We start from the raw sequence: 56,674 nt of genomic DNA on the forward strand, positions 1-56,674 counted from the left end.
CCAGGCCAGGGACAATTGCGTCACGACTTTGCCGGTAGTCAGGTGCAGTTGGATCTCTTCGCCGGTCAGGTCCTGGCGCTTGCAGCGCACGATGCCGCCGTCTTCGTGGGTGTCGCGCAGTTCGCATTCGTCGAGGACGAAGAAGTCATCGGCCGGCTTCTGCGTGGTGACCCAGTCGGTCATGATCGCCGTTGGTGCGGTTTTAACCGTCAGCGGGCGTACCGGCAGGGTGCCGATTACTTCGCGCAGGGTCGACAGCAGGTCTTCGGCGCGTTTCGGGCTCGCCGAGTTGACCAGGATCAGGCCCTGTTTCGGCGCAATGGCGGCGAAAGTCGACGAGCGACGGATAAAGGCGCGCGGCAGGAAGGCCTGGATGATTTCATCCTTGATCTGGTCGCGTTCCTTCTTATAGACCTTGCGCATTTGCTCGGCCTCGATCTCTTCGACTTTCTCTTTAAGCGCGTCACGCACCACGCTACCCGGCAGGATGCGTTCTTCCTTGCGTGCAGCGATCAGCAGGAAGTCACCGCTGACATGCACCAGGGGAGCGTCTTCACCTTTACCAAAAGGTGCGACGAAACCGTAAGTGGTCAACTCCTGGCTTGCACACGGGCGCGCCAGTTTGGTGGCCATGGCCGCTTCCAACGCCTCGGCATCAACAGGCAGATCTTGGGTCAGGCGATAGATAAGCAGGTTCTTGAACCACATGGGGTGAGTCTCTCCTTTATACAAAGGGGGGCATTATTCTCTTGATCCGGGCTGAGGCCAACCCTGCCTAAGCCATTGGAAGGGCTGAAAAAAAAGATTTAAGAAAGTGCTTGCCAGACTTAAGGTCGCTCCGTAGAATGCGCGCCACACCGAAGCGAAGGGTGATTAGCTCAGCTGGGAGAGCGTCTGCCTTACAAGCAGAATGTCGGCGGTTCGATCCCGTCATCACCCACCATTCGTTTCAAGTGTTACGCGCAGCGGTAGTTCAGTCGGTTAGAATACCGGCCTGTCACGCCGGGGGTCGCGGGTTCGAGTCCCGTCCGCTGCGCCATATTCGGTAACCTGGAACACTGAACGCCAGGTCACCACAGAAAGCCCGCTCATTGAGCGGGCTTTTTGCTGTCCGGGGTTTGTAAAACCAAAAAAACGCCGCCGATCATTTCCGATGATTGGCGGCGTTTTTTTATGGGCTGATCAGAAATCCCAACGCGTTGTCACCATCACGTTGCGCGGCTCAGGTGTCATTGATAATGGTTTTTAACAGTGCCGCCAAGCAACGTATAAACGCAATAGACTCACATTTGGGGCTTGAGGCCCCGTTTTCAGGGGCGCGGAGGGCACCAGAGAAATTATTTTAAATAAATTGCATTTAAATCAAGACATTGCAGATTTTTGGTGTATTATGCCGCCCACACCGAAGCGAAGGGTGATTAGCTCAGCTGGGAGAGCGTCTGCCTTACAAGCAGAATGTCGGCGGTTCGATCCCGTCATCACCCACCATTCGTTTCAAGTGTTACGCGCAGCGGTAGTTCAGTCGGTTAGAATACCGGCCTGTCACGCCGGGGGTCGCGGGTTCGAGTCCCGTCCGCTGCGCCATATTCGGTAACCTGGAACACTGAACGCCAGGTCACCACAAGAAGCCCGCTCATTGAGCGGGCTTTTTTTTGCCTGCGATTCAGCTTTGCGCTTCGGCGGCGAGCGCCACAGGCGCGGGTGCAATCTCACGTCGGCTCAGAAACACAAACACCACCACCGCCGTAAACAGGGTGAGCCCGGCCAGCCATTGCAGCAACGTATTGAAGCCCGCGAGGTAGGCCGTGCGCAGCAATTCCAGCGGGAGGTTTGCACGGGTGTCGCCCATGACCAACTGCTGGGCAACCCCAGCAATGTCCTGCGAACTGTCTGCGGGCAGATGATGGGCAACCAGCGCACTCAACACAGCCACGGTGATGGCCAGCGCCACACCTTCACTGGCAACCCGGGTCGTATTGAAAATGCCCGCGGCCATGCCCGCACGCTCTGTGGGCACCACGCTGATCGCCAGGCCATCCATCAAACCCCACGGCAAGCCCGTACCTATCCCGATCACCAACATTGCCACGACAGTCGGCAATGGCTGGCCGGGCTGGGCCAGGCTCAGCCCATACAACCCCGACGCCGCGATCAACAGGCCAAGGCCACACAACAGCCCCGCCGACAGCCAGCGTGTCAGCGTTGCGGCCAGTAACGGCACCACCAGCATCGGCGCAGACAGCGCCAGCATCATCAAGCCCGCCTCTGACGCGCTGGCGCCTTCGACCCCAATAAACCGCAGCGGCAGCAACACCACCAGCACGATGTAGCAGTAGCAGGTGCCAATCGGCAACAATTGCACGCCGATAAAACGCGCAAAGCGAAACAGGCGCAGATCCAGCATCGGTTGGCTCGCACGCTGTTCAACCAGGATAAACACCAGCAAGAAAGCCGCAGCCGCCGCAAGCAGGCAACCGGTCGTCACCGAAGCCCAACCCAACTGCGGCGCGAGAATGATCGCCGTGGTCAAGCTCACCAGCATTGCCGAAAACGTCAGTACGCCAGGCAGGTCCAACTGCAGCGCTTGCGGGTCGCGGCTCTCTCGCATTGTGGGTGCGGCGAACAGCAACGACAGGCCCGCCAGCAATGCGGTGGTGAAGAAAATCGCACGCCAGCCCCACAGTTCAATCAGCCACCCAGACAGCAGCGGCCCGAAAGCCAGGCCCGCGCCAAAGGTGGTGCCCAGCAAGCTGAAGGCGCGTGTCCTGGCATGGCCATCGAACTCCTGCGCCAACGCTGCGCAGCCGCTGGCCAATGCGGTAGCTGCCGCAACACCTTGAACACCGCGCAGTACATCCAGCCAGAGCATGCCCGGTGCCACGGTCAGCAGCAGCGAGACACCTGTAAACAGCGCCATGCCCCACAGGAACAAACGCTTGCGACCATACCGATCGGCAAGGGTGCCGGCGGCCATCAGCAGGCTGCCGAAACTAAGCATGAACGCGTTGGTGATCCACGCCAACTGTGTGGGGTGCGCAGCAAATGCGTGGCCGATAAAGGGCGTCGCTACGGCGCCACCGGTAAAGCTCATGGGCAACACCAGAGCCGCCAGGCAGATCGCGGCAAGAATGGCATAGCGGCCATGGGCGGAGTCGGCTGTGTTCATCGGGAGATTCCTGTGGACCTGTAAAGATAAAGACTCTAATCAGATGTAATGGCGGATAAATGGGCCTACATTCCACACATAACGGACAAATTGGATGTATTGGTATGAGCGACAATCTCAGCGGTGTGATCGCCTTCGTGAAAACCGCTGAAGCGCTCAGCTTCACGGGCGCGGCGCGGGCGATGGGCATTTCCGCCTCGGCGGTGGGCAAAAATGTGGTCAAGCTGGAAGCGTCGTTGAATGTGCGGTTGTTGCACCGCAGCACGCGCAAAGTCAGCCTGACTGCTGAAGGCCAGTTGTTCTACGAGCGCTGTCGGAAAATTCTCGATGACCTGCAGGACGCCCGCGCCATGCTCTCCCATGCCATGCAGGCCCCCCGCGGCAAGTTGCGGGTCAGCCTGCCCACCATCGGTTACAGGTTTCTATTTGCGCATATGGTCGCCTTCAGGCGGGCCTACCCGGAAATTGAGTTGGAGCTGGATTTCAACGACCACCTGGTGGATCTGATCGAGGAAGGCTTCGACGTGGTGATCCGCAGCGGCGGTCTGGCCGATTCGACCTTGATGGCGCGCCGACTCGGGCCATTTCGCTTTGTGTTGTGTGCATCGCCTGAGTACCTGCGTGCGAACGGTCGGCCAGCAACCCTCAGTGACCTTGAGCGCCACCAATGCCTGCGTTATCGCTTCGCCACCACCGGCAAAATCATGGAGTGGACCTTATCCGCCAACCCGGCGATCACCCAATTACGGCTGCCCACGGCGCTGACGTTGAACAATATGGAAGCGATGCTTCGGGCCGCAATCGATGGCCATGGCATCGCTTACGTGCCGGACTTTCTGGCCCGTGAGGCGCTGGCCCAGGCACAGTTGGAAACCGTGTTGGACGGGCACTCTGATGATCAAGGCCAATTCTGGGCGCTGTGGCCTTCCAGTCGGCACCTGTCGCCAAAGATCCGGGTGTTTGTGGACTTTGTTGCTGAACGCCTGTTCACAGTCCCATCAACCGATACCCCACCTGCAACTCGGTAATAAAATGCTGCGGCTGCGCCGGATCCGCCTCCAGTTTTTGCCGCAAGTGCGCCATGTGTACACGCAGATAGTGCGGGCGGTCGATGTAGTCCAGCCCCCACACTTCGAGCAATAACTGCCGATGTGTCAGCACCCGGCTCTGGCCGCGAATCATTGCGCAGAGCAGGCGGTACTCGATGGGTGTGAGGTGCACCGGCTGGCTCTGGCGCCACACTTCGTGGGTCGACAGGTCGACTTCAATTTCGCCAAACGCCACCTTGCTGGTCGCCGCCACGGCGCCGGTCTGCCCATGCCGGCGCAGTTGTGCGCGGATGCGAGCGAGCAATTCGGGCACGCCGAACGGCTTGGTCAGGTAATCATCGGCCCCTGCGTCCAAAGCGGCGACTTTCTCTTCTTCGCGATCACGCGCCGACAACACCAGAATCGGCACCGCCAGCCAACCACGCAACTCACTGATCAGTTGCTTGCCATCGCCATCGGGTAAGCCAAGGTCGACGATCACCAGGTCCGGTTGACGGCTGGCGGCATGAATCAGCGCACGTTTGACGCTGTCGGCTTCGAACACCTGAAAGCCTTCATCTTGCAGGGCGATCCCGACAAAGCGGCGGATATTGGCTTCGTCTTCAACAATCAAAATGCGTGCAGTGCTCATAGGTTTTCCATGGCCGGCGGGGTGCCGGCCGGTAAGGTGATGATGAAGTGCATGCCGCACGTCTCAAGCGGGTGGGTGTGGATATGCCCGCCATGGGCTTCAACGATGCGTTTGGCCAGCGCCAGGCCCAGGCCGATGCCCGTGACGGAAGATTCCTGCTGGCCACGTGCGAAAGGTTCGAACAGGTTGGCGGGAGCCTTGCCCGGGCCGTTGTCGCTGACTTCCAGCACGATGCTGTCCGAAACTTTGCTGCCAGTGACGGTAATGAGGGTGCCCGCCGGCGTGTATTTGGCGGCGTTATCCAGCAGGTTGACCAGCACCCGCTCGATCAGCAGGGCGTCGATATCCACCAGCGGCAACTGTGAGTCCAACAGGGTTTGCACGCGGTGGTGTGCCAACGGCTCACGCAACTGGCGCAGGGCGCTGCCGACGATTTCTTCCAGCGAATGCCACTGCCGGTTCAGGCGCACGCCGCGCTCTTGCATGCGCGCCATGTCCAGCAGGTTTTCGATCAGCCGCTGCATCGATGTAGCTTGTTCATGGATGCCGTGCAGCAATTCGGTCAGCGGACCTGGCGGGGCATGGGGCAGGGCGGTGTCGGCGGCGCCGATCAGGGTGGTCAGGGGCGTGCGCAAGTCGTGGGAAATAGCGGCGAGCAGGGTGTTGCGCATCTTCTCGCCTTCCATCTGCACCAGCGTGCTTTGCGCCACTTCGACGAAATGCACGCGCTCCAGTGCAATCGCCAATTGGCTCATGCAGGCTTCCAGCAGACGGCGCTCCTGCGGGTCGTTCAAGCGCTCGCTCTGGGCCAGTTCCAGTACCAGCACGCCGCGCACGCGCATCGGCGCTTTGAGCGGTAAGTAACAACCTTTGGCTGCTGACAAGGTGTCGGTGCCATGGCCTGCGGCTTGGCCATGGTCGTAAGTCCATTGGGCGATGCTTTCGTCAATCGGCAAGCCGCTGGCACTCACGCTGTGCACGCCATCGGCGGCGTCCGGCAGCGCCAGGCCGACGCGTGCTTCGAACACGCCACTGAAGGTGCGCAGCGCGACTTCGCTGATGTGCTCTACGGTCAGTGCCGCCGACAAGTCGCGAGCCAGCCGCGCCAAAGAGGTAGCGCGCCGTTCGCGCGCGGCCGCCGTGCGTGCTTCATGGCGCAGGCGGGCGGTGAGTTGCCCGGTGATCAAGGCAATGCCGAGCATCAGCGCAAAGGTGAAGAAATACTGAGTGTCGTTGACGGTGAACGAGTAGCGCGGCTGTACGAAAAAGAAGTCGAAACACAGCACCGCCAGCATCGCCGCCCACACACCGGGGCCGCGCCCATAACGCAAGGCCACCAGCACCACGGTGAGCAAAAACAGCATGACCACGTTGGCCAGGTCGAACACTTGCAGCAGCAATGCAGCGACGGCGCTGGCGCTGAAGCAGGCGAGTGTGGCCCACAGGTAGGCCAAGGCGCGGCCGGGGGGCAGCGAGGGTTTTTCGAGGGTCGGCGCAGGCCCGGGCAAGACGCTGTGAGCGATCACGATCTGATCGATCTGCGGGTGATGTCGGCTGATCCGGTCGCTGACCGACTGATGCCAGAAGCGCCAGGCCCGACGCGGATGATGGCCGAGCACCAGGCGATTGGCGTTGTGTTCGCGGGCGCAGGCGGCCAGGGCTTCAGCCACGTCCATGCCCGGCAGCGTCGCGGTATCGGCGCCGAATTCGCTGGCCAGGCTCAGGGTTTTCATCGCCGTGAGGTAACGCTTGGCGCCGCTGCCTTGGGCCGTTGCGACATGCACGACGATCCAGTCAGCTTCGAGCTTTTGCGCCAATCGTGCAGCTTCGCGCACCAGGCGTTCATCACCGGCGTCGCCCGCCACACCCACCAGCAAGCGTTCGCGGGCTGGCCACAGGGCTTTGATCGACTGTTCGCGACGGTACACGCGCATTTGCGCGTCGACCCGATCCGCCGTGCGCCGCAGCGCCAGTTCGCGCAGGGCCAACAGGTTGCCCTTGCGAAAAAAATGCTGTGCGGCGCGCTCCGCTTGCGGGCCGAGATAGACCTTGCCGTCCTTCAAGCGTTGCAGCAAGTCGTCGGGCGGCAGGTCGATCACCACCACGTCATGGGCGTTATCAAACACATGGTCCGGCACGGTTTCGCGCACGCGAATGCCGATGATGCCGCTGACCAGATCATTCAGGCTTTCCAGGTGCTGGACGTTGAGCGTGGTCCACACGTCGATGCCGGCGCTGAGCAGTTCTTCAACGTCTTGCCAGCGTTTGGGATGCCGCGAGCCAGGCGCGTTGCTGTGGGCCAACTCGTCCACCAGCAATACGGCGGGCTGCCTGCGCAACGCGGCGTCTAGGTCGAATTCGCTGAGCGAAAAATCGTGGTGCAGCAAGGCAGCGCGGGGCAGTTGCTCCAGGCCGTCGAGCCGCTCGGCAGTCTCCGTGCGGCCGTGGGTTTCTACTACGCCGGCAAGCACATCACGGCCCAGGGCGACTTCGCGTTGCGCCGCCGCGAGCATGGCGCAGGTCTTGCCCACCCCGGCATTTGAGCCGAAGTAAATACGCAATTTGCCGCGCAAGGCGGCCTGTTCTTCGAGCTGTACCCGCGCGAGCAAGGCGTCGGGGTCGGGGCGTTCGTGGTTGAGTGCGGGCATGTTCTTCCTGTTGAATACAACACGATTAACTGTGGGAGCTGGCTTGTTGTGGCGAGCAAGCTTGCTTGCGCTGGGGTGCGAAGCACCCCCAAAAAGCCAGCTCCCACATTGGGTTTGTGGTGTTACACCAAGCCCAATCCACTCAGCAGCATGTCGATCACCTTGATCCCGGCAAACGGCACCAGCACGCCGCCCAGGCCGTAGACCAACAGGTTGCGGTTAAGCAACGCCGCTGCGCCGATGGCCCGGTACTTCACGCCGCGCAAGGCCAGCGGAATCAACGCGACAATGATCAGCGCGTTAAAAATCACCGCGCTCAAAATTGCCGAATTGGGGCTGCTCAGGTGCATCACGTTCAAGGCGCCCAGCTGTGGGTAGGTGGCGACAAACGCCGCCGGGATGATTGCGAAGTACTTCGCCACGTCATTGGCCACGCTGAACGTGGTGAGCGCGCCACGGGTCATGAGCATCTGTTTGCCGACCTCGACCACTTCGATCAGCTTGGTCGGGTTGCTGTCGAGGTCGACCATGTTGCCGGCCTCTTTGGCCGCCTGGGTGCCGCTGTTCATCGCCACGGCCACGTCGGCCTGCGCCAGCGCAGGTGCGTCGTTGGTGCCGTCGCCGGTCATGGCTACCAGCTTGCCCTGGGCCTGGTAGTCGCGGATCAGTTGCAGCTTGTCTTCCGGGCGGGCTTCGGCGAGGAAGTCATCGACACCGGCTTCCACCGCAATCGCAGCGGCGGTCAGGCGGTTGTCGCCGGTGATCATCACGGTCTTGATGCCCATGCGCCGCAACTCGGCGAAGCGTTCCTTGATGCCGCCTTTCACCATGTCCTTAAGCTCAACCACGCCCAAGGCCTTGGCACCGTCGCTGACCACCAGCGGTGTGCTGCCGCGCCGCGAGACTTCATCGACCTTGGCCTGCAATGCCGCCGGGAAACTCCCGCCCAGGGTTTCGATATGGTTGCGAATCGCATCCGCCGCGCCTTTGCGAATCGCCCGGCCTTCGGCCAGGTCGACGCCGCTCATGCGGGTTTGCGCGGTGAAGTGCACAAAGCGTGCGCCCAGGGCGTTGATGTCCCGCGCACGGATGTCGAATTTTTGCTTGGCCAGTACCACAATGCTGCGGCCTTCCGGGGTTTCGTCTGCCAGTGAGGCGAGTTGCGCGGCGTCAGCCAGTTCAGCTTCCTTCACGCCGGGTGCCGGCAAAAAGCTGCTTGCCTGGCGATTGCCCAAGGTGATGGTGCCGGTCTTGTCCAGCAGCAACACGTCGACATCACCCGCCGCCTCGACGGCACGGCCGGAGGTGGCAATCACATTGGCCGACATCATGCGGCTCATGCCCGCCACGCCGATGGCCGAGAGCAGGCCGCCGATGGTGGTGGGGATCAGGCACACCAGCAACGCCACCAACACCGTGGCGCTGATCACGCTGCCATTGCCGCTCATGGCCACGGCGAAGATCGAGTAGGGGCTCAGCGTGGCGATCACCAGCAGGAACAACAGGGTCAGGCCCACCAGCAGAATCGTCAGCGCGACTTCATTCGGCGTCTTCTGGCGCTTGGCCGATTCGACCATCGAGATCATGCGGTCCAGGAACGATTCGCCGGGGTTGACGCTGATGCGCACCACCAGCCAGTCCGACAGCACCCGCGTGCCGCCGGTGACCGACGAAAAGTCGCCACCGGCCTCGCGGATCACCGGCGCCGATTCGCCGGTAATTGCGCTTTCATCCACCGACGCCACGCCTTCAATCACCACGCCGTCGAGCGGCACCAGATCACCGGCTTCGATCAACACTACGTTGTCCTTGCGCAGCAGGCTCGCCTCCAGCGGCAGCCACGCTGCACCGTGGCGCGGTTGCTGCAGCAATTTGGCCAGGGTCTGGCGTTTCATGCCGCGCAGGCTCGCGGCCTGGGCACGGCTGCGCCCTTCGGCCAGGGCTTCGGCGAAGTTGGCGAACAGCACGGTAAACCACAGCCACAAGGTGATGCTGAGGATAAAACCGCTGGGCGCTTCACCCTTGCCGCCCAGGGACTGGAACCACAGCAAGGTGGTGAGAATGCTGCCCAGGTACACCACGAACATCACCGGGTTTTTCCACTGTGCCTGGGGCAGCAATTTCTTCAGTGCATCGACGCCGGCAGTCAGCACGATGCGCCGGTCAAACAGAGGTAAACGAGCATTTTTCATGGAGGAATCTCTTACTCACTGAGCGCAATAGAGGGCTGACGCGCATCCAGCGCCACGTTGAGTTGCAGCACATTCACCCGGGGCTCGCCGAGCAGGCCGAAGGTGCGTGCAGCGGTGTGGTCGTTGAGCAGTTGCAGCAGCTCGGGTTCGGGGATGTGCCGCAAGCGCGCCACCCGTGCCAACTGCAGCCGGGCGTTGGCCACCGAGATATGCGGGTCGAGGCCAGAGGCTGAGGCGGTGACTGCGTCCACCGGCACCGGGGCGTCAGCGGCCAGGCCGTTATCCTGGCGATAGGTTTTGGCGCGTGCGGCCACCTGGTCGAGCAGTTTTTGACTGGTGGGACCGAGGTTGCTGGCGCCGCTTGCGCCTGCGTTGTAGGGCTGCGGCACGCTTTTGCTCGGGTCTTGCGGATCAGCGCCGAGGGTCATGCTGGGGCGGCCCTGGAAGTACTCGGGCTTGGTGAAATTCTGGCCGATCAGCACCGAGCCGATCACCCGCCCATCGCGTTCAATCAGCGAGCCTTGAGCCTGAAACGGGAACAGCCATTGCGCGGCCACGGTGGTGAACGCCGGGTAAGCCAGCCCGGTCAGCAGCATGAAAAACACCGCCGACACCAGCACCGGGCGCAGCAGCCCTTTGAAGATCGATTGAGTGGTCATCAACATGTCCTTAGTTGTAGGTCTGGCCGGACAGCAACTGCAGTTGCTCCACCAGCGGGCCAAGCGCGAGCGCGGGCAAGAAGGTCAGGCCACCGACCACCAGCACCACGAACACCACCAGCAACATGAACAGCGGGGTCGCGGTAGGAATGGTGCCTGCGCCGGCCGGCACGGTTTTTTTCATCGCCAGGGAACCGGCCACGGCGAGCATCGGCAGCATCGTGAAGAAGCGCCCGATCAGCATCGCAAGGCCAATGGTGGTGTTAAAAAACGGTGTATTGGCATTCAGCCCGGCGAACGCCGAACCGTTGTTGGCGGTGCCGGAGGTGTAGGCGTACAGCACCTCGCTGAAACCGTGCGGGCCAAGGTTGTTGAGACTGGCCAGGGTGTCTGGCCACAGGGCGGCGAGGGCGGTGAAACCCAGGATACTGACCGGGTGCGCGAGCACCGAGAGCATCACCAGTTTCATCTCGCGGGCCTCGATTTTCTTGCCAAGAAATTCCGGGCTGCGGCCGATCATCATGCCCACCAGAAACACCGTGAGCAGCGCGTACTGGATCAGGTTGATAAAGCCCACGCCGTCACCGCCGAACACGCAGTTGAGCATCATCTGCGCCAGGGGCACGAAGCCGCCCATGGGCGTCAGCGAGTCGTGCATGGTATTGACCGAGCCGGTGGTGGCTGCCGTGGTGGTGGCGATAAACAAGCTGCTGTCGGCAATGCCGAAACGCAGTTCCTTGCCTTCCATGTTGCCGCCGCTTTGCTCGATCGACAGCACCTGGTTGGCGCCGGCCTGGGTCAGCAACGGGTTGCCGGTTTGCTCGGCGCCATACACAAGCGCAAGAAAGCCGATAAACATCACCAGGAAGGTGCCGAAAAACACCCAGCCCTGACGACGTTGCAACAGCATGCTGCCAAAGGTGTAGGTCAGCGCCGAGGGGATCAACAGCATGCTGAGGATGTGCAGGATGTTGGTCAGCGGCGTCGGGTTTTCGAACGGGTGCGCGGCGTTCATGCTGAAGAAACCGCCGCCGTTGGTGCCGATGTGCTTGATCGATTCAAAGCTGGCAACCGCGCCGACGATCAGCTGTTGTTGCGCGCCTTCCAATGTTGTCGCCAGGGCTTGGGAGGCTAAGGTTTGCGGCATGCCCTGCCACACATACACCAGCGCCATGCCCACGCACAGCGGCAGCATCACGCGGTAGAGGGTGCGGGTGAAGTCGACCCAGAAGTTGCCGATATCGGCCGCGCTTGAGCGGCTCAAGCCACGTATAAAACCGGCGGCCGCCACCACGCCGGAGGTGGCACCGACAAACATCAAAAAGGTAATGACCGCCATCTGGCTGAAGTTCGACAGGCTGGTTTCGCCCGAATACGCCTGCCAGTTGGTGTTGGTGATAAAGGACACGGCGGTGTTGAACGCCAGGTCCGGGGTTTGCGCAGCCAACCCCAGGGGGTTGATCGGCGTTACCGCCTGCAGGCGCAGGATGCTGTAGCCCAGCAGCATCATCGCCGCGTTCGACAGCAACAGCGCTGAACCGTAGCGGCCCCAACTCATGGTTTCCAATGGGTTGATGCCCAGCAGGCGGTAGGTAAAACGTTCCGGCAAGGCGTGGCGGTTCCCGGTGAATACTCGGGTCAGCCACTTGCCCATGAGCACGGCAAGCGCGGTCATCAACCCCAGGACCAGCGAAAATTCCAGCAAAGTGCTTAGCATGTCGTGGCTCCGTTCAAAGCTTGCCCATGGCGACAATGGCCATGGCAGTCGCAACAAAAAACACCAGGGAGAGGCCCATAAACATCACGTCGTACATGGCGGGCTCCCTAGAACTTTTCGGCGCGAATGAGGGCATAGCCCAAGTAAGCGAACAGCCCCACGGCGCAAACGCCGCTGGCCACATAAATGAACGTTAGTGTCAGCACGGTGTAACTCCCCTTGTTGAGTAAGCCGGGGAGGTTAGGCGCTCTTGTATCAAGCTCGGGCACTGATTACGGCGGGCGGTATTAAGACGGTATATAGAAGGTTTAAAACAGGGCACACGAAAACAAGGGATAGCCCGCGGGTGGCTGATCCCTTGAAAGTCTGGGGTTCTGCTGATTTCGTTGACCAGCTTATTTGGCTTTCTTTTTCTTCTCGCTGCGGGTGGCGAGGTGTTCGAAGCAAAACGCGGCGGTGCCGAAGAGCGCAATCATTGACAGGACGACCATGCCTAAAGTTGAACTTTCCACGATGACTTCCTACGGGTTTTGGAGGTAGGAAGTGACGGTAAAGTTTAGGGCTTAGTTGTTCAATAGAGGCGACGTAATCGTTATGGGGAACTTCGGATTTATACGGATTCTTTACAGTGATTGGCTTTTCTGTTCGATCGTTCCCACGCTTTGCGTGGGAATGCATCCTGTGACGCTCCGCGTCACGCCCCTTAACTGCGGACGCAGAGCGTCCAAGACGGCATTCCCACGCGGAGCGTGGGAACGATCATAACCTCACAAATTCCGACTATGCCGATAGTCGCTCACCGCCTCATACACCGCCTTGCGCAACCGGTTAATCCCACCAATCGGCCGATGCGCCTCCAGCCCGAACCACGGGTTGAACGACTGGTTATCACAGGCAAGATTCAACGCGGGCGTATCAAAGTCCTGCGCAGGAATCCGCACCTTGGCCACTGTCTCATAGGGCGCATCACTTTCCTTCCATTCGATGCTGGTGTCTTCGATCGGCATGAATTTCTGCGGATTTTGCCGCTGAATCTGCAACACAAAACACGCCGGTACACGGTCGGTGGACAGTTGCTGGTTCAGTGCGCTGCGCAGAAAGTTCGGCAGGTCCTGATTCTGCTTGGGCAACACATATTCCGGGCAACTCTGCGGGTCGGGTGCTACACGAAACTTGGCATTTGCCGCGCCAAATTTGTAGGGGGAAACCGAAAAGTACGTCGTCTGCGTCGGGCTCGCCGGAGCGGGCGCCAGGGTGGCCAGGGCGATAAACAGGTGGCGCACTTGCCAACTGCGCGGGTCGGCTTTAGGGAAGAACGCCAACACCTTTTTGCCGTCAGCCTGGGCACCGATGTTCTGCGCGTATTCGGCCACATCGCTGACAAAAAAGTTCGGGTGGCTGAACATCACAAAGTCTTGTTCGGTGCGCGTCTGTTGGTCGGCCATCAATTGTTTGCCTGGCACATCCAGCAGCTTGATCGCCATGCCCCGCGCATCGCGGATGCTGTCGAACTGCGGGTAGGCGTTGCCGTTGGACAGGCGCATCTGCGCCTGCCAGGTCTTGCCAGGTTCAGCGAATACGCCTTGGCGCAGCGCCGGGTCGAGGTCCGTCAGCACGCTGACTTCGGACTTAACGCAGCCGTGGGCCTTGGCATGCGCGTCACGCAGGTAGCGCGTGCCTTCGCGATGCTGATCGACGATGCGCACTGCCGTCTGGATGATGCCTTGGGTCATGGCTGTTTCGCCGGGCGGGATCTGTTCATCCGGCGACACCGGGCCGCTGTGTTGCCAGGCGAACCAGGCCGTGGCGAACAGCCAGCCCAGCAGCCCCAAACCCAACAGCCACAGCAGGGTTTTACCGAGAAAGGCGCCCAGGCGTAGCCAGAGGCGTGCGAGCAGCGAACGTTGGTTGTATTGAGATCGGATAATCATGGCAGTGGTTGCTCCAGCGGGCCGCCCAGCACTTTGAGGTATTCCAGCAGCGCCCAGCGTTCCTGCGGCAGCAAGCCACGGCCGATCACGCCATTGCCACGTTTGCCATCACGGAATTCGTGACCGCTGTTGTGGTTGCCGGTTATTTTGGTATCGAACAAAAAGGCGTTTTTGAACGCACCCGTTTCAAAGCCCAGGTGACGCGGGTCGTAATTGAACGTGCCTTTGTAGAAGGTGGTGCTGCGCTCGTCCTGGGGCGAGAGCAATTGATAGATCGTCGGCACCGAGCCGTTGTGCAGGAATGGTGGTGTGGCCCATACGCCGGCCAGCGGTCGGGCCTTATAGGCGCGCAATTCACGCACACCGATGGGCAGGCCAAAACCATCCAGGCCTGGGCGTTCGGCCGGGGTTACACCGGCGGCGCGGTAGGCGTGTGCTTCGACGAAGGCAGTGACGTAGGCCAGGCCTTGGGCCACCGACAGGTTGTGCAGGTCCAGCGGTGCGGTGGGCGTGGGGTGCAGCTCGACATTGAGCCTGGCCAGTTCCTCCGGGTCCCACTGCAGGGCGCTGAGGTCATAGCGCTGGTCGGCGATGTTATTGGCCGTGCCTGGGTCGGTACCGATGTAGTCCACGGGCAACATCTTCAGTTGCTGCACCGGGCGGCCGTTTTCCTGCGTGACTGCAGGCACATGGCAACCGGCGCAGTTCTCGGCGAACAGCGCGCGGCCTTGGGCGGCGAGGGGCTTGTCGATGGCGCCGAACAGGTCTTGCGGCCAGGTCGGCGGCTTGAGGCGTTGCAGGGTTTCTTCGATCCGGTTGAGGTCGCGCACGCGCACGCTGGAAGGGTAACGGGCATCGCCCTGGAGGGGTTGGCCGGCCGCGTCGAAAAAGGCCAGGGTCGCACCCACGCCCAAGGCCTCGCCGATGTTACGTGCCATGGGCTGCTGGGCCGAACCGTTCCATTGCACCCAGTCGAAGGTCCAGATATCCCACAGGTGCGGGTAGTCCACCGGCGCATTGGCGACCCGGTAGTTAGCCGGCGAGATAGCGTCGCCGAAGCTGGCATTGGCGATGCGGCCAAATGCGTCAGTGCGGCCCGGGCCTTCTTCGGTGGGGTAGAGGCCACGGTGCGTGTCGTTCCAGGCAACTTTAAGGAACTGGTTCAGCGACTGCTTGAAGTCCTGACGCAGTTGTTGCTTGTTGTGATCGTCATAGTCGTGGCCGAGCACGTTGTGGGCGAAGCGATCGAACTTCCAGGGCAGGTAATAGGTGGCGGCGAGGCTGGCCACCAGCGCCTGGCCGAAGCTGCCTCCGCGCAGGGTCGGTACGCTGGACGGCAGCACATGCTGGGCCGAACCGCCGTCGATGCGCAGCGCCTGGTTTTTGAAGTGCAGCTCGCCGGTGTGGCAGGCGGCGCAGGTGATGTCCAGGTACTGCACCTGGCTGCCGGCGTTCTGGTGCCGGGCGAAACCCACCGGCAGGTTGCCGGGGTTTTGTGCGCTGGGCACCTGCTTGGGATCGACCAGAAAGCCGAAGCGCGCGAGGTAGTCGGGTGTGGCAAAACGCCGGTCCGAAAAGGGCAGTTCGAGGGCGGTGAACCAGTCGTAATGCAGGCCTTTTACCTGGGTGCCCTGGGGCGTGAAGTAGTAGGTCTGGCGATCGGCTTCGCTCCATTGTTGCTGATAGTGCACCTGCTCCACGGGCACGTAGTCCGGCAGCTTGGGGTTGAGGGTGTAATAGAGGACCACGCCCAGCAGCAAACCCAGGGCGAGCAATATCAGAAGTAAAACACGGGAAAAAATGCGCAAGATGGCTATCCTTGTCTCGGCCTTGTCGAGTTGTAGCGTTCTTATGCCATTGCGTCACAGGTGCGGCAAGTGGCCAGCAGCCTGGTTGCGAATGGTCCCGCGATCCTTCGCGGGCCTCCATAATGAATGAAAATGCTTTTAAACACGTGAACTTATCAGAAGTTTCCTGCTCACATGCCGGTAGCCATTGGTCGTGGCCGCCTGATAAGCTCGCGACTTTACTCGAATGCCCTTTTGGCGCACGAACAAGGAAATAGCATGAAACAGCATCGGTTGGCGGCGGCGGTGGCCCTGGTTAGCCTGGTACTTGCGGGTTGTGATTCGCAGACCAGCGTAGAGCTGAAAACCCCGGCGCAGAAAGCTTCCTACGGCATCGGCCTGAACATGGGCAAAAGCCTTGCTCAAGAAGGCATGGATGACCTGGACTCCAAAGCGGTAGCCCAAGGCATCGAAGATGCCGTCGGCAAGAAAGAACAGAAGCTGAAGGACGACGAACTGGTTGAAGCGTTTGCCGCACTGCAAAAGCGTGCTGAAGAACGCATGACCAAAATGAGCGAAGAGTCGGCAGCCGCCGGCAAGAAATTCCTCGAAGACAACGCCAAGAAAGACGGCGTAGTCACTACCGCTTCCGGTCTGCAATACAAGATCGTGAAGAAGGCCGACGGCGCTCAGCCTAAGCCGACCGACGTAGTGACTGTTCACTACACCGGCAAGCTCACCAACGGCACCACCTTTGACAGCTCCGTAGATCGCGGCAGCCCGATTGACCTGCCGGTCAGCGGCGTGATCCCGGGTTGGGTCGAAGGCCTGCAACTGATGCACGTGGGCGAGAAGGTCGAGTTGTACATCCCGTCCGACCTGGCCTACGGCGCACAGAGCCCGAGCCCGGCGATTCCAGCCAACTCCGTGCTGGTATTCGACCTGGAACTGCTGGCCATCAAGGACCCAGCCAAGGCTGAAGCCCCTGACGCACCTGCGGCGCCAGCTGCCAAGAAGTAATCGGCACCTGAACACACAACGCCCCGTTTTTACGGGGCGTTGTTGTTTCTGGCGTTTGCATGATTGTTCCCACGCTCTGCGTGGGAACACATCCGGTGACGCTCTGCGTCACATGTGCCTTGGGGCGGCATTCCCACCCAGAGCGTGGTAAGGATCGCAAATCCGACCGAACCCCTGGAAACTGTCACAGTCTGATATAAGACTCGAGCACGGGTAGCCGCACATCAATGCCAAGTCAATGAATTCTTGGGTTTTTTTTATGTGCGCAAAAAACGCCCGATCTGACTGCAAGCCTTGTAAATCGCGGCTTTCAGCCGATAAAACAGGCTCTGTTCACAAGGTTATCCACAATTTGTGTGGATAACCTTTTATGTCGCCTGGAACTGGAGTGACCGATGAAACCACCCTTCAATTTCACCCGTTTCCTGCCCATGGCCGCACGCTTGCTTGGTCGTGGCCGGTTGCCGACCCTGCTGTTCGCCGTGGCCGCCAAAGGCTCAAGCCAGGGCAATCGGCTGGGTAAACTCAAGGATGATCTCAAATTGCTCCAGGCCTTGTGCCTGGCTTACTGGCGCGGTGAGTATCGCGCCATAAGCCCCAAGGCGCTGATCTCGGTAGTGGCGGGGCTGATGTACTTCCTCAGCCCGATTGACGCGATCCCGGACTTTATCCCGGTGTTCGGCATGCTCGATGACATTGCCGTGCTGGCATGGGTCATGAAGACCCTGGACGGCGAACTGAGCGCGTTTCGCGCCTGGCGCGACGCCCAGCGCCCGGAAAAACTCGCGGTGGTTGAGCGGCTGCCTGCGACGCCTGCGCTGTTGGCCCAGGAAAACCCGCAAAAAACTGAACACGCTTATATCCCCCTGCGACCTTTGTGGCTGTTAGGATTACACTTCTAAGGAAAGAACTTACTTAGTAAGTGTTGTTATCCTACGGGGCAGTCATGGATATTCAGATAATTTCACGCGATGGCGCACCCGAGTATGCGGTGCTGCCATGGGACCAGTACCAGGCGCTACTAAAAGCAGCCGGTCAGCAACAGCCTGTCGCCACTCCTTCTTCTACCGCTCAGGTCGCGCCCGATCAGGCTTTACGCCCGCTCGCGGACCTGCGCGGCCTGCGTGAGGCCAAGGGATTGGCTATTGAAAGCCTGGCCCGCACCGTGGGCATCAGCCCTTCGTACCTCGGATTGATTGAAAGTGGTGAACGCCAGCCGGATGCCGCCATCCGCCGCAGCCTGGCCTGGGAATTGGGCGTTGCAGGTTGGAGGGATGAATCTTGAGTCTACGAATCAGTCGTCAACACTGGGATGGGTTACTCAACGAACTGGACCAGGCGCGCCGCCAGCGCCATTTGCTCACCTACCGCGCGCTGCTGGAGCGCCTGCAATTTCCCACGCCGGCAATGCAAACCCTGGCCGCTGCCCTTGAGCACCTGGCCGCGTTGGACGCCAAGGCCGAGCAGCCGTTGCGCAGCTCCCTGGTGATCAGCCAGGGCGCCAGCCGCTTGCCGCGTACCGGTTTCTTTGAGTGTGTGGAGCGCCTGGGGCGTTTCAGCGGGCCGTCCGATGGTGTGGCTGCTGCGTCCTGGCATGCTTCGGAAGTGGTGCGGGTGTTCGAGTACGAGTATCCGGAGTCCGCCGAGGCCTAAGCGGGCAGGTTGTCCATGCTGTCGATCACATGGATGCTGTAGCCGGCGATGTCTTTGGCGTGGTGCTTGGCTTGCGAGGCCAGCTCCGCTAACTGGCTGGCATCCAGTTGTGCACAGGCCTGTGGATATAAATGCACCACGCCGATCGACAACGACAGCAAAGCGAATTCCTGACGCACGCCCTGACGGTTCAAGGCCACGAAGCAACCGGCGTCCAAGTGCTCGGCACGATAGAAGCGTCGGCATTGGGTGTGGAAGTCATCCAGTAACTGGTTGAGCCGCTTGCGCCAATCCTGCGGGCCGAGCACCAGCAAAAAATCATCACCGCCGATATGCCCGACAAAATCGCGGCTAGGGTCAACCCGATCGTTCAGGCACTGCGCCAGGCACAACAACACCTCATCCCCACGCCCGTAGCCGTAGATATCGTTGAACGGCTTGAAGCTGTCGATATCCACGTAGCAGATCACCGACTCGCGCTGTTGCTGCAGCAACCGCGTCAGGCATTGCTGGATCGGCACATTGCCCGGCAGCAGCGTCAGTGGGTTGGCATAGCGTGCCTGCTGGATCTTCAGCTCAGTGATCAACTTGAGCACATCGATCACCCTACCCAGGCCCAGGTAGTCACCGTTGAGGGTGATGATGAAGTCTTCCTCGATCCGTTGCCGCGCGCGGCTGGTGAGCAGGCGGCTGACCTGTTGCAGGGACTGGCTCAACTCCACCGCCAGGAAGTCATCGCTCATCAAGCGGCTGATGGGTTTGCGCGCGAACAGGTCGGTGGCGAACGGTTTGAGCAGCGCATCCGACAACGAATGCCGGTGCACGATGCCGACCGGGTGACCGCGCCCATCCAGCACGGCCAGCGAGTTGAGGTTGGCCTGACGGCGGAAGGATTCGAGCACCTGGGCGGTGGCGGTGTCCTGATCCACCGCCGGTTGCTCGTTGAGCAAGGCGCTGAGGTCGCTGCCTTCTTCGTTGAGGGTGATGTTGGTGTGGTCCTGCTTGGGCAACATCAGCCGCGCTTCCTGGGGCGGTTGTTCCTGGGGGCGGCAAAGCAGGTAGCCCTGGACCAGGTCAACGCCCATTTCCGTCAACACCGCCAACTCCTCCGGCAGCTCGATACCTTCGGCAATCACCTGGGCGCGGGATGCCTTGGCGATTTGCAGGATGGAGCCGACGAACTCGCGCTTGAGCGCATCCTGATGGATACCGTCGATAAAGTGCCGGTCGATTTTCACGTAGTCCGGGCGTAGCTCAGACCATAAACGCAGGCTGGAATACCCGGCGCCCAAGTCATCCAGAGCGATGGCAAAACCCATGTCGCGGTAATGATGCAGCGCGGTTTGCAGCAGGTCGAAGTCGTCGGTGGGCGTTTGCTCGGTGAGTTCGATCACCACCTGGCTTGGCGGGATGCCGAAGTCGCGCAACAACTGTAAGGTGCGGCCCGGTTGATGCGCCGTCTCCATCAAGGACTCCGGCGAGATGTTCAGGAACAGCTTGCCCGGCAACTTTTGCTCGCTGAAGCGTCGGCAGGCACTTTCGCGGCAGGCCATTTCCAGTTCGCTGAGGCGCCCGGCATGGCTGGCCACGCTGAACAGGGCGACGGGGGAGTGCAAGGGGCTATTGGACGGGCCACGGCTGAGCGCTTCGTAGCCGAGGATTCGTCGCTCGGACAGGCAAATGATCGGTTGGAACAGGCTGTGTAAACTGCCTTGAGCCAGGATTGAGCCCAATGCATTCAGCTGTTCGGTCATGGTCATGGCGATCTCGATCGAAAAAAAAGGACCGCAGGCTTAACGCCTGCGGTCCCTTTATTTCACGACAGAATGATGTCTATATGATGACACTCCGTGGAGCGCTCGCATTAAATTGCCATCATTTACTGCTTGGCCACCTGCTTGCTGATTTTCAGGTAGTCCAGCAGAACCCGGCCTGTCTCGGACAGATAGGCGTCGTCTTCCGGCTTGGTTTTTTCCGGCTCGGCCGGCAGCGCATCTTCATCTTCTTTCTTCAGCTCTTTGAGCGGGTCTTCGCCTTTGGCCTTGCGGCGAGCGTTTTCCAGTACAAGCTGCTGATTTTCGATGCTGGTGTGCTGCGCACGACGATCGACTTCGTTGAGGCTGACGGTTTTTTCTTCCATCAGCTTCTTGGCCAGGGCCAGTTTGTCGCGGATAAACACGAACTCGGCATCCTTGGCGGAGCGCGTCTCGTGGTCAGCCTTCAACTGCGTCAGGTACGGCTTGAACGGGTCCGAAGCCGGCTTGATCGCAGGGCGGATGGTGTCCCATGGCATTGCCTCAGGCAGCGCGCTCTCGCCGATTTCCTTGGTGTCGATGATCGACGGGAAGTCCACATCCGGCAATACGCCCTGGTGCTGGGTGCTCTGCCCGGAAACCCGGTAGAACTTGGCAATGGTCAGCTTCAGTTCGCCATGGTTCAGCGGCTGAATGGTCTGCACGGTGCCTTTACCGAAGGTCTGGCCGCCAACGATCAACGCGCGGTGGTAGTCCTGCATGGCGCCGGCGAAAATCTCCGAAGCCGAGGCCGAGAGGCGGTTGACCAGCAGCGCCATCGGGCCTTTGTAGAACGCGCCCGGGTTCTCGTCTTCGAGCACGTCGACACGGCCGTCCGCGTTGCGGACCAACACGGTTGGGCCTTTGTCGATAAACAGGCTGGTCAGCTCGGTGGCTTCCTGCAGGGAACCGCCGCCGTTGTTGCGCAGGTCAATGACCACGCCGTCGACTTTCTCTTTCTGCAGTTCTGTCAGGATTTTCTTAACGTCACGGGTGGTGGACTTATAGTCCGGGTCACCGGCACGGAACGCTTTGAAGTCCAGGTAGAACGCAGGAATCACCACCACGCCCAGTTTGTAGTCCTTGCCATCCTGCTTGAGGTTGAGGACTTGTTTCTGAACGGCCTGGTCTTCGAGTTTCACCGCTTCACGGGTGATGGACACGATCTTGCTGGTCTGGTCGTTCGGCGCATTGGTGTGCGGAATCACTTCCAGGCGCACCACGCTGCCTTTCGGCCCACGGATCAGCTTGACCACTTCGTCCAGGCGCCAGCCGACCACGTCGACCATCTCTTTGTCACCCTGGGCGACGCCGATGATCTTGTCGGCCGGTGCGACCTGCTTGGTCTTGTCGGCCGGACCTGCCGGCACCAGACGCACGATCTTGACCTGGTCATTGTCGCTTTGCAGGACGGCACCGATGCCTTCCAGCGACAGACTCATGTTGATATCAAAGTTCTCGGCGTTATCAGGCGACAGATAATTGGTGTGCGGGTCGTAGGACATCGCGAAGGTGTTGATGTAGGCCTGGAAGATATCTTCGGCGCGGGTCTGATCCAGACGTGCCAACTGATTCTTGTAGCGCTTGGTCAACAGCTCTTGAATGGCCTTGGGCTCTTTGCCGGCGATCTTCAGGCGCAGCACTTCGTCCTTGACGCGTTTGCGCCACAGGTCGTCGAGGGCGGCGGTACTGGTCAGCCAGGGCGCGTCCTTGCGATCCACCAGAAGGGTTTCCTTCTGGGTGAAGTCGAGCTTGTCGACGCCTTTGTTCAGCTCACCCAAGGCGAAGTCCAGACGCGCTTTGACTCGATCCAGGTAGCGCTTGTAGATGGTGAACGCAGGCTGCAGGTCGCCGCTCTTGAGGAAGTCGTCGAACTGGGTCTTCCACTTGTCGAACTCAGCGATATCGCTGGCCATGAAGTAGCTGCGCGACGGGTCCAGCAGCTTGAGATAGCTGTCGTAGATGATCACCGAGCGCGCGTCGTCCAGCGGCGGCTTGCTGTAGTGATGGCGCTTGAGCAACTCGACGACGTTAAGGCTGGCAATCACCTCATCGCGATCAGGCTGAAGATTGTCCCAGCTATTGGCTGCGAACGTATTGGTCGACATCGACGCAAAGCCGAGACCAATGAAAAAAGCGAGGGCGGTACTGGGGAACAAATGCTTCATGCTGATTCGACGCGGGGGCAATTGATAACGCATATTAGGCCGTCTTTGAGGGAGCCGGTTCCATATGATCCGGTCGCATAATGCAAAAAGCCCGGCGCTACAGCTACGGGCTCAGTCCAGACTCACTATGGAGGCACTGTGAAAGCATTGCAAGGCGTTGAAGGTCATGTGGAGTGGATGGAAGAACCCAGTCCTACTTGCGATGTAGGCCAAGTTCGCATTCGGGTGGCGGCAGCGGGCCTTAATCGCGCCGATTTATTACAACGTGCGGGGCTCTATCCGCCACCTCCTGGCGCCAGCCAAGTGCTGGGCCTTGAGTGTTCCGGGGTGATCAGCGAGGTAGGCGCGGGTTCTTCCTGGCAAGTCGGCGACCGCGTCTGTGCGCTGCTGGCCGGGGGCGGCATGGCCGAAGAAGTGGTGGTGGATGCCCGCCATGTGCTGCCGGTACCGGAAGGTTTGACGTTGACCGAAGCGGCGGCGTTGCCCGAGGTGTACAGCACTGCGTGGCTGAATCTGTTCCAGTTGGCGGGCCTCAAGCCCGGCGAAAAGGTCTTGCTGCATGCCGGCGCCAGCGGCGTGGGTTCGGCAGCGATCCAGTTGTGCAAGGCGTTTGGCAGCCCGTGCTGGGTCAGCGTCGGCTCGGCAGAACGCCTGGCTTACTGCGAAGCACTCGGCGCCCAGGGCGGCGTGGTGCGTACCGACGGCATTGAAGGGCTGCGCGATTTCGGGCCGTTCGACGTGATCCTCGACCCGGTCGGCGGCAGTTATGCGGCGATGGATCTGAAGCTGTTGGCCCTCGATGGGCGTTGGGTATTGATCGGCTTGATGGGCGGCCGTGATGCGCAACTGGACCTGGCGCAGGTGCTGGGCAAGCGCATCCAGCTGCTGGGCTCGACCCTGCGCAGCCGCAGCGATCAGTTCAAGGCAGACCTGTTCAGCGACTTGAGCCAGCATGTGTGGCCGCTGTTTGTTGAAGGGCGCTTGAGCCCGCAACTGGCCAGGACGTTTGCGATCAAGGATGCCGAGGCAGCATTTGCGGAGCTGGCGACTAACCAGATTTCCGGCAAGTTGGTGTTGGTGATAGACGAGACCCTGGTCTGATCTCAAGTTGAAATACAGCCACTGTGGGAGCTGGCTTGCCTGCGATAGCGGTGCATCAATGAAGAATGTTTCATCTGATACACCGCTATCGCAGGCAAGCCAGCTCCCACCGTTGATTGGGTTTCAATTCAAACTGTCAGACCCAATGATGAACCGGCCAGCCAGCCTTTTCAGCATGCTCACGCAAAACCGGATCCGGGTTCACCACCTGCGGATGATCCACCTTCAGCAACAGCGGCAAATCATTGCGCGAATCCGAGTAGAAATACGCGCCCTCCAGGCTTTCACCTTCCTGCTTCAACCATTCCAGCAACCGGGTGATCTTGCCTTCACGGTAAGTCAGTACCCCCACGGTCTTGCCGCTGTACACACCATGGCTGAGGTCCAGGTCAATGCCCAGCACTTCATCAATCCCGATACGTGCCGCAATCGGCGTGACCAGGTGCGTGCCCGAGGCAGAGATCACCAGGATCCGGTCACCCTTCGCGCGGTGGCGGGCGATGGTCTTGGTGGCGTCGCTGTAGATCAGCGGCTCGATGATGTCTTCTACCCACGGTTCGACCAGATGCGCGATCTCTTCCGGCGTGCGCCCGATCATCGGCTCCAGGCTGAAGTCCATGAAGTCTTCCATGGCCAGCTCGCCGCGGCTGTAGGCGGCCATGAGTTCGTCGTTCTGGCGCATGAACGACTCTGGGTCAACCCAGCCCAGGCGGCCCATCTGTTCGCTCCACAAGGTGGCGCAGTCGCCGTGGATCAGGGTGTCGTCCAGATCAAAAATTACCAATGCCATCTGTCACGCTCTCTCAAATCAATCGTTGCGTCAGGCTACTTCACACAACGCACTGGGGTCGATGGAAAGTGCCAGGCGCTGACCATCCGGGTGCAGATCGTCGGCCGAGCGGTTGAGCACGTCCACCACCAATTCCACGCCACGCGCTTCGATGCGATAGCGGATCACGTTGCCCAACAAACTGTGGCTGCGTACCAGCGCGTCGAGTTCGCCGCTGCGACTCAGTTCGATGGCTTCCGGGCGAATCGCGATGCGCCCGCTGATAGGCCGTTGCAGCAACTGGCTGGCCTTGTCGGCGTCAAGCAGGTTGTAGTTGCCGATAAAGCCGGCGGCAAATACATCCACGGGCGCAGTGTAAAGGGTCTCGGCATCACCGCTTTGTACGATCTTGCCCTGGTTCATGAGGAAAATGCGGTCTGACATGGTCAGCGCTTCTTCCTGGTCATGGGTCACGAAAATCGTGGTCAGGCCCAGTTCGCGCTGGATCTGGCGGATCTGCTCGCGCAGGTGCTTGCGAATCCGTGCATCCAGCGCCGACAGCGGCTCATCCAGCAACAGCAGGCGCGGACGCGTCACCAGCGAGCGGGCGAGGGCCACACGCTGGCACTGGCCGCCGGACATCTGGTGCGGGTAGCGGCCGGCGAGTTCTTTGAGCTCCACCAGTTGCAGCACTTCCTGCACGCGCTTGTGGCTGTCGTCGGCGTTGACCTTTTGCATGCGCAGGCCGAAGGCGACGTTCTGTTCCACGGTCATGTTGGGGAACAGGGCGTAGCTCTGGAACACCATGCCGATGTGCCGTTTCTGCGGGCTCAAGGGCACGATGTCCTGGCCATCCAGCAGGATCTTGCCGCTGTCCACCGAGGTCAGCCCGGCGATGCAACGCAGCAGGGTCGACTTGCCGCAACCGGACGGGCCGAGCAGGGTGACGAATTCACCCTTGGCGATTTCGCAGTTGATGTCACTGAATACCGGCGTGCCGGCGTAGCCTTTTTGCAGGTGTTGGACGCTGACGAAGCTCATTGGCTTTTGTCCTTGTTCAAGATATTGGCGGCCCAGGTCAGCACCAGCACAAAGAAGAAATAGGAAATGACGATGGCACTGGTGAAGTGGCCGCTCGTGTTGCGCATGTTGTTCAGGTACACCTGCAGGGTTTCGTAGCGGGTGCCCACCAGGATGTTGGCGAACACGAACTCACCGAACAGGAACGAGAACGACAGCAGCAGCGCCACCATCAGGCCTTTGCGCAGGTTTGGCAGCACGACAAAAATTGCGGCCTGCCAGGTGCTGGCGCCCAGCAGCTGCGAGGCGTCCATCAGGTCACGCAGGTTGATCGCTTGCAGGTTGTTGGTGATCGCGCGGTACATGAACGGCAAGGCCACGGTGAAGTAGCAGCCGATCAGGATCCACGGCGTGCCCACCATCGCAAATGGCCCGGAGCCGTAGAGTTGCAACAAGCCCACCGATGACACCACCGGCGGCACCGCGAAGGGCAGCAGGATCAGGATGTTCATCAGCGCGTCGAGCTTGGGAAAGTGGTAATGCACCACGAACAGCAGCGGCAGAATCAGCACCACCGACAGGATCAGCGCACCCACGCACACCAGCAATGACTGACCGAAGGCGGCCAGAAAGCGCGGGTCACTCCACAGCTGCACGTACCACTTCAGGGTAAAACCGGCGGGCAGGATGGTGGCAGACCAACTGCTGGCAATGGAGTAGACAAAGGTGCCCACCAGCGGCAATACCAGGATCGCAAACAACAGGTACACCACTACCCGATGGTAGAGGGAGGCCGAGCCAGCTTCAGCGCGAGACATGGTAGCTCCTCTTGAGCAGCAGTTGATGGACGACAGTGACCACGGTCATCAGTGCCACCAGCACCACGGCAAGGGCGCTGGCCATGTTCGGGTCCAGCGAGATGTCGCCGGAAACCATTGCCGCGATACGAATGGGCAGCACGTTGAAGTTGCCGGTGGTCAGTGCATACACCGTGGCATAGGCACCGAGGGCGTTGGCCAGCAGGATCACGAAAGTGCCAAGCAGCGCCGGAGTGAGCACCGGCAGGCCGATGTGCCGCCAGAACTGCCAGCTGCTGGCGCCGAGCAACGAGGCCGATTCGCGCCAGTCTTCGCGCAAGGCGTCGAAGGCCGGGTAGAGCAGCAGCACACCCAGCGGAATCTGGAAGTAGGTGTACAGAATGATCAGGCCAGTCTTGGAGTACAGGTTGAAGTCCTGAATGATCCCCGCCTGCTTGAGCATGATGGTGATGCTGCCGTTAAAGCCCAGCAAGATGATGAACGCGAAGGCCAGGGGCACGCCGGCAAAGTTGCTGGTCATGTTGGCGAAAGCCGTCACGAAGTTACGCAGTGGCCCATCCACACGGCGCAATGAGTAGCTGCCGAGCACCGAGATGATGATCCCGAACACGCTGGAGTAGAAGCTGATCTCCAGGCTGTACTGGATGGCTTGCAGGTAGAACTTCGAACTGAAGATTTTGGTGAAGTTGGCCAGGCCCCAGCCGAACTCCTCCGACTGCAGGCTGTTGATCATTACCCACAGCAGCGGGGCGATTTCAAACACGATAAAGAACAGCGCAAACGGCACCAGGCACAGGATCGCCAGCCATTTGCCACGGGTTATGGCGTTCACTTCAGCAGCTCCCGGCATACAGGTTTGTCGTGGGGCACGCCGAGCAGTTCGCAGACGGTGCCGCACAGCTCGGTTTGCTTCGGGATGGCGCCTGGGTCAAAGGTGAAGGCCGAGCCCATTACGAACAACGGCACTTCGCGCTCTTCCGGCAGCACACCGTTATGCGAGCGGTCGTTATTCATGCCGTGATCGGCAGTCACCAACACCTGGTAGCCGGCGTCGAGCCAGGTTTGCAGGTAGTCGGCGAGGATGATGTCGGCCGAGCGCGCGCTGTTGCGGTATTGCGCGGTATCCAGGCCATGCTTGTGGCCGGCGTCATCAATGTTCATCGGGTGTACCACCAGGAAATTCGGCGCGTGTTTGCGGCGCAGGCTTTCGGCGTCGGCGAACAGATGGGAATCCGGGTAGTGGTCATTCCAGTAGAAATGCCCGTGCTGGATCGCCAGCGCCTGGTCGTCGGTATGACGATCACGCACGGCATCAAAGGGCGTGCGGTTATACAACTCGCTGACCCAGTGGTAAGCCGCCGCCGCGGTGGTGAGACCCGCATCGGTGGCGTAATGGAAAATGCTGCGCTGGTTGGACAGGCGCGAGACATGGTTGTGGACAATGCCGCTGTCGATCGGGGGCACGCCGGTGAGGATGCATTCATACAACGGCCGGGACAGGGCCGGCAGTTCGCATTCCAGTTTGTAAAGCGCTGCGCGTCCTGCGCCGATATAGGCCTGGAGATGCCCCATGGCATGTCGGGCAACCTCGTAGTTCAGGCCGTCGAGCACCACAAGGATGACGTTGTGCTTCATAGGGGGAGACGCTCCGCGACGATAGGCTTGACTCAATTTCACTTGGGGAACGGGGTCAAAACTGTGGGAGCGGGATTGTGTGGGAGCTGGCTTGCCTGCGATAGCATCACCTCGGTTCACATCACAAACCGAGTCGTCTGCATCGCAGGCAAGCCAGCTCCCACACAAGCCAGCTCCCACACTGACCGCTTTCACAGCTCTGGGTCTAAATAAGACCCGGGAGCCTTACTGCATATTGATGATGACTTCTTCCTGCCACTTCTGCGGCAGTGCCTTGGAGGTTTTCTCCCACGCGTCGGCATCTTTGATCGGCGTGACCTTCTTGTACTGCTCGTTCGGCAGCAGTTTGGCCTGTACATCAGCTGGCAGGGTCAGGTGCTCGGCACGGATCGGACGTGCATTGCCGCGTGCCAGGTTGGTCTGGCCGGCGTCGCTGAAGATGTATTCGCGGGTCAGCTTGGCGGCGTTCGGGTGCTTGGCGTATTTGTTGATGATGGTGGTGTAGCCGGAAATCACCGAGCCGTCCGACGGGATCAGCACCACGTAGTCATCCGGGTTAGCCATCTTGGCTTTGTAGCTCAGGCCGTTGAAGTCCCAGACCACGCCCACTTCGACTTCGCCTTTTTCCATGGTGGCGATGGTCGGGTTGGCCAGTGACAGGCGGCCTTGCTTGGCGATCTCGGCGAACATCAGCAGTGCTGGCTGGATGTTCTTCTCGTCGCCACCGTTGGCCAGGGCGGCAGCCAGCACGCCATTGGCGGCTTGGGCGGCGGTGCTCACATCACCAATAGAGACTTTGTATTTGCCGGTTTTAAGATCAGCCCAGCTTTTTGGCGCTTCAGAACCGTGCAGCAGTTTTTTGTTGACGATAAAGGCGATGGTGCCGGTGTAGGCCAGCGCCCAGTTGCCGTCTTTATCTTTGGCCCAATCCGGAACTTGTGCCCAAGTGGTCGGTTTGTACGGCTGTGCCACGCCCTGTTTCACCGCAATCGGGCCGAAGGCAGCGCCGACGTCACCGATATCGGCGCTGGCGTTGTCTTTTTCGGCGGCGAACTTGGCGATTTCCTGGGCCGAGCTCATGTCGGTATCGATGTGCTTGAGGCCGTAGGTCTTGGCCAGGTCGTCCCAGGTGCCTTTCCAGTTAGCCCAGTCATCGGGCATGCCGACGCTGTTGACGGCGCCTTCCGCTTTCGCGGCGGCTTCCAGAGTTTTTAGATCGGTATCAGCAGCCATGGCGGCGGTGCACATGGCAATGGTCGAGCCTAACAGTGATGCCAGGAAAAGCTGTTTCATCCGAAGCTCCTTTGGGCGTTTTCAACGCTGCGTTTTTATCGACGTTTGCGGTGGTGTTGGTCTAGGTCAGCAATACCTGAGCCAATTTAGGCTCGGTGGATGACAGTTTCATGTCGATGTCGTTTTTAAATCGTTTATGTCGCTGACTTCAGACTCAGCGTAGACCATGCCCAAGCGCCCGCAGGCCCTGGACTTGGCCGATGTATTGCAGGGTGTGGAGTGGGGCGGCGGCACGGGCTGTCATCTGTCGGTCATCTGTAATGCCTAGGCTGGCAGGTAACGGCAGACGCCCGAATACAGCGCGGTTTGTGCACCTGAACGGTGCTGGTCTAGTCCAGATAGGTAACGTTGATGCGTGATGAGGCAATCAAGGCGGTGACATCCATCGGCCTGGCACTGCAAGAGCAGATCGGCCACGGGCTGTTGCCACCCGCGAGCAAACTGCCCGCCGAGCGCAAGCTCAGCGAGTTGTTTGGTACCACGCGTATTACGGTGCGGGAAGCCTTGTTACAACTGGAGGCCCAGGGCCAGATCTATCGCGAGGAGCGGCGTGGCTGGTTCGTCTCGCCGCCGCGCCTGGCTTATAACCTGATGCAACGCAGCCATTTTCACGCGATGGTCAGTGAGCAAGGGCGCGTAGCCTCGACCGAAGTGATTTCGGCGCGGCTGCAGCCGGCATCGGCAGCGGTGTGTGCATGGTTGCAGTTGCCGGCGTTGTCGAGTGTGATCCAGATCTGCCGGGGCCGGCGGATCGATGGGCGGTTGGTGCTGTATGTGGAGCATTACCTGAACCCGCAATATTTTCCGGGGATTCTGGCGTGCGACCTTAACCAGTCGATGACCGAGTTGTATGCACGCAAGTACGACCTGCACTACGGCCGCGTGCGTTTCGAGATTGTGCCGACTTCACTGCCGGTGGAGGCTGCTGGCGCATTACGTGTGTCGGTGGGCAGCCCCGGCTTGCGGATCGCCCGGGTCAACTATGACCAGCATGAGCGCTTGATCGACTGCGACCTGGAATTCTGGCGCCATGATGCGATTCACGTGGGTGTGGATGTGGTTTGACCGCCGGACATTCAACGGATGCACCACACCTGAATGTGGGAGCTGGCTTGCCTGCGATAGCATCACCGCGATCTGACAGTGATACCGAGTTGCCCGCATCGCAGGCAAGCCAGCTCCCACATTCAGGGCGTCAGTGCCTTGATCACCTGATCCACATTGCCTTCCAGCTCCGCCACCGGGTCAGCTCCGTCGACATTTAATACCAGCAATTGCGCACCGCCTGCCGTCACCGCCGTTTTAACGGCCTCACTCGGTTGGCGGTGATGCAGCACCACGGCCACGTCGTTGCTTTTCAAGTCGGCACTGAGGGTGTGCAAGGCCTCAGGCGTCCACTGCGCATCCGGCCGGGCATCGGTGCTGAGCACTTCCAGGTTCAAGCTGCTGACCAGATAAGCAAAGTGATCACTCAAGCTGACCACACTCAGGTTGTCCGCCTTGGCCAGTCTTGCTTCGCTGTCGGCGCTGAGCTTGAGCAGGCGCTGTTTGAGCGCCGCGAGGTTGGCGTCGATCCTGGGTTTGGCTGCGGGCGCCAGGCGGCTCAGGTCGGCCGCCATCACATCGGCCATGCGCCCCATATTGTTGCTCGACTGCCACGGCTGGCTGTTCAGGCCATCGGCACCGCCTGGTTGCACAGCAATACCCGGCAAGCCGCCGTCCACCGGGCGCGCGGCGTCCACTTCGACGATACGGATATTGCTGCGCCGCGCCACGGGGTAGAGCGGGTCATCCGCCCACAGCGAGCGCAGGCCGATAGCCGCGTCGGCGTCCTGGGCCAAACTGCCCAAGGCCGGCGCACCCCGGCCGGTGAAGTAGGACACCTGCCGCGAACCGGGCAGGTTGGCCGGTGCTGCGCGCTCAAGCTGTACATCGGTGCCTTTGAGCAGCACCTCGGCCAGGCCGTAGGTGATGGGCAGCGAGGCCAGCACTTTCACCGGTTTGGCGGCGTGAACCGCAGGTTTTGCGGCTTCAGCGGCCATCAACGGCGCAGTGAATAAACAGGCAATGGCCAGGGCCAGCGGATGAAAAACAGAGCGCATTATCCAAGATTCCCTTTGAGGCTGGGCACGGTGCCGCGCGCGATGGCGGCAACGGCAAAGGCGATACCGGCCACCAGAATGATCGCGGCACCGGACGGGATGGGCAGGTCGAAGATGATCGGCAGCAGAATGCCGCACAGCGTGCTGAGCGTGGCGATCACCACCGAGACCCAGAAAAACCCCTTGAGCGACTGGCTCAACAGGCGCGCTGCCGCCGCCGGAATCACCAGCAGGGCGCCGACCAAAATGGCGCCGATCACCTTGACCGCCGCCACGGTGATCAAGGTCACCAGGATCACGAACAGGTAATCCAGGGTCTTCACTGCCACGCCACGCACAGCGGCCAATTGCGGGTTGAAGCTGGCCAGCATGATGCGGTTGTACAGCGGCAGCGCCAGGGCCATCACCAGTGAGCCGACGACCGCCAACACCAGCAGGTCATTGCCGTTCACCGTCAGCACCGAGCCGAACAATACGTTTTCCAGAATGTGCACATTGATCTTGCCCGCCAGAATCAACAGCAGGCTCGCACCCAGCGCCAGGGACACCGAGAGGAACACGCCGATCAGGGTGTCTGGCGCCAAACCCGTGCGGTTGCGCAGGTAATTGAGCAGGATGCCGAACAACAGGCAGTAGCCGAACAGGCTGCCGTAAGGCCCGGTATAGGGCTCGCCGAGCAGAATGCCCACGGCCACGCCGGTCAACGCGGCGTGCCCGACGGCTTCAGAGAAGAACGCAAAGCGCTTGACCACCACCAGTGTACCCAGGCCGCCCAGCACCGGGCCGATCAGCAAGCCGGCGAGCAAGGCGTTGACCACAAACCCATAGGCCAGTGCTTCCGGCAGGTACCCGGATGAAGCCCAGCCCTGGACCATCAAACGAAAGGCTTCATAACTCATTACGCCGCGCTCCGAGGATGGGTGGAAAACAGGCTCAGCAGGCGGTCCGGGGTCAGCGCTTCTTTCGGTGTGGCGTCGAACAGCACGCGACGGTTCAGGCCGGTAACGCGATCGGCCAGGCGGCCCACAGCTTCCAGGTCATGCTCGATCCACAGCACGGTGATCCCGGCCAGGCGCCAGTCATTGAGCAGCCGTTCGAACACCTGGATACCGGCCTCATCAAGCGCTGACATTGGCTCATCCAGCACCAGCAGTTGCGGCGCCGGAATCAGGCCTTGGGCCAACAGCACGCGCTGACGCTCACCGCCGGACAACGCGCCCATGCGGCGCTTGCGTTTGTCCTGCATGCCGACCCGTTCCAGCGCTTCGCCAATCGAGGCGGCGTAATGCCGGGACAGGCCCAGAAATGCCGGGCGCCGCTGGCACATGGCGGCCATGAAATCGTCGACGGTCATCGGCAGGCCCCGATCGAATTCCAGCGCCTGTGGCACATAGCCGACCGTGCCTGGCGTGTTCGGCCAGTGCAGGCGCAATTGGCCCTGGTGCGGGGTCTGCCCCAGCAAGGTCTTGATCAGCGAGCTTTTGCCGCCGCCGTTCGGGCCGACCAGGGCGTGGATGCTGCCCGGTTCGACCTCAAAACTCACCGCGTCGAGAATCACTGTGCGGCCCAAGGTCAGGGAGACCGTGTCGAACTCAAGGGTCGGGCCAATGCTGGCCACCTTCAATTGCTGCGCTGCCGTCATGCCCCCGACTCCTGAATCGCCCGTACCACGGTGTTGAGGTTGCCGGTCATTTCCACTTCGTATTTCTCGGGCGTGTATTCGCCGTAGGAAATATGCGACAGCGGGTACAGCTTGACCCCGGATTCACGCTGGATGGTCTCGACGTAGGTAGACGGGAAATCCATCTCCGAGAAGATCACCTTCACATCCAGTGCGCGCAGTTCATCGATGGTCTTTTTCAACTGGCTGGGGCTGGGCTCGATGCCATGGGCGGGCTCGACCACGGCGGTGACTTCCAGGCCGAATTCGCGCAGCAGGTAGTCGTAGGCCGCGTGCACGGTCGCAACGCGCAGGTCCGGGTTCGGCGCGCTGGTCAGCTTGGCGAGGGCATCGGCACGCATCTGGCGCAGGCGCTTGCCGTAGGCGCGGGCGTTTTGGGTGTAAGTCTTGGCGTTGTCCGGGTCGAGCTTGCCCAGTTCGCGGGCGATGTTGTTGACCTGGGCAATCGACGCACTGATCGACAGGAAGGTGTGCGGATTGACCACCTTGCCCGCACCGCGCGCGGCGTTACCGGTGGCGGCCAGCAGCGGTACGTTGGCGTTGGCTTCGATCACCGGGATGTCCGGGCGCTCGCTGGTGGCGATCATGCGGTCGGCAAAATCATCATGGCCGACGCCATTGAGTACGATCACGTCCAGGGTGCCGATGCGCTTGATGTCTTCGGCGCGCGGTTCGTAGGCGTGGGGGTTGAAACCGGCGGGAATCAGCGGCACCACCTCGGCCTTGTCGCCGACGATATTGGCCACGTAGCTGTAATACGGGTGCAGGGTGATGCCGATGCGCAGGCGCTTGACCGCTTCGGCATTCGCGAGCGGGGCGAGCATCAGGCTGAACAGGCCAACCAGCAACAGGCGTAACAGGGGCGATGAAATAGACATGGGCACTCGGTCTTCTGGTTCAGTGACGGTGCTGGCGGGTCACGCCGGCATCGAATTGCGTGACCACCTGGCGCCAGCCGGCGGCGATCAGCGCCGCGTCGGTGAGGTCGGCAGGGGCGGCGAGGTTGGCCTGGCGGTTGAGCCACACATCCGGCTCGTCACCTTGCACGCGCATCAGCACCGAGCCGCTGGTGCTTGGCGCTTGGCTCAAACCCAGGTAGGCCGCAGGCTCGAGCAGCTGCCAGCGATGGTCGCCACGGCTCACCGAACTGGCGTCCTGGGCAAACGGTGCGAAGCCTTCTTCGGCCAGTTGCGTGGGCGTCGGCAGGGCGTTTTGCTCCTGCTGCAACAGCTGGATTTCATCCAGGGTCACGCGCAGGTCGGCGTAGATGCCTTGCTCGGCAGCGCTCAGGTCACGGCGTGCGTCCAGTTGGTGGCTGGGCACGGCGGCGACCTCCTGGGTTTCACCGTGCAGCGCCACCACCGTGCCAGCCACCGCGAGGATGATCAGGCACAGCAGCAACACGTAAAGGGTTTCATGGCCGGCCCCGGCAGGGCGTACAACCTGTGTGGTGCTCATTGGGGCTGGATATCCGCTTGGTCGATTTCCACCACATGGCCGGGGCCTGCATCAAACAGTACGTAAAACTCGGCCGAGGGCTTTTTGAACGTCAGGGTCGAGTCCTGACCGAGCTTGCCCGGCAGCAGGATGGTTTCGTCGTAGCCGATCACATCCAGGGTCACGCCCGGCGCGCCGCTGCCGTCGGAAAAACCGCCGGTGCACTGGATCTGTTCGCCGGGGATTTCCTTGCATTCGCACATCGGGTTATGGGCCAGGGCAACGGTACTGAAGCCGGCGCAGAGCAATAAAACGACGCGAGTCAGGCGCATTAAAATCATGGTTTAACTCCTTGCTTGTTCAGCCAGGCAATGGTGGCAGGCGAGGCCTGGCTCAGCGGAATGGAACCCTGGTGCATGGAGCCGTCCCAGCCTTCCATGGTCACCCACACTTCGGCATCCACGGGTGTGCGTTCCGGCACCGGCAACACCGCACCCATGCGGTACGGCGTGCCGAAGAAAATCACCCCGGCCGCGCGCAGGCTGCGCGGTTTGCCGATACGCAGGTAAGTGGCCTTGACCTGCTCGGCGCAGGTGTCGCACAGGGCGGCGTTGAAAAATTTCATCGGGCCGGCCGGGTCCGGGCGCGGGCCTTCGTTGCGAAACTCTGCGAGGGTCAGGCTCCACGGCCCCACCTGCACTTCGCCGGCCACGCGCTCGCCAATGCCGCTGTCACCGCGAAACAGTGCAGCGTCGGCAAAGTACTTGGGCATGAACCCCAGGGGCACCAGCAACAGCAGGACATTGATGTGGAAGCGCCACTTGAGCCAAAAGGCCCGCAGCGGCGAAGGTGGTGTGGTGGTCGCACGTTTGCTCATCAATTGGCCTCCGAGGTTTCAGCCTGCCTGGCCGTGGCGGGGGCCGGCGCGCGTTGCGTCTTGGCCTCGCGCTTGAAGGCGTTGAGGGTGGCCAGCGCGGTGCGTTTGGTCCAGATCAGCAGACCGCTCAACACCATCATGCTCATGATCAGGCCGAAGAATGCCCAGATCAGTTTGACCCACAGGCCGCCAAAGTCGCCGGTGTGCAGCGGACGCATGGATTCGGTGACGAACTCCAGTGTCGAGCGGTCGGACAGCAGGTGCGACACGGCAATTTCACCGTCGTACGGGTTGAGCTGCGCCGTCTGGAACATCAACGGGTACCAGCCGCGCCCGCCGATCTGCAGGTGGCTATAGGCGTTGCTGGGCAGGAACACAAAACTGGCCTCCAGCCCGGGAATGCGCTGCGTGGCGATCTCGATGGCCCGATCGATCGGGATCATTGGAGCCGGTACGCCCGGTGCTGACACAGGCACCTTCTCCCGGGCAATTACCGGCACGATGGGCTCACTGGAGATGGAAATCTGGTTGTCGCCCAGAATTGCCCGGATCAGGAACCAGATGCCGGTGATGGAAATTACCGCGATAAACCAGATCGACCAGATACCGCTCAAACGATGGAAGTCACCCCAGAAGATCCGCGCGCCATGGCGGATTCGCAGGGTCGGGCGCAGAAACCCTTTCCAGAAACGCTTGTACACCACCAGCCCGGTGACCAGGGATGCCAGCAGCGGTATGCCAAGCGCCGACACCAGGTACCAACCCCAGCTGTAGCCATTGGTAAACGGCACCAGCCACCAACCGTGCAAGGCACGGGTAAATTGCTGGAAGTTGAACGCTGGGCTGATGCCCTGGATCACGCCGGTATACGGGTTGACGTAGACCTCCACCGAGTGCCCGTCGGGGTAACTGAGGTCGACACTCAGCGCGAAGTGCGACTCGTCCGGGCGGGTGATCGACTGCACGATTGCCTGGGGTTCGTTGCGCTTGATGGCGCCGATGACCTGGTCGTAACTCAGCCGTTCGGCATCGTCCGACGGCTTGCTGGCGCGGATGTCCGGGTTGGCCAGCCAGACGATTTCCTGGCTGACCACCGCCAGGGTGCCGGTGACGCAGACGATCAGTACAAAAAACCAGATGGGCAACGCCAACCAGCTATGAACCAGAAACCAGAGTTTTGAGCGTGACTTCTTCGACATGTGAATGCGGGTCTTGATCGGAGGAGGGCGAAGGAGGCCCGGAAAAGGCCAGTCGTAGCTTTTGCTGACGCGACGGGCTGTATCTAAGTTAAGACGGATGAGAATGAGAAATCCCTAAGCGGGATATGAAAGAAAATGTTTCAGCGCTGCCGGATTGAACACGAAACATGTTCCAAGCCATCACCCAGGTGCCATTGATGGGGCCGGGGGGCTGCGTAGGATGGGGTCATACCGTTGAGCGAGCGCTTATAAAAGTGAGTCCACAAACATGACTGCCAGAACCCTCTACGACAAACACATCGACTCCCACACGGTGTGCGCCCTGGATGACCAGGGCCATGTGCTGCTGTATATAGACCGCCAGGTGATCAACGAATACACCAGCCCCCAGGCGTTCAGCGGCCTGCGCGAGGCCAAGCGTGGCGTATGGCGCCCCGGCACCGCGCTGGCGGTGGTCGACCACGTAAACCCCACCACGCCCACGCGCATTGCCGCGATGCCTGACGCAGGCGGCGCGCGGCAAGTCTCGTACCTGGCGGAAAACTGCCAGGACTTCGGTATCGAGCTGCTGGACATCCTCGACAAACGCCAAGGCATCGAACACGTGATTGCCCCGGAGCAGGGCTTTATCCTGCCGGGCATGGTGATCGCCGCCGGCGACAGCCACACCACCACCTACGGTGCCCTCGGCGCCTTCGGCTTTGGCATCGGCACCTCGGAAATCGAGCACCTGCTGGCCTCGCAGACCCTGGTGTACAAACGCCTGAAAAGCATGCGCGTGACGGTTGAGGGCACCCTGGGCAACGGCCTGACCTCCAAGGACGTGATCATGGCGCTGATCGGCAAGATCGGCGCGTCCGGGGCCACCGGTTACGCCATCGAGTTTCGCGGCGCCACCATTGATGCGCTGAGTGTTGAAGCGCGCATGACCATCTGCAACATGGCGGTGGAAGCTGGCGCGCGGGGCGCGTTTATGGCACCCGACGAAAAAGTCTTCGCCTACCTCAAAGGCAAGCCGCGTGCGCCCAAGGGCGAGTTGTGGGAACAAGCCCTGGTGCAATGGCGCACGTTGCACACCGACGCCGACGCGGTGTTCGACCAGGAAGTGCAGCTGGACGCCAGCACCCTGGAGCCTATGGTTACCTGGGGCACCAGCCCCGACCAGGCCGCGCCCATCGGCGCCCGCGTGCCGGACCCGCAAGACGTCAGCGACCTGATCCTGCGCCAGGACATGCGCCGCGCCCTCAACTACATGGGCCTGGAAGCCGGCATGCCGCTCAGCGACATTGTGATCAGCCACGCGTTTATCGGCTCTTGCACCAACGCGCGCATCGAAGACCTGCGCGACGCCGCCAGTGTGGTGCGCGGCAGGCAGGTGGCCGAGCATGTGCGGGCGATGATCGTGCCGGGCTCCACCGAGGTACGCGACCAGGCCGAAGCCGAAGGGCTGGCGGCGATCTTTATCGACGCCGGCTTCGAATGGCGCCAGTCAGGCTGCTCGATGTGCCTGGCGATGAACGATGACGTGCTGGCGCCCGGTGATCGCTGCGCGTCCAGCACCAACCGCAACTTCGAAGGCCGCCAGGGCGCCGGGGCGCGCACTCACTTGATGAGCCCGGCGATGGTCGCCGCCGCGGCCATCACCGGCCGCCTCACTGATATCCGTCATTTTGGAGACCGCCCATGAGCCTGCAACCGTTTACCCAGGTCACCGGCCAGGCCGCGCCGATGCTGGCGGCGAATATCGACACTGACGTGATCATGCCCAAGCAATTTCTCAAAGGCATCGACCGCGCCGGCCTCGATCGCGGGCTGTTCTTCGACCTGCGCTTTTTGCCCAATGGCGCACCCAACCCCGAATTCGTATTGAACCAGCCGGCCTGGCTGGGCGCACGTTTCATGGTGGTGGGGCCGAACTTCGGCTGTGGTTCGAGCCGCGAACACGCGGTGTGGGGCTTGAAGCAGATGGGCATTCGCGCGCTGATCGGCAGCAGCTTTGCCGGGATCTTTTATGACAACTGCCAGCGCAACGGAGTGTTGCTGATTGCCTTGGACGAGGCGGTGCTGCACACACTCGGGCAGACGGTCAGCCAGCCTGCGCAGGCGCAGATCAGCGTGGACCTTGAGGCGCAACAGATTCGCTTGGCCGATGGCCAGGTGATCTCGTTCCAGATCGACACCTTGCGCAAGACCGCGTTGTTGCTCGGCCTGGATGCAATTGGCAGCACGTTGCAGCGCAGTGAGCAGATCAAAACGTTCGAGCGCCAGCATTTGGCGGCCAACCCCTGGCTTGGTTGAAAACCTTAATGGGGTAACTACGTAGTTATATAAGTAGAGCAAACGCCCTCCAGTTATTGGGGGGGCGTTTTTTTGGGGGGCTATTTACTTTTCAAATAACGCCGGTTGCACCGCGTAACCTCAGTGATTGCAAGGGCGGTGTAGCGTTAGTGGATGAAGCCCTGAAAAAATACAAGGGTATTTGTTGACACCTTGTAGGTCATCGGCTTAAGTGGATGCTGACTTGGAAAGTCGCACATTATAAGAAAAGGAAGTTGATGCCATGCCCCGTGAATTAGTGGTCATTTATATCTCTCTGGTGCCGGTGATCGAGTGGGTAACTTGATCGACTTCTGCCACCTGTCAATCAGTTGTCGTTGTTGCGGATATTACGGTCTTTTCCAGTGTGAAAAGGCACGTATGCCGATGCCTTAACATTCGTTCAGAACACAGAGAGTTCAAACTCATGTCGATTTTTGATCAAGCGATCCACCGTTCGGTACAGTGGCAGGATTGGCGTTGGCAGCAGAAGAATGCCATCCGCGATGAACCGGCACTGCGGGCTGCCTGCGGTGGCTGGAGCGAGGAAACCAGCGCGCATATCGAACACAACTTGCAAGACCGCAAGCTGCAGATAACCCCTTATTACATTGACTTGATCAAGCGCTCTCTCACCGATGGCGAGGTGATGGACCATCCGCTGTGGCGCCAAGTAGTGCCCTACTGGAGCGAACAGGTCGCTGGCGATTACGACGGCACCTCGGAGAACTGGGAACTTGGCCACGAAATGAAAACGCCGATTTGCCAGCACAAGTACGACAACCGCGTGATCCTGCGCATGACCAACACCTGCAACGCCTATTGCCAGTTCTGCTTCGAAGCGCTGCGCACCCTGCAAGTGGGCACCGAGAAGGCCAATGCCAGCGCCGACTCGTTCAAGGATTCGCTCGAGTACATCCGCAACAACCCGGCCATCGAAGAGGTGATTCTCAGCGGCGGTGACCCGTTGATGCTCGCCGACCGCAAGCTCGAAGAGAACCTCGCCGCCCTGCGTGGCATCCGCGACGACCTGCTGATTCGCCTGCACACACGGGCCTTGAGCTTTAACCCGTTTCGCGTCACCGATGAGTTATTGGCCATGCTGGAAAAGTACAAGGTCAATGCGTTTGGCGTGCATGTATGCCACCCGCTGGAACTGAGTGCGGACTTTGCCGTGGCGGTTAAACGTATCCAAAGTGTGGTGCCGATTGTGTTCTCCAACATGCCGCTGTTGCGCGGTGTGAATGACGATGAAGCCACCTTGCATAAACTGTTTATTGATCTTTATCGGTTGGGCGTAAAGCCATATTACTTGTACCACTTCATGCCGTTTTCTCCGGGGGCGTCGGAATATAAAGCATCGATCAGCCACGCCATCGCTATTATGGATCGCCTCAAGCGGCGCGTGTCCAATATAGCCATGCCGGAATATGTGCTGCCGCATGCACAGGGCAAGTTTACCGTGCCGCTGCTGGACTTTGAAAAGCCACACGACTTGCCGCACTTTGAAGTGCGCGATGGGCAACGTCATTACCGCTTCCGTAATTGGGAAGGGCAGTGGTGCAGTTGGCAGGATGCCTGAAGTGACTGACGCATGAGGCGGTATTAATGATGAAACAAGATGCCATTCTTTTTATTGATGTTGATGACAGTGCCTCTGTTCGCTATTGCTACCGCGAGCCGCACTTCGCGGTGGCCCGTGCCCAAGGCCTGGCCTGCTTGACGGCGGGTGTGGCCGGACGCGAGCATCTGCAACGGCTGCGTGACGACAGTGATGCAGTGTTCCTGCTCGACGCGTTGAATGAACAGTCGATTTTGGCGTTGGTGGGGCGGCTGGATGGGCAGTACCAGATCCGCGCAATCTTCTGCCAGGCTGGCCACCCGTCTGCGCAGGGCGAAGTCGGCTGCATCGTGGCGCAGGCCTGTCGGCGGCTGGGCCTGGTGCATAGCGACCCACTTGCCATTGCTGCGTGTAACAACAAGTTCCTGATGCGCCGCGCGCTGAAAAAACTCGGCGTGCGTTCGGTGCCGTTTGCGCTGTGCAACAACGAACAGCAACTGCGCGAAGGTGCCGAGCAAGTCGGTTACCCGCTGATCGCCAAGCCACCCTTTGGTGGCGCGTCGGCATTTATCAAGAAATGCTCTGACTGGGCGCAGTTGCGCAGCCACTACGCGCATTTCCTGGCAGATCATGCCAGCGCAGCCTATGCGGATTTCTACGGCTGCGCCCACACGTTGCCGGAGGACGATGGGCAGCGACGAGAATACCTGCCGGGGCGTAGCCTTTTGCTTGAAGGGTTCATCCCAGGTATTGAAGGCAGTGTGGAGTGTGTGGTGGCGGGCGAGCAGGTGCATGCGCTGCTGATCAATGAAAAACTGATGTTGACCGAGCGCAGTGGCACCGTCCTGGAGAACCTGCTGATTTCGCCGCCGACGTCCTTTACCGACGCCCAGTGTGAGCAGATCCGCCAGTACGCCGTGGAGTGCCTGCGCGCGGTGGGCCTGACCAATGCCGTGGTGCATTTCGAGTTCCGCATGACGGACGCGGGGCCGGTGGTGATCGAAATCAACCCACGCGTCGGCGGGCTGTACGTTAATGCCGCGTTCCGTGACTTGGCGGGTATTGACCCGTACCAGCTGTATCTGTCGCTGCTGCTGGGTGAGCCAGGTGTGAATGCGCGGTTGGACGCCGGCGCACGCCAGGTCGCGCAGGCCTCGCAACACTACTCGATGCTGGCGATCTATCCGGAGCACAGTGGCCACTTCAAGGGTATTGAAGGCCTTGAATGGCTCGCTCAACAGCCGGCGGTGCTGGAATATGCCCAACAGGAGTCCGGTCACTCTATTGATGCCGATATCGAAGAGCATTACTTGCTCAAGTGCTGGGCCAAGGTCGACGATGCTGCCCACGCCCATGCGGTGCATGATGCAATACGGCACAATCTGCACGTGATTATCGACAATAAGGGTTAGCGATATGGATATCCCACAGATTGGCGCGTACTTGCGCGAGCACCACTATTGTCACCGTCGGGACTTTGGCCAGTTGCTCAAGGTTGAGCCCGGCGAGGAGCAAAGCTTTCGCGCCTACTGGGCGAACCTGGTGCGCGATGAGGCGTTCAAGGCATACACGCATCGCGAACGGCGGATCCTGCGCTATCGTTTATCCCCGACGCGGCAGTTGCAGATCGACCGCAATAGCGCGTTCAAGTCGCCGGTCACCTATGCGGTCAACTATCGCCAGGGCGTGAACCACTTGAGCTACAGCGAGGAGGGCTTTATCGAGCACCCACTGATGCAGAAATTGCTCGCCACGGACCTGGCGGTGCTCGAACCGCACCTTGGCCCGCATGCCTACACCATTGATATCCACCAGTTTCGCGTGCGTGCAGAGGGGCCATCGGCCAGCCCGACTACCTCGGGTATTCATCAGGATGGCCTGGACTGGGTGTTCATGCACTTCATTGGCCAGAGCAACACGGTGCCGGTGGTGTCCGAGGTGTTTACCGGTGAGGCGGAGCATAGCCGCGTGCTGGACCTGGCGATGGAGCAGTTCCTGGAAACCATCGTGATCAACGACCGTGGGCTGTATCACCGCGCCGGCGCCGTGCGGGCGCAGGCCGATTCGGCACCGGCCTGGCGCGATGTACTGCTGGTGAGCCTGCGCGGCGTGACGGCTGATGACGTACGGGTAGAAGACGAGGTACAACCGGCATGAGTGACGTTCAGCCATTGGGCCTGTCGACCCGCAACGCACGCTTGATCATCTTTGCGCGGGGCGTGTCGGACTTCGGCGCATTCCTCAACATGGTGGCGCTCTCGACCTACGTTTACTGGCTCAGCCAAAGCGTGGTGTTTGTCAGTGTGTTCCTGGCGTGCCGGGTCACGGGCGGGATTGTCGCCAGCCTGTTCGGCATCCCGTTTTTCCGGCGCTTCCCGGGGCGCAGTACCTTGGCCGGGCTGGACCTGGCCCGCGCGCTGTTACTGGTGCCGCTGCTGGTGCTGATCCCGGCGCATCAACTTAACGTGCTGCCGTTTATCGCGTTCGGCATCGGCCTGTGCAATTCGCTGTTTGCCATTGGCCTGAACAGCCAGTTGCCGACCTGGGTGGCGCTTGAACAGCGGGTGGGCACCAATGCCTGGATCACCTCGGCGGCGGCTACCGGTGCGGTGTTTGGCAGCTTGCTTTCCGGTTTGCTGATCGCCACGGGCGGATTCGAGGCGGTGTTTGCCGTCAACATCGGCACTTACGTGGTGGCGGCTTGCCTGATCCTGCCGTTGCGCGCCTTGTATTCAGTCGCCGTTGCCGCGCATCGTGGGCTTGCGGCCGAATGGCATGAGTTGACCAAAGGCCTGCGCGGTGCACCGGTGTTGGCGGCGATGTTGTTGATCAGCATGCTCGACACCCTCGGCAGCGCGGCACATAACGTCGGCTGGCCGGTGTTGTCGCAGTACATTTCGCCGGACACCGCGAAAACCGTCATGGGCTACCTGCTGGCGGTGTGGGCCTGCGGCAAGTTCATCGGCGCGCGCCTGGCCAGTGCGTTGCTCAAGGGCCGTGGCACCCAAGGCATGGAGCGCTGGTTCATGGCGGGTGTGGCGCTGATGTCCAGCGGCTTTATCCTGACCTTCCAGCAAACCGAACTGTGGCTGGCGCTGCTGCTGGTGGTGTGGGCCGGGCTGGGCGATGGCATCTCCGAGGTGGCGCTGGTTTCCCGTGCGCAAAGTGAACCCGATAGCTTGCGCCTGCCGCTGTTCAGCTTGTTGACGCTGATCCAGATGGCCGGCTTTGGCGTGGGCATGCTGGTGGTGGGGCCGTTCTACCTGACGTGGACGCCGGCCCAGGTGATCGTGCTGTTCCACGGGTTGCCATTGACCGCCCTGGTGATCATGACGGTATGGCTGGGTGTCAGCGCCACGCGGGGCGTCAGATCGACAACCCCTTGAAGTGCTCCTGCAAAAACTCCACGCAGGCGCGCAATTTACCGGAGTAGGCCAAACGTGTCGGGTACACCGCCCACACGTTGGCACTCTGTGTGTAGGTGTGCAGCACCTGCACCAGCTTGCCCTGTTCCAGCAGCGGTTTTGCGTCCCACATCGAGCGCAATAACACACCGCGCCCGTCCAAAGCCCACTGCAACACGATCTCGCCATTGTTCGATGACAGCGGCCCGCGCACGCGCACGCTTTCGGGCGCGCCGTCACGCTCCAGGTTCCAGATGCCGAACGCATTGTCGCGCTCCTTGAGCACCAGGCAGTCGTGCTGCTCCAGGTCACTCAACTGTTGCGGCGTGCCTTTGCGTTGCAGGTATTCCGGTGCCGCGCACAGCACGCGGCGATTGCTCACCAGCCGCCTGCCGATGTGCTGGCCGGGAATGTCATCGCCGACGCGAATCTCCAGGTCAAACCCTTCACTGACGATATCCACCACGCGGTCGAACAGGTCCAGGCGGATTTCCAGGTCCGGGTACTGCTCGGCCAGCAACGACAGGGCCGGCGCCACATGATTGCGGCCGAAACCGAAGCTGCTGCACAGGTGCAGATGCCCGCGCGGGCTGTCGTGGGCATCGCTGAGTTCATCGGACAGTTGCTGGAAATCTTCGAGGATACGCACAGCCCAGCGTTGTACTCGCTCGCCGTCTTCGGTCAGGGCGATGCGGCGGCTGGTGCGGTGCAGCAGGCGCGTGGCCAGGGTGGTTTCGAGGATCTGAATGCGCTTGCTCACATACGCAGGCGACAGCCCCAGTTCATCGGCGGCGGCTGCGAAGCCGGCCTTGCGGATCACGGTGAGGAACACCCGCAGGTCTTCGGGTAGGGGCACGGTATCTTTCTTATGAGTCATCGGAAACAGGCGTGGCGGCATGAGCCGCCAGAATAGCACCGGTGTGGCGAGGGAGCTTGCTGCCGCTGGACCTGGTGGGTGTGCCCAGGATTCTGGGGCTGCTGCGCAGCCCAGCGGGAGCAAGCTCCCTCGCCACAAGGTGATTGTCTTTAAGGCTTACTCGGCGGCGACCTTCGCCTGCGCGGCAGCCCGCGCATGGCGGCCATGCTTGAGGGCGATAGGGGCCATTTTTTCGCGGTCCAGTTCACCCTCCCAGGCGGCTACCACCAATGCCGCCACGGCATTGCCGATGATATTGGTCAGCGAGCGGCATTCAGCCATGAAGCGGTCGACACCCAGAATCAGCACCATCGCTGCCACCGGCACGGTCGGCACCACGGCCAGGCTTGCGGCCAGTGCCACAAAACCTGCACCCACCACCGCACCGGCGCCCTTGGAGGTCAGCATGGCCACCGCCAGCAAGGTCAATTGTTGCTCCAGCGGCAAGTGGATATTGGTGGCCTGCGCCAGGAACAACACCGCCAGGGTCATGTAGATGTTGGTGCCGTCGAGGTTGAAGGTGTAGCCGGTCGGCACCACGATGCCCACCACGCCTTTGGACGCACCCAGGCTTTCGAGTTTCTGGATCAGTTGCGGCAGCGCCGACTCCGACGAACTGGTGCCGAGCACAATCAACAGCTCCGATTTGATATAGCCCATCAGCTTGAAAATGCTGAAGCCGGCGTAGCGCGCGATGCTGCCCAGCACCACGGCCACAAAGAAAAACGCGGTGAGGTAGAACGTACCCACCAGCTTCAGCAACGGCAGCAACGAGCCCACGCCGTATTTGCCGATGGTGAAGGCAATCGCCCCAAACGCGCCGATGGGCGCCACGCGGCTGATGATGCCGACGATGCGAAAGAACACTTCGCTGGCCTGGTTGATCACGCCCACCAATGGCCGGCCTTTTTCCCCGACCATCACCAGGCCGACACCGAACAGTACCGAGACAAACAGGACCGGCAGGATTTCGCCCTTGGAGAACGCATCAAAAAACGTGGTGGGTATCACGTGCAGCAGGAACCCGGTGATGCCTTCGCCATGTTCGGCCTGGCCGACAAAACCGGCGATGGCCGAGCTGTCGAGAGTCTTCACATCTATGTTGAAACCCACGCCCGGTTGCAGCAGGTGCGCGGCGATGAGGCCGATCAGCAGCGCGATGGTGGAAACGATCTCGAAGTACAGCAGCGCCTTGCCGCCGACTCGGCCCACCTGTTTCACATCGTGCATGCTGGTGATGCCGGACACCACCGTGCAGAAGATGATCGGGCCGATGATCATCTTGATCAGCTTGATAAACCCGTCGCCCAGCGGCTTGAGGTCGATACCGATTGGCGGCCAGACATGGCCGATCAACACACCCAGCGCGATGGCGATGAGCACCTGGATATACAGGGTTCCCAGCAGTTTTCGGATTGTCATTGTTATTATCTCGGGATGTTTTTTGGGCAAAGCGAACCCGTCGCAGGTCATTGGCAGCCTGCGAGGCGGGTGTTTCAGATCACGGTGTCAGTGCACTCAGCGAAGGAAGGCCAGGACTTCGCCCAGCAACAACTCAGGGGCTTCTTCGGCAATGTAGTGCCCGGCCGGCAGCGCCTTGCCACGCACGTCGGTGGCGACTTTCTGCCATTCCTTGAGTGGCTCGAAGCAGCGGCCGACGGTACCTTCGGCGCCCCACATCACCAGCAACGGCAGGTTCAGATGGTTGCCGGCGTCGATGTCGGCCTGGTCGTGCTCAAGGTCTATACCGGCGGCAGCGCGATAGTCCTCGCAGATACCGCGAGCGGTGCCGGGCAGTTGCAGGCAGCGCAGGTATTCGGCGAAGGCTTCATCGGTGAATGGCTTGAGCCCGGCGCTGCGGCTGCCCATGACGCTGCGCAGGTACAGCTCGGGGTTGCTCTCGATCAGCGCTTCGGGCAACGGCGCCGGGCGGATCAGGAAGAACCAGTGCCAGTAGGCGCGGGCGAAAGCTTCGTCGGTCTGGGCGTACATCGACAAGGTGGGCGCGATATCCAGCAGCACCATGCGCTGAACGGCGGCGGGGTGGTCCAGGGCCAGGCGGTGGGCCACACGAGCGCCACGGTCGTGGGCCAGTACCGAGAAGGTGTCAAAGCCCAGGGCTTGCATCAGCTTGACGCCGTCGCGGGCCATTTCGCGTTTGGAATAGTTGGTGTGGTGGTCGTTGACGGGTGGTTTGCTGCTGTCGCCATAGCCGCGCAGGTCGGCGGCGACCACGGTGAATTGTTCGGCTAACTGTTCGGCGACTTTGTGCCAGATGACGTGGGTTTGCGGGTGCCCGTGCAGCAGGAGCAGACCGGGACCTGTACCGCCTTTGCGGTAACTGATGTCCACGCCGTTGACGTGGCACTGGTCTTTTTGGAATCCGGCGAACATGGAATGACTCCTCTTTGTAAGTGCTTGCATCGTGGAATCACGTGGGATTCGGGGCAAGGGGGAAAGCGTGGAGGGGTTGTTCATGAAGTGTGTAGGAGCGGGGTACATATCCGTTGCTGCGGTAACGGCTACTTAGGGTTCCGCCCTTACGGCGGGTCACGGATTCAAGCCTGCGTTCGGCCATCGTGGTTAACGGGGCGCCTCAGATCAAAAGCAGAGCACGGCGGCCTAGTAGCCGACCTGAGTGGTTAGGTCAAAAGCTAAAGCGGATCCGCATACACCGAAGATCTGCTTTTCTGTGGGAGCTGGCTTGCCTGCGATGCAGACACCTCGGTACATCAGGTACAACCGGTTGATGCTATCGCAGGCAAGCCAGCTCCCACATTGGATGTGCAGGGTTATTGAGACTTCAGCCTTGCTTGAACATTTCCGTGGCTCGCTCGCGAATCTGCGCTTCAGTCAGGTCCTCCTTGCGCGTAGCCAAAAACCACAGATGACCAAAGGGGTCTTTCACACTAGCCGAGCGGTCGCCGTAAAACTGATCTTTTGGCTCAGACACCGAAAGGGCGCCTGCATCAATGGCCTGTTGGTACTGCGCATCCACGTCTTTCACATACAGGTGCAAACCGACGCTGGTGTGTTCGTCAGGGTTGCGCAAGGCCATTTCGGGGCAAGGCGAGCCGAGCATGATCGCCGAGTCACCGATGCGCAGCTCGGCGTGGCCGACCTTGCCATCGGGCATGTCCAGGCGCATGACCTGGGTAGCGCCGAAGGCTTTCTGGTAAAACTCAATGGCCTCGGCGGCGTTATCGATGCCCATATACGGCGTGACGCTGTGATAACCCTCAGGGATTGGCTTAACGCTCATATCGTTCTCCTCAGGTGGGGTTGTGAAGGTCCGGCCTTTTCACTATAGGCCACGCCCGCCGTGGCTTGCAGGTAACCGACGAGGTGTTGGCAACTCGGTTTAACTGACAGGCCGGGTTGTCTGCATCGCAGGCAAGCCAGCGCCCACATTGATTGGGTTTTCAGGTCAGGTTTCGGGGCTGGGCTCAAGTAATTGCGCGCCGGGCCCACATTCCCCCAGCTTGTCATCCTGATTACGCAGGGGACACGCCTCCAGCGATAAACACCCGCAACCAATACAACCACTGAGTTTGTCGCGCAGCAGCATCAGCTTGTTAATGCGTTCATCCAGATCCTCGCGCCACAGCGCCGACAAGCGTTCCCAGTCCTGTGCAGTGGGCGTGCGCCCGTCCGGCAAGGTCTGCAACGCCTCGCCAATGGTCGCCAATGGAATCCCCAAACGTTGTGCGATTTTGATCACCACCACGCGCCGCAACACATCCCGTGGGTAGCGCCGTTGGTTACCGGCGTTGCGGTTGCTCTTGATCAACCCCTTGGACTCATAAAAGTGCAGCGCCGTAACCGCCACGCCACTGCGAGCGGCGAGTTGGCCAACGGTGAGTTCCTTGGTAAGCATAAAAAACTCCAGATAAGCGCTTGACCTTGACTTAACTAGAGGTTTTACCCTGCGTGGCATCGAATCGCAAGATTCTGCCTACAGAGAGAGGGGAGTGTTCATGCAGGTATCAGAGAAAAATCGCAGCTTCACTCAGTTGATCGAGTTTCAGATCGAGCCCCGGCAGCAATTTGCCCTGGTAGCCGCCTTGTCCACCCAGAGCGAACGCCTGGCCCAGGGCCATGGCGGCTTTATCAATGCCAGTGTTCAAGTCAGCGACGACGGGCGACGGGTGCTCAATTACCTGCAATGGCGCTCGCGTGAGGACGGCGAGGCGGCGTTCAAGTGTTTTGAGCACGGCGAGGAAGACTTCTGGATGCTGATTCGCGCCCACCAGGCCACGGCGGTGACCTTCGGTTCGTTCCAGGTGCTGCGCAGCTTCGAGCGCAGCCATGACAACGCGTTGCACTGCCGCCTAAATGGATAAATGCAGCATGCGCTCGCCCTGCACGTTTTCGCCGGGGCGGCGTTTGTTTACCGCCAACTCGCCGATCTTGATCAGGCGCGTGCGCGTGACGTTGCGGCTCAAACCCAGCAGGTTCGCGGTGTGCACCTGGTTGTAATGGCTGAAACGGTAAGCGGCGCGCAATAGCGCGTCTTCGACCTTTTCATGCAGGGCGCCGGCCTGTTCTTCGAAGAGCTTTTGAAAGGCGCGGGCCAGCAAGGCGTCGGCGCTGTTGTCGGTGCCATGCTGGCTGTCGTCCTGGCGCTCGATGCGCATGTTCGACAGGCGCAGATCATCACGCTCGATCACGCCATTACGGCAGATCAGCAAGGTGTGGTGAATCACGTTTTCCAGCTCGCGGATATTGCCCGGCCAGCTGTAGCTTTTGAGCTTGTGCTCGGCCTCGCGGCTGATGGTGATCGGGCCGTAGCCCAGGCGCTGGCTATAGGCTTCGATAAAATGCCGGGTCAGCGGCAGGATATCGCCGGGGCGCTCGCGCAATGGGCTGAGTTCGAGGCTGACCACATCCAGGCGGTAGTAGAGGTCTTCGCGAAAGTGCCCCGCGTTGATGGCTTTTTCCAGCTGCACGTTGGTGGCCGCCAGCACGCGCACATCAATCGCAATGCTCTTGCGCGAACCCAGGCGCACCACTTCGCGCTCCTGTAGTACGCGCAACAGTTTGACCTGGATCGCCATCGGCAAATCGCCGATCTCATCGAGGAACAAGGTGCCGCCGTCGGCCTCTTCGAACCAGCCGGCCTTGGCGCTGAGGGCGCCGGTAAACGCACCTTTTTCATGCCCGAACAATTCGGCTTCCACCAGGGATTCGGAGAACGCGCCGCAGTTCACCGCCACAAAGGGCCGGTTGCGCCGCGCACTGAGGTTATGAATATGGCGTGCCACCAGCTCTTTGCCGGTGCCGGTCTCGCCGATGATCAGCACACTCGCTTCGCTGGGCGCCACTTGCTGGATATGGTCGAGCAGCGCCTGGGATTTGGGGTCTTCGAAGACCTGGGCCGTAGCGCGAATCGAGGTCGCGAGGGCGGGCGAGGGCGGTAAGGTTAACAGCTGCATGGGCACCTCTCTCAGGAGTAGAACGTCGGGATCGGCAGGGACTGGTTCAACGCCCAGTCCCCCAGTTCGTGGAGTTTGTAATCCACCGGGTCGTGCAGGGTTTGCGTGCGCAAGTTGCGCCAGTGGCGATCCAGGCGCAGTGAGGCATGGGTCGAGCGCGCGCCGGTGACTTCAAACAGGCGGCTGCACAGGTCCAGGCCTTGGCGGGTGGCGGCGACTTTGGCGGTGGCGATGGCAATGGCCAGTTCGCCACGTTGCTGTTCGCTTAAGCTGGCACCTTTGGCCCAGGCCTGGTCGAGCAGTTCGCCTGCGCGTTCGACCAGCAGGCGCACGCCTTCCAGGGCCACCCAGAATTCGCCGTAGTGGTGCAGCACGTAAGGGTCCTGGCGCACATCGCCCGCCGAGGATTTGTGCCACGCACGGGTTTCGGTGCGGGTGTAGTTGCGCGCTTCTTCAAAGGCGCCTTCGGCAATCCCGAGAAACATATACGTGAACGTCAACTGCGCGATCAGCGGGCGCAGGCAGGCGAAGGGCGTGCTCAACGGGCCGGGATCGAGCAGCAACTCGGACTCTTCGACGCGCACCCGTTCAAAGCTGGCGCTGCCGCTGTCGGTTTGGCGCTGGCCGATGTTGTTCCAGTCGTTGTGCAACGTAATGCCGCTGCGCCCGCTGGGAATCGCGGCGATCAGCAGTTTGCCGCCGGCGCTTTCGTCCACGGCCGAGGCGATGAGCATTTCCGAATCGCTGGCGCCGGAGCAGAAGCTCTTCTTGCCGGAAAATTCTCGCCAGCCGCCGAAATCCTTGACCACCGTGCGCGTGTCCAGCGGGTTGAGGGCGTTGCCCCAGAACCAGTTTTTACGCGCAGTTTGTTCGAACCACGGCTGCCATTGGTCCGGGCGCGCAAACAGGCGCACGGTGGCGAGCATCAGGTGGTGAAAGCCGAAGACATGGGCGATGGAGCTGTCGACCTTGGCGAACTCGCGCACGATGCCCAGGGTTTCACTCCAGCGCGCGCCGAGGCCGCCGTATTGCGTGGGGATGCTCAGGGCCAGCAGGCCGCTTTGGCGCAGCGCGTCCCGTTCGGCCTTGGGCGTGCCGCCGCGCTCATCGCGTTCAACGGCGGTGAGGGCAAATTCGGCGGCCAGCAGCTTGGCGGTCTGCAAGGGTGAAGGCAGGACGCTGTGGGGGTTGGCTGTCACACGGGGTTCCTCAATGTCTGTCTGGCAATCACGTTCAAATGTGGGAGCTGGCTTGCCTGCGATAGCATCGCTGCGGAGCAACTGAAGCACCGCGTCGTTTGCATCGCGGGCAAGCCCGGCTCCCACAGGAGAGCAGTGTCCACATAGGGGGGATTTCAGCGCGCTCAGGCTTTGGTGTTCGGCAACACATCATTGGCAATCATTTCGCCAAACGGCCCCGTGAGGTTGGTGATGCCGCGCCCGGCGAGGCTGGCGTAAGGTTCCGGCAACAGCGGGAACACCAGCTCGGCAAAGCGATAGGCTTCTTCCAGGTGCGGGTAGCCGGAGAAGATGAAGCTCTCGATGCCAAGGTCGGCGTATTCCTGGATGCGTTCGGCCACCTGCTGCGGGTTGCCCACCAACGCGGTGCCGGCACCGCCGCGTACCAGGCCGACACCGGCCCACAGGTTGGGGGCGATTTCCAGGTTGTCGCGGCGCCCGTCATGCAGCGCCGCCATGCGCCGCTGGCCTTCGGAATCAAAGCGCGAGAAGGATTTTTGCGCCGCGGCGATGGTTTCATCGCTGATGTGTTCGATCAGTTTGGCGGCGGCTTTCCAGGCGTCTTCTTCGGTTTCGCGCACGATTACATGCAGGCGAATGCCGAACTTGACGGTGCGCCCATGGCGCGCTGCGCGTTCACGCACGTCGGCAAGTTTTTGCGCAACGGCGGCGGGCGGCTCGCCCCAGGTCAGGTACACGTCGACCTGCTCGGCGGCCAGGTCGTGGGCAGCATCCGACGAACCGCCGAAGTACAGCGGCGGATACGGCTTCTGCACCGGCGGGTAAAGCGCTTTGGCGTTCTGCACACGCAGGTGCTTGCCTTCAAAATCCACCGACTCGCCCTGCAACACACGGCGCCAGATCTGCAGGAATTCGTCGGAGACTTCGTAGCGTTCACTGTGGTCGAGGAAGCTGCCGTCGCCACGGTTTTCGTCGGGGTCGCCACCGGTGACCACGTTGATCAGCAATCGGCCGTTGGACAAGCGGTCCAGGGTCGCGGCCATGCGCGCCGACACCGTGGGCGAGATGATCCCCGGGCGAATCGCCACCAGATAACGCAGGCGTTCCGTCAGCGGTACCAGCGCCGAGGCGATTACCCAGGAATCTTCACACGAGCGCCCGGTAGGAATCAGCACGCCGAAGTAACCGAGGCTGTCAGCCGCTTGCGCCACCTGCTTCAGATAATTGAGGGTGACCGGGCGCGCACCTTGGGTGGTGCCGAGGAAATGGCCGTCGCCATGTGTGGGCAGAAACCAGAAAACATCCATGACAAATCCTTAAGCGATTTTCAGCAGAGAGGGGGAGTGCGCGGCAAACAACGGCGCTGCGCGTTCTGCAGCCAGTTGAATGCGGGCTTTTAATAACTCGCTGGTTATTTGGTAGTCGGTGAAGTCAGCTTCGGTGGCGTACACACCGATCGGCAGGGTCAAGGCCTGGAAGAAGCTGAACAGCGGACGTAACTGGTGATCGAGGACCAGTGCATGGCGCTCGCTGCCGCCGGTGGCCGCGAGCAACACCGGAGTGTTGATCAAGGCGTTGAGGCCTACCAGGTCAAACAGGTGCTTGAGCAGGCCAGGATAGGAGCCGCGATACACCGGCGCGGCAACGATCAGCAGGTCGGCCTGTTCGATGGCCAACAGTTGCGTTTCGACCTCGGCCGGCAGTTCATCGCGTGAGAGTGCGCCGCCCAAGGGGCGGGCAATGTCACCCAACTCGATCAGGGTGGTCTGGATCGGCAGCAACGTGGCCAGTTCGGCCAGCACGGCCTGGGTCAATACCAAGGTGCGCGATGGGCGCCAGGTTCCGCCAGAGAGGGCAACGACATTCAGGGGGCGGCACATAGAACAGTTCCTTTTTCAACAGGGGTGGGTAGCAGGTGAAGTGGAGCGTGTTGAGCAAGAGCTGTACCAATGGCTGCAAGCCTTGATTGGCGAGGGCTGCAGATGAACTGTTGAAAAAGGAGCTGTTGCCTGGTTGCGGTTTTGTTGAATGACTGTTGCCTGGGCAACAGTTGCGTGGCGAACAGTGTCGGTTGCGCGCAGGGCCATTTATAGAAGGTTATGGTTATGCCGTAAACGAACGTATTTCCATATTTATAGATCTTAAATGAATATGAATGGGCGGCTATCAAGCATGCCGGAACGGTTGATAGCGACTATCACGGCGGATGATTTTTCACTGCGCGAGGGCGGGAGTAGCCTGTGTTCATTGACTACAAACCTCCTTCGCAGGGCCTTCACCATGAACCACTTTCTGGCTGTTTCCTTAATAGTTGTCAGCGCTGTCCTTGCCGGATGTGCGACCCATCCTTCGCCTGAGTCGCGTCCTTATACCGCCGAAGAAACCAAGCAATTGGCCCTTGAAGCCTTGAGCCGTCGTGGCCTGTCGTTTGATGAATATCAACAGCAGCGCGCCGCGTTGACCGGGCAGCCACAGAAGCCGTTCGGCTTCGACCACCAGGGCGAAATGAACGCCGAACGCAGTGTGGTGATGCACGGTCGCCCCAGTTGAGCCGGCGCCAAGTGGCAAAAAGCCCGAGGATTCCCTTAAGGAACCTCGGGCTTTTTGTTTGCCATTGGGATACTTCAGCCTGTTAAGCTGAATTTCAGGAGCGTTCCTACGCACATTTGCATAAAGTGGTCCTTCTTTTATGGCATCCGACGGGTTAAATCTGACGACCTCTGTTCCGGTCGATGCCCTCCCGAGGCGCTGTCCTGGGGAATACGCTCTGCGAGTCTTAACGTCATGAATAAACGTCCGTTGTATTTCGACTACGCCGCCACCACGCCGGTGGATGAGCGGGTCATTCAAGTGATGGTCGAGTGTCTGGGTTTTAATGCCAACTTCGGCAACCCTGCGTCCAGCTCCCATGCGTTTGGCCAGGCGGCCCGGCACACGGTCGAGCAGGCGCGGCGCCAAGTGGCCGAACTGGTCGGCGCCCAACCTGAACAAATCGTCTGGACCTCCGGTGCCACAGAATCCAACAACCTGGCGATCAAGGGGGTGGCCCAGGCGCGAGGTGTGGCAGGTGGGCATATCATCACCAGCCAGATCGAACACAAGGCCACATTGGATACCGCGCGGCAGTTGCAGGACGCCGGCGTGGCCGTGACCTACCTGGTGCCGGACGCTGAAGGCTTGATCAGCGCCGAGGCAGTCAGTGGAGCCTTGCGCGAAGACACCTTCCTGGTGTCGCTGATGCTGGTAAACAACGAGTTGGGCACCCTCAATGACATCCCCGCCATTGGTGCGCGCGTACGTGAGCACGGCGCGCTGCTGCATGTGGATGCGGCGCAAGGCGCGGGCAAGGTCGCGATCGACCTGGCTGAATGGCCGGTGGACCTGATGTCGTTTTCTGCGCACAAGCTGTACGGCCCCAAGGGCATTGGCGCGCTGTATGTTGGCCCGCGCGCGCAGCAGAAGGTACTGGCGCAGATTCACGGTGGCGGCCACGAAGGCGGATTGCGCTCCGGTACCCTGGCGACTCACCAGATTGCCGGTATGGGCACTGCCTTCGCCTTGGCGGCGCAGTCCTTTGCTGAAGAAAAAGCCGCTATCGTCGCGTTGCGTCAGCGCCTGCTCAATCAGTTGGACACGATTGCCGGCGTGCGCCTCAATGGCAGCGCCACCCAGCGCATTCCCCATACACTGAGCCTCACGTTCACCGAGGGTGAATTTAATTCCCAGGCCCTGAGCGCAGGTATCGCGTTTTCGGCCACCTCGGCGTGCAATTCGGCGAGTAATGCGCCGTCACACGTGCTTCTGGCTTTGGGCCATGACGCACGCAGCGCCGGTCGAACTATTCGCTTGAGCCTGGGCCGGTTTACCACCGAGCAGGATATCGACGCGGCCGTGCAGTTGATCAAGGCCGCACTGGTCAATGCGCCGGCGTTCTGGGCGGTCTGATTTTTCAGTCACAACACATAACAATTATGAGTGGTTAGCAGGAGACATGATGAGCACGCAGCCTTTGACCCATGGAACGGTTCCCCAGCGCCTGGCGCATACCCGCGAACTGATGCGCCGCGAGGGCATCCATGCCCTGCTGGTGCCGTCGGCCGACCCGCATCTGTCCGAGTACTTGCCGGGTTACTGGCAGGGGCGGCAATGGCTGTCGGGGTTTTATGGCTCGGTAGGCACGTTGATTGTCACCGCGGATTTTGCCGGCGTGTGGGCCGACAGCCGTTACTGGGAACAGGCGACCAAGGAGCTCAAGGGCAGCGGCATCGAATTGGTGAAGCTGCAACCGGGCCAACCCGGCCCGCTGGAATGGCTGGCCGAGCAAACCCCGGAAGGCGGCGTGGTCGCAGTGGACGGCGCGGTGATGGCCGTGGCCTCGGCACGTACCTTGGGCGACAAGCTGGCCGAGCGCGGCGCTCGCCTGCGTACCGATATCGACCTGTTGAATGAAGTCTGGCAAGACCGCCCGGCCTTGCCGAACCAGCCGATCTACCCACACCTGCCGCCGCAGGCGACGGTCAGCCGTGGCGACAAACTCGCCGCCCTGCGTGCCAGCTTGAAAGAGAAGGGCGCCGATTGGCACTTCATCGCGACCCTGGATGACATCGCCTGGCTGTTCAACCTGCGCGGCGGTGATGTGTCGTTCAACCCGGTGTTTGTGTCCTTTGCCTTGATCAATCAACAGCAGGCCACGCTGTTTGTGGCGCTGAGCAAGGTCGATGCCGAGCTGCGCGCGGTACTGGAGCGGGACGGCGTGACCTTGCGCGACTACAGCGAAGTGACGGATGCGCTGCGTGCAGTTCCGGCGGGTGTCAGCCTGCAAGTTGATCCGGCACGCGTCACCACCGGTTTGCTGGAAAACCTCGATGCCGGCGTGAAGCTGGTCGAGGGCTTGAACCCGACCACGCTGGCCAAGTCGCGCAAAAGCCTGGCGGACGCCGAACATATCCGCCAAGCCATGGAGCAAGACGGCGCGGCGCTGTGTGAATTCTTCGCCTGGCTGGACAGTGCGTTGGGCCGTGAGCGCATCACCGAGCTGACCATCGACGAGCACTTGACCGCCGCGCGTACCCGTCGCCCCGATTATGTGTCGCTGAGTTTCAACACCATCGCAGCGTTCAACGCCAACGGTGCGATGCCGCATTACCACGCCACCGAAGAAGAGCATGCGTTGATCGAAGGCGATGGCCTGTTGCTGATCGACTCCGGCGGCCAGTACCTGGGCGGCACCACGGATATTACGCGCATGGTGCCCATCGGCACGCCAAGCGACGAGCAGAAACGCGACTGCACGCGCGTGCTCAAGGGCGTGATTGCCCTGTCCAGGGCACATTTCCCCAAGGGCATTCTCTCGCCATTGCTGGATGCCATTGCCCGTGCGCCGATCTGGGCCGAAGGCGTGGACTACGGCCACGGTACAGGTCATGGCGTAGGCTATTTCCTGAATGTGCACGAAGGTCCGCAGGTGATCGCCTACCAGGCCGCCACCGCACCGCAA

Annotated in this window: 51 protein-coding genes and 4 tRNA genes (2 of these 55 only partly in view); 21 read left to right on the forward strand and 34 right to left on the reverse strand. The window is 60.9% G+C overall.

What is annotated here, in order from left to right:
• Window positions 1–708, reverse strand: the 5' portion of a protein-coding gene (rdgC, locus tag HBO23_RS24190; RefSeq protein ID WP_003172886.1) for a recombination-associated protein RdgC. Its footprint begins 213 nt before the window's first position; the window shows 708 of its 921 coding nt (coding positions 1–708); it begins with the start codon at window positions 706–708; the stop codon falls past the left edge of the window.
• Between the two features lie 159 nt (window positions 709–867).
• Here rdgC and HBO23_RS24195 point away from each other — a divergent pair.
• From HBO23_RS24195 to HBO23_RS24210, 4 genes are all read left to right on the forward strand, one after another.
• Window positions 868–943 (forward strand) — tRNA-Val (locus tag HBO23_RS24195).
• Between the two features lie 19 nt (window positions 944–962).
• Window positions 963–1,039, forward strand: a tRNA-Asp gene (locus HBO23_RS24200).
• A gap of 373 nt (window positions 1,040–1,412) precedes the next feature.
• Window positions 1,413–1,488: transfer RNA gene (locus tag HBO23_RS24205), tRNA-Val, on the forward strand.
• Between the two features lie 19 nt (window positions 1,489–1,507).
• Window positions 1,508–1,584: transfer RNA gene (locus HBO23_RS24210), tRNA-Asp, on the forward strand.
• A 79-nt stretch (window positions 1,585–1,663) separates the two neighbouring features.
• Here HBO23_RS24210 and HBO23_RS24215 read toward each other — a convergent pair.
• Window positions 1,664–3,166 (reverse strand): MFS transporter, encoded by a 1,503-nt coding sequence (locus tag HBO23_RS24215; RefSeq protein ID WP_170040007.1) that lies wholly within the window; start codon window positions 3,164–3,166, stop codon window positions 1,664–1,666.
• A gap of 104 nt (window positions 3,167–3,270) precedes the next feature.
• Here HBO23_RS24215 and HBO23_RS24220 point away from each other — a divergent pair, with 104 nt between their 5' ends.
• Window positions 3,271–4,194 (forward strand): LysR family transcriptional regulator, encoded by a 924-nt coding sequence (locus tag HBO23_RS24220; RefSeq protein ID WP_170040009.1) that lies wholly within the window; start codon window positions 3,271–3,273, stop codon window positions 4,192–4,194.
• Here the strand turns inward: HBO23_RS24220 and HBO23_RS24225 are convergent.
• The 7 genes from HBO23_RS24225 to HBO23_RS24260 form a co-directional block, all read right to left on the reverse strand.
• The gene (locus HBO23_RS24225; RefSeq protein ID WP_138450464.1) at window positions 4,154–4,846 is read right to left on the reverse strand and encodes a response regulator; all 693 of its coding nucleotides are present in this window, start codon (window positions 4,844–4,846) and stop codon (window positions 4,154–4,156) included. The genes HBO23_RS24220 and HBO23_RS24225 overlap by 41 nt on opposite strands.
• Window positions 4,843–7,494 (reverse strand): sensor histidine kinase KdpD, encoded by a 2,652-nt coding sequence (locus HBO23_RS24230; RefSeq protein ID WP_170040011.1) that lies wholly within the window; start codon window positions 7,492–7,494, stop codon window positions 4,843–4,845. The genes HBO23_RS24225 and HBO23_RS24230 overlap by 4 nt, the downstream gene beginning before the upstream one ends.
• Window positions 7,495–7,616: 122 nt before the next feature.
• Window positions 7,617–9,686, reverse strand: coding sequence for a potassium-transporting ATPase subunit KdpB (gene kdpB / locus HBO23_RS24235; RefSeq protein ID WP_170040013.1), 2,070 nt, complete (start codon window positions 9,684–9,686; stop codon window positions 7,617–7,619).
• 11 nt (window positions 9,687–9,697) lie between these two features.
• Window positions 9,698–10,345, reverse strand: a complete 648-nt coding sequence (gene kdpC / locus HBO23_RS24240; protein WP_170040015.1) for a potassium-transporting ATPase subunit KdpC — start codon at window positions 10,343–10,345, stop codon at window positions 9,698–9,700.
• Window positions 10,346–10,355: 10 nt separating this feature from the next.
• Window positions 10,356–12,062: a potassium-transporting ATPase subunit KdpA gene (gene kdpA / locus HBO23_RS24245; protein WP_017136381.1), complete on the reverse strand. Its 1,707-nt coding sequence runs from the start codon at window positions 12,060–12,062 to the stop codon at window positions 10,356–10,358.
• 767 nt (window positions 12,063–12,829) lie between these two features.
• Window positions 12,830–13,993, reverse strand: a complete 1,164-nt coding sequence (locus HBO23_RS24255; RefSeq protein ID WP_138450455.1) for a catalase family protein — start codon at window positions 13,991–13,993, stop codon at window positions 12,830–12,832.
• Window positions 13,990–15,801 carry a di-heme-cytochrome C peroxidase gene (locus tag HBO23_RS24260; RefSeq protein WP_170040017.1) on the reverse strand — a complete coding sequence of 604 codons (1,812 nt, stop codon included), beginning with the start codon at window positions 15,799–15,801 and terminating at the stop codon, window positions 13,990–13,992. The genes HBO23_RS24255 and HBO23_RS24260 overlap by 4 nt, the downstream gene beginning before the upstream one ends.
• A 258-nt stretch (window positions 15,802–16,059) precedes the next feature.
• On the opposite strand from HBO23_RS24260, the gene HBO23_RS24265 reads away from it, so the two are divergent.
• From HBO23_RS24265 to HBO23_RS24280, 4 genes are all read left to right on the forward strand, one after another.
• Window positions 16,060–16,800 carry an FKBP-type peptidyl-prolyl cis-trans isomerase gene (locus HBO23_RS24265; protein ID WP_017136377.1) on the forward strand — a complete coding sequence of 247 codons (741 nt, stop codon included), beginning with the start codon at window positions 16,060–16,062 and terminating at the stop codon, window positions 16,798–16,800.
• 395 nt (window positions 16,801–17,195) lie between these two features.
• Entirely contained in the window at window positions 17,196–17,702 is a 507-nt protein-coding gene (locus HBO23_RS24270) for a YkvA family protein (RefSeq protein ID WP_170040019.1), read from the forward strand.
• A gap of 44 nt (window positions 17,703–17,746) precedes the next feature.
• Window positions 17,747–18,085 (forward strand): helix-turn-helix transcriptional regulator, encoded by a 339-nt coding sequence (locus HBO23_RS24275; protein WP_026013635.1) that lies wholly within the window; start codon window positions 17,747–17,749, stop codon window positions 18,083–18,085.
• Window positions 18,082–18,453 (forward strand): hypothetical protein, encoded by a 372-nt coding sequence (locus HBO23_RS24280; RefSeq protein ID WP_005786715.1) that lies wholly within the window; start codon window positions 18,082–18,084, stop codon window positions 18,451–18,453. Before HBO23_RS24275 ends, HBO23_RS24280 begins: the two co-directional genes overlap by 4 nt.
• Here the strand turns inward: HBO23_RS24280 and HBO23_RS24285 are convergent.
• Entirely contained in the window at window positions 18,450–20,213 is a 1,764-nt protein-coding gene (locus tag HBO23_RS24285) for a bifunctional diguanylate cyclase/phosphodiesterase (RefSeq protein WP_026013634.1), read from the reverse strand. The two genes, HBO23_RS24280 and HBO23_RS24285, sit on opposite strands and share 4 nt — an antisense overlap.
• 119 nt (window positions 20,214–20,332) lie before the next feature.
• Window positions 20,333–22,447: a carboxy terminal-processing peptidase gene (locus HBO23_RS24290; protein WP_017136373.1), complete on the reverse strand. Its 2,115-nt coding sequence runs from the start codon at window positions 22,445–22,447 to the stop codon at window positions 20,333–20,335.
• Window positions 22,448–22,552: 105 nt separating this feature from the next.
• Here HBO23_RS24290 and HBO23_RS24295 point away from each other — a divergent pair, with 105 nt between their 5' ends.
• Window positions 22,553–23,515, forward strand: a complete 963-nt coding sequence (locus HBO23_RS24295) for a zinc-binding dehydrogenase (protein ID WP_099547874.1) — start codon at window positions 22,553–22,555, stop codon at window positions 23,513–23,515.
• Between the two features lie 136 nt (window positions 23,516–23,651).
• Here HBO23_RS24295 and HBO23_RS24300 read toward each other — a convergent pair whose 3' ends face one another.
• The 6 genes from HBO23_RS24300 to HBO23_RS24325 all read right to left on the reverse strand — a co-directional run bounded on the left by HBO23_RS24300 (window position 23,652) and on the right by HBO23_RS24325 (window position 29,050).
• A complete protein-coding gene (locus HBO23_RS24300) occupies window positions 23,652–24,305 on the reverse strand; it encodes an HAD family hydrolase (protein WP_170040021.1) in 654 nt (217 codons plus the stop codon).
• A 30-nt stretch (window positions 24,306–24,335) separates the two neighbouring features.
• Window positions 24,336–25,325, reverse strand: coding sequence for an ABC transporter ATP-binding protein (locus HBO23_RS24305; protein WP_010565203.1), 990 nt, complete (start codon window positions 25,323–25,325; stop codon window positions 24,336–24,338).
• Window positions 25,322–26,122 carry an ABC transporter permease gene (locus HBO23_RS24310; RefSeq protein WP_170040023.1) on the reverse strand — a complete coding sequence of 267 codons (801 nt, stop codon included), beginning with the start codon at window positions 26,120–26,122 and terminating at the stop codon, window positions 25,322–25,324. Before HBO23_RS24310 ends, HBO23_RS24305 begins: the two co-directional genes overlap by 4 nt.
• Window positions 26,109–26,954, reverse strand: coding sequence for an ABC transporter permease subunit (locus tag HBO23_RS24315; RefSeq protein WP_017136369.1), 846 nt, complete (start codon window positions 26,952–26,954; stop codon window positions 26,109–26,111). The genes HBO23_RS24310 and HBO23_RS24315 overlap by 14 nt, the downstream gene beginning before the upstream one ends.
• The gene (locus HBO23_RS24320; RefSeq protein ID WP_170040025.1) at window positions 26,951–27,757 is read right to left on the reverse strand and encodes an alkaline phosphatase family protein; all 807 of its coding nucleotides are present in this window, start codon (window positions 27,755–27,757) and stop codon (window positions 26,951–26,953) included. Before HBO23_RS24320 ends, HBO23_RS24315 begins: the two co-directional genes overlap by 4 nt.
• 225 nt (window positions 27,758–27,982) lie before the next feature.
• On the reverse strand, window positions 27,983–29,050 hold the full coding sequence (locus HBO23_RS24325; RefSeq protein ID WP_017136367.1) for an ABC transporter substrate-binding protein: 1,068 nt from the start codon (window positions 29,048–29,050) through the stop codon (window positions 27,983–27,985).
• A gap of 351 nt (window positions 29,051–29,401) precedes the next feature.
• Here HBO23_RS24325 and HBO23_RS24330 point away from each other — a divergent pair, with 351 nt between their 5' ends.
• Complete coding sequence (locus HBO23_RS24330) at window positions 29,402–30,115, forward strand: UTRA domain-containing protein (protein WP_017136366.1); 714 nt, start codon at window positions 29,402–29,404, stop codon at window positions 30,113–30,115.
• 122 nt (window positions 30,116–30,237) lie between these two features.
• Here the strand turns inward: HBO23_RS24330 and HBO23_RS24335 are convergent, their stop codons facing one another.
• The 8 genes from HBO23_RS24335 to HBO23_RS24370 are packed head-to-tail and all read right to left on the reverse strand — an operon-like array spanning window position 30,238 to window position 36,346.
• Complete coding sequence (locus HBO23_RS24335; protein WP_017136365.1) at window positions 30,238–31,152, reverse strand: zinc ABC transporter substrate-binding protein; 915 nt, start codon at window positions 31,150–31,152, stop codon at window positions 30,238–30,240.
• Entirely contained in the window at window positions 31,152–32,051 is a 900-nt protein-coding gene (locus HBO23_RS24340) for a metal ABC transporter permease (protein ID WP_169985818.1), read from the reverse strand. Before HBO23_RS24340 ends, HBO23_RS24335 begins: the two co-directional genes overlap by 1 nt.
• Window positions 32,051–32,794 carry a metal ABC transporter ATP-binding protein gene (locus HBO23_RS24345; protein WP_099547880.1) on the reverse strand — a complete coding sequence of 248 codons (744 nt, stop codon included), beginning with the start codon at window positions 32,792–32,794 and terminating at the stop codon, window positions 32,051–32,053. The genes HBO23_RS24340 and HBO23_RS24345 overlap by 1 nt, the downstream gene beginning before the upstream one ends.
• On the reverse strand, window positions 32,791–33,711 hold the full coding sequence (locus tag HBO23_RS24350) for a metal ABC transporter substrate-binding protein (protein WP_170040027.1): 921 nt from the start codon (window positions 33,709–33,711) through the stop codon (window positions 32,791–32,793). The genes HBO23_RS24345 and HBO23_RS24350 overlap by 4 nt, the downstream gene beginning before the upstream one ends.
• A gap of 19 nt (window positions 33,712–33,730) precedes the next feature.
• Entirely contained in the window at window positions 33,731–34,291 is a 561-nt protein-coding gene (locus tag HBO23_RS24355; protein WP_170040029.1) for a DUF6162 family protein, read from the reverse strand.
• The gene (locus HBO23_RS24360) at window positions 34,288–34,611 is read right to left on the reverse strand and encodes a hypothetical protein (protein ID WP_170040031.1); all 324 of its coding nucleotides are present in this window, start codon (window positions 34,609–34,611) and stop codon (window positions 34,288–34,290) included. The genes HBO23_RS24355 and HBO23_RS24360 overlap by 4 nt, the downstream gene beginning before the upstream one ends.
• Complete coding sequence (locus tag HBO23_RS24365; protein WP_017136359.1) at window positions 34,608–35,147, reverse strand: hypothetical protein; 540 nt, start codon at window positions 35,145–35,147, stop codon at window positions 34,608–34,610. The genes HBO23_RS24360 and HBO23_RS24365 overlap by 4 nt, the downstream gene beginning before the upstream one ends.
• A complete protein-coding gene (locus tag HBO23_RS24370) occupies window positions 35,147–36,346 on the reverse strand; it encodes a PepSY domain-containing protein (protein ID WP_170040033.1) in 1,200 nt (399 codons plus the stop codon). Before HBO23_RS24370 ends, HBO23_RS24365 begins: the two co-directional genes overlap by 1 nt.
• A 268-nt stretch (window positions 36,347–36,614) precedes the next feature.
• On the opposite strand from HBO23_RS24370, the gene leuC reads away from it, so the two are divergent.
• The 6 genes from leuC (at window position 36,615) to HBO23_RS24400 (ending at window position 43,609) form a co-directional block, all read left to right on the forward strand.
• A complete protein-coding gene (gene leuC / locus HBO23_RS24375) occupies window positions 36,615–38,033 on the forward strand; it encodes a 3-isopropylmalate dehydratase large subunit (RefSeq protein WP_170040035.1) in 1,419 nt (472 codons plus the stop codon).
• The gene (gene leuD, locus HBO23_RS24380) at window positions 38,030–38,644 is read left to right on the forward strand and encodes a 3-isopropylmalate dehydratase small subunit (protein ID WP_017136356.1); all 615 of its coding nucleotides are present in this window, start codon (window positions 38,030–38,032) and stop codon (window positions 38,642–38,644) included. Before leuC ends, leuD begins: the two co-directional genes overlap by 4 nt.
• Before the next feature lie 445 nt (window positions 38,645–39,089).
• Window positions 39,090–40,244 carry a radical SAM protein gene (locus tag HBO23_RS24385; RefSeq protein ID WP_017136355.1) on the forward strand — a complete coding sequence of 385 codons (1,155 nt, stop codon included), beginning with the start codon at window positions 39,090–39,092 and terminating at the stop codon, window positions 40,242–40,244.
• Window positions 40,245–40,270: 26 nt separating this feature from the next.
• Window positions 40,271–41,635 carry an ATP-grasp domain-containing protein gene (locus HBO23_RS24390; protein WP_262378217.1) on the forward strand — a complete coding sequence of 455 codons (1,365 nt, stop codon included), beginning with the start codon at window positions 40,271–40,273 and terminating at the stop codon, window positions 41,633–41,635.
• 4 nt (window positions 41,636–41,639) lie between these two features.
• On the forward strand, window positions 41,640–42,380 hold the full coding sequence (locus HBO23_RS24395) for a 2OG-Fe dioxygenase family protein (protein WP_017136353.1): 741 nt from the start codon (window positions 41,640–41,642) through the stop codon (window positions 42,378–42,380).
• Window positions 42,377–43,609 (forward strand): MFS transporter, encoded by a 1,233-nt coding sequence (locus HBO23_RS24400; protein WP_099547887.1) that lies wholly within the window; start codon window positions 42,377–42,379, stop codon window positions 43,607–43,609. Before HBO23_RS24395 ends, HBO23_RS24400 begins: the two co-directional genes overlap by 4 nt.
• On the opposite strand, the gene HBO23_RS24405 is transcribed toward HBO23_RS24400, so the two are convergent.
• From HBO23_RS24405 to soxR, 5 genes are all read right to left on the reverse strand, one after another.
• Window positions 43,590–44,504 (reverse strand): LysR substrate-binding domain-containing protein, encoded by a 915-nt coding sequence (locus HBO23_RS24405; protein ID WP_222938111.1) that lies wholly within the window; start codon window positions 44,502–44,504, stop codon window positions 43,590–43,592. The genes HBO23_RS24400 and HBO23_RS24405 overlap by 20 nt on opposite strands.
• 156 nt (window positions 44,505–44,660) lie before the next feature.
• Complete coding sequence (locus tag HBO23_RS24410) at window positions 44,661–45,965, reverse strand: dicarboxylate/amino acid:cation symporter (protein ID WP_170040039.1); 1,305 nt, start codon at window positions 45,963–45,965, stop codon at window positions 44,661–44,663.
• A 96-nt stretch (window positions 45,966–46,061) separates the two neighbouring features.
• Window positions 46,062–46,937 (reverse strand): alpha/beta hydrolase, encoded by an 876-nt coding sequence (locus tag HBO23_RS24415; RefSeq protein WP_170040041.1) that lies wholly within the window; start codon window positions 46,935–46,937, stop codon window positions 46,062–46,064.
• Window positions 46,938–47,346: 409 nt separating this feature from the next.
• Window positions 47,347–47,805, reverse strand: coding sequence for a VOC family protein (locus HBO23_RS24420; RefSeq protein WP_017136348.1), 459 nt, complete (start codon window positions 47,803–47,805; stop codon window positions 47,347–47,349).
• A gap of 165 nt (window positions 47,806–47,970) precedes the next feature.
• On the reverse strand, window positions 47,971–48,420 hold the full coding sequence (gene soxR, locus HBO23_RS24425; protein ID WP_099547892.1) for a redox-sensitive transcriptional activator SoxR: 450 nt from the start codon (window positions 48,418–48,420) through the stop codon (window positions 47,971–47,973).
• A gap of 100 nt (window positions 48,421–48,520) precedes the next feature.
• Between soxR and HBO23_RS24430 the strand changes: the two genes are divergently transcribed.
• Window positions 48,521–48,886 (forward strand): antibiotic biosynthesis monooxygenase, encoded by a 366-nt coding sequence (locus HBO23_RS24430; RefSeq protein ID WP_099547893.1) that lies wholly within the window; start codon window positions 48,521–48,523, stop codon window positions 48,884–48,886.
• Here HBO23_RS24430 and HBO23_RS24435 read toward each other — a convergent pair.
• The 4 genes from HBO23_RS24435 to msuE all read right to left on the reverse strand — a co-directional run bounded on the left by HBO23_RS24435 (window position 48,875) and on the right by msuE (window position 53,057).
• On the reverse strand, window positions 48,875–49,978 hold the full coding sequence (locus HBO23_RS24435; protein WP_017136346.1) for a sigma-54 dependent transcriptional regulator: 1,104 nt from the start codon (window positions 49,976–49,978) through the stop codon (window positions 48,875–48,877). The genes HBO23_RS24430 and HBO23_RS24435 overlap by 12 nt on opposite strands.
• Window positions 49,979–49,989: 11 nt before the next feature.
• Window positions 49,990–51,177, reverse strand: a complete 1,188-nt coding sequence (locus HBO23_RS24440; RefSeq protein ID WP_017136345.1) for an acyl-CoA dehydrogenase family protein — start codon at window positions 51,175–51,177, stop codon at window positions 49,990–49,992.
• Window positions 51,178–51,341: 164 nt separating this feature from the next.
• Window positions 51,342–52,484 (reverse strand): FMNH2-dependent alkanesulfonate monooxygenase, encoded by a 1,143-nt coding sequence (ssuD, locus tag HBO23_RS24445; RefSeq protein WP_017136344.1) that lies wholly within the window; start codon window positions 52,482–52,484, stop codon window positions 51,342–51,344.
• Window positions 52,485–52,493: 9 nt separating this feature from the next.
• The gene (gene msuE / locus HBO23_RS24450) at window positions 52,494–53,057 is read right to left on the reverse strand and encodes an FMN reductase (protein WP_170040044.1); all 564 of its coding nucleotides are present in this window, start codon (window positions 53,055–53,057) and stop codon (window positions 52,494–52,496) included.
• A 400-nt stretch (window positions 53,058–53,457) separates the two neighbouring features.
• Here msuE and HBO23_RS24455 point away from each other — a divergent pair, with 400 nt between their 5' ends.
• The 3 genes from HBO23_RS24455 to HBO23_RS24465 form a co-directional block, all read left to right on the forward strand.
• On the forward strand, window positions 53,458–53,727 hold the full coding sequence (locus tag HBO23_RS24455; RefSeq protein ID WP_017136342.1) for a hypothetical protein: 270 nt from the start codon (window positions 53,458–53,460) through the stop codon (window positions 53,725–53,727).
• A 234-nt stretch (window positions 53,728–53,961) separates the two neighbouring features.
• A complete protein-coding gene (locus HBO23_RS24460) occupies window positions 53,962–55,122 on the forward strand; it encodes an aminotransferase class V-fold PLP-dependent enzyme (protein ID WP_017136341.1) in 1,161 nt (386 codons plus the stop codon).
• Window positions 55,123–55,171: 49 nt separating this feature from the next.
• On the forward strand, window positions 55,172–56,674 hold the 5' portion of the coding sequence (locus HBO23_RS24465; protein ID WP_017136340.1) for an aminopeptidase P family protein. The gene runs 306 nt beyond the window's last position; only the first 1,503 of its 1,809 coding nucleotides appear in the window; it begins with the start codon at window positions 55,172–55,174; the stop codon falls past the right edge of the window.

The sequence above is a fragment of the Pseudomonas sp. WS 5532 genome (genome assembly GCF_012985445.1).
In the GTDB taxonomy this organism is placed as follows: Bacteria; Pseudomonadota; Gammaproteobacteria; order Pseudomonadales; family Pseudomonadaceae; genus Aquipseudomonas; species Aquipseudomonas edaphica.

Coding starts and splice junctions, on each gene's coding strand:
- HBO23_RS24215 (WP_170040007.1), bottom strand. CDS start 3,166: ATGAACACAGCCGACTCCGCCCATGGCCGCTATGCCATTCTTGCCGCG.
- HBO23_RS24220 (WP_170040009.1), top strand. CDS start 3,271: ATGAGCGACAATCTCAGCGGTGTGATCGCCTTCGTGAAAACCGCTGAA.
- HBO23_RS24225 (WP_138450464.1), bottom strand. CDS start 4,846: ATGAGCACTGCACGCATTTTGATTGTTGAAGACGAAGCCAATATCCGC.
- HBO23_RS24230 (WP_170040011.1), bottom strand. CDS start 7,494: ATGCCCGCACTCAACCACGAACGCCCCGACCCCGACGCCTTGCTCGCG.
- kdpB (WP_170040013.1), bottom strand. CDS start 9,686: ATGAAAAATGCTCGTTTACCTCTGTTTGACCGGCGCATCGTGCTGACT.
- kdpC (WP_170040015.1), bottom strand. CDS start 10,345: ATGACCACTCAATCGATCTTCAAAGGGCTGCTGCGCCCGGTGCTGGTG.
- kdpA (WP_017136381.1), bottom strand. CDS start 12,062: ATGCTAAGCACTTTGCTGGAATTTTCGCTGGTCCTGGGGTTGATGACC.
- HBO23_RS24255 (WP_138450455.1), bottom strand. CDS start 13,993: ATGATTATCCGATCTCAATACAACCAACGTTCGCTGCTCGCACGCCTC.
- HBO23_RS24265 (WP_017136377.1), top strand. CDS start 16,060: ATGAAACAGCATCGGTTGGCGGCGGCGGTGGCCCTGGTTAGCCTGGTA.
- HBO23_RS24270 (WP_170040019.1), top strand. CDS start 17,196: ATGAAACCACCCTTCAATTTCACCCGTTTCCTGCCCATGGCCGCACGC.
- HBO23_RS24275 (WP_026013635.1), top strand. CDS start 17,747: ATGGATATTCAGATAATTTCACGCGATGGCGCACCCGAGTATGCGGTG.
- HBO23_RS24285 (WP_026013634.1), bottom strand. CDS start 20,213: ATGACCATGACCGAACAGCTGAATGCATTGGGCTCAATCCTGGCTCAA.
- HBO23_RS24290 (WP_017136373.1), bottom strand. CDS start 22,447: ATGCGTTATCAATTGCCCCCGCGTCGAATCAGCATGAAGCATTTGTTC.
- HBO23_RS24300 (WP_170040021.1), bottom strand. CDS start 24,305: ATGGCATTGGTAATTTTTGATCTGGACGACACCCTGATCCACGGCGAC.
- HBO23_RS24305 (WP_010565203.1), bottom strand. CDS start 25,325: ATGAGCTTCGTCAGCGTCCAACACCTGCAAAAAGGCTACGCCGGCACG.
- HBO23_RS24310 (WP_170040023.1), bottom strand. CDS start 26,122: ATGTCTCGCGCTGAAGCTGGCTCGGCCTCCCTCTACCATCGGGTAGTG.
- HBO23_RS24320 (WP_170040025.1), bottom strand. CDS start 27,757: ATGAAGCACAACGTCATCCTTGTGGTGCTCGACGGCCTGAACTACGAG.
- HBO23_RS24325 (WP_017136367.1), bottom strand. CDS start 29,050: ATGAAACAGCTTTTCCTGGCATCACTGTTAGGCTCGACCATTGCCATG.
- HBO23_RS24330 (WP_017136366.1), top strand. CDS start 29,402: ATGCGTGATGAGGCAATCAAGGCGGTGACATCCATCGGCCTGGCACTG.
- HBO23_RS24335 (WP_017136365.1), bottom strand. CDS start 31,152: ATGCGCTCTGTTTTTCATCCGCTGGCCCTGGCCATTGCCTGTTTATTC.
- HBO23_RS24340 (WP_169985818.1), bottom strand. CDS start 32,051: ATGAGTTATGAAGCCTTTCGTTTGATGGTCCAGGGCTGGGCTTCATCC.
- HBO23_RS24345 (WP_099547880.1), bottom strand. CDS start 32,794: ATGACGGCAGCGCAGCAATTGAAGGTGGCCAGCATTGGCCCGACCCTT.
- HBO23_RS24350 (WP_170040027.1), bottom strand. CDS start 33,711: ATGTCTATTTCATCGCCCCTGTTACGCCTGTTGCTGGTTGGCCTGTTC.
- HBO23_RS24355 (WP_170040029.1), bottom strand. CDS start 34,291: ATGAGCACCACACAGGTTGTACGCCCTGCCGGGGCCGGCCATGAAACC.
- HBO23_RS24360 (WP_170040031.1), bottom strand. CDS start 34,611: ATGATTTTAATGCGCCTGACTCGCGTCGTTTTATTGCTCTGCGCCGGC.
- HBO23_RS24365 (WP_017136359.1), bottom strand. CDS start 35,147: ATGAGCAAACGTGCGACCACCACACCACCTTCGCCGCTGCGGGCCTTT.
- HBO23_RS24370 (WP_170040033.1), bottom strand. CDS start 36,346: ATGTCGAAGAAGTCACGCTCAAAACTCTGGTTTCTGGTTCATAGCTGG.
- leuC (WP_170040035.1), top strand. CDS start 36,615: ATGACTGCCAGAACCCTCTACGACAAACACATCGACTCCCACACGGTG.
- leuD (WP_017136356.1), top strand. CDS start 38,030: ATGAGCCTGCAACCGTTTACCCAGGTCACCGGCCAGGCCGCGCCGATG.
- HBO23_RS24385 (WP_017136355.1), top strand. CDS start 39,090: ATGTCGATTTTTGATCAAGCGATCCACCGTTCGGTACAGTGGCAGGAT.
- HBO23_RS24390 (WP_262378217.1), top strand. CDS start 40,271: ATGATGAAACAAGATGCCATTCTTTTTATTGATGTTGATGACAGTGCC.
- HBO23_RS24395 (WP_017136353.1), top strand. CDS start 41,640: ATGGATATCCCACAGATTGGCGCGTACTTGCGCGAGCACCACTATTGT.
- HBO23_RS24400 (WP_099547887.1), top strand. CDS start 42,377: ATGAGTGACGTTCAGCCATTGGGCCTGTCGACCCGCAACGCACGCTTG.
- HBO23_RS24405 (WP_222938111.1), bottom strand. CDS start 44,504: ATGACTCATAAGAAAGATACCGTGCCCCTACCCGAAGACCTGCGGGTG.
- HBO23_RS24410 (WP_170040039.1), bottom strand. CDS start 45,965: ATGACAATCCGAAAACTGCTGGGAACCCTGTATATCCAGGTGCTCATC.
- HBO23_RS24415 (WP_170040041.1), bottom strand. CDS start 46,937: ATGTTCGCCGGATTCCAAAAAGACCAGTGCCACGTCAACGGCGTGGAC.
- HBO23_RS24420 (WP_017136348.1), bottom strand. CDS start 47,805: ATGAGCGTTAAGCCAATCCCTGAGGGTTATCACAGCGTCACGCCGTAT.
- soxR (WP_099547892.1), bottom strand. CDS start 48,420: ATGCTTACCAAGGAACTCACCGTTGGCCAACTCGCCGCTCGCAGTGGC.
- HBO23_RS24430 (WP_099547893.1), top strand. CDS start 48,521: ATGCAGGTATCAGAGAAAAATCGCAGCTTCACTCAGTTGATCGAGTTT.
- HBO23_RS24435 (WP_017136346.1), bottom strand. CDS start 49,978: ATGCAGCTGTTAACCTTACCGCCCTCGCCCGCCCTCGCGACCTCGATT.
- ssuD (WP_017136344.1), bottom strand. CDS start 52,484: ATGGATGTTTTCTGGTTTCTGCCCACACATGGCGACGGCCATTTCCTC.
- msuE (WP_170040044.1), bottom strand. CDS start 53,057: ATGTGCCGCCCCCTGAATGTCGTTGCCCTCTCTGGCGGAACCTGGCGC.
- HBO23_RS24455 (WP_017136342.1), top strand. CDS start 53,458: ATGAACCACTTTCTGGCTGTTTCCTTAATAGTTGTCAGCGCTGTCCTT.
- HBO23_RS24460 (WP_017136341.1), top strand. CDS start 53,962: ATGAATAAACGTCCGTTGTATTTCGACTACGCCGCCACCACGCCGGTG.